Below are 48170 nucleotides of genomic sequence, written 5' to 3'. Positions count from 1 at the left end.
TGGGCCGCGGATCGCGGCCCACCCGGCGTAGTGCGTTCAGTACGCGAATCAGTACGTGAGTCAGTACGTGGATCGGTACGTGAATCAGTGCGGTCAGGCCGTCGGCGTCACCGGCGGCAGGGCGTTGTGCACCTCGGACAGGGCGGTGTTGAAGCGCGTGAGCAGCGAGCAGAACGCGTCCCGCTCGTCCTCGCTCCAGCCGTCCGTCACCAGCGCCATCAGCGCGCGCCGCGAGGCCCGCACCTCCTCCAGGCGCGCCTTGCCGCGCGGGGAGAGCTGGAGGACCACGGCACGGCCGTCCTCGGGGTGCGAGGTGCGCTTGACCAGGCCGGTGTCGACCAGCGGCGCCACCTGGCGGGTGACGGTCGAGGAGTCGATGCCCATGCCGGCGGCGAGCGCCTTGACGCCCATCGGGCCTTCCTGGTCGAGGCGGTTGAGCAGCAGATAAGCGGCGCGGTCCATCGAGTTGCGGACCTGTCCCACGCCGCCGAGCCGCGTCTGTTCGGCGCGGCGTGCGAAGACGGCAACCTGGTGCTGGAGCGCGTCGAGGACACCTGGGGCGATGTCGGTCGTCATGTCCGAAGGGGTGGGCATGGCCTGGGGCTCACTTCGTGCGTCGGGCAGGGAAGATTGGGGGACAGAGTACGCGGCCCGGAGGGCCCCTGGGCCGGTGGCGGACAATCCGCTGGAGCGGTGCCTGACAATCCGCTCGGTATGCATGGATATGCACTGCGATGTGCACCGAAATCGGCCGGGCGATATGCGCCGGCCACGACGGTCGTTACGTAAGGTCGTTACGTAAACGAGCCGCAAGCGAGCCGAAACCGAGCCCCGGCCCCACCGCGGGCCCGCTCCCCCGAGGCCGTGCGCGGGCCGCCCGCCCGGCTGCCACACTGGCCTCATGGCCGTACGCGCGGCGGACCGGCCCGTCCTGCCCGCCGTCCCCGCTGTCACCCTCGACGACGTCCTGCGCGCCCGGAAGGTCCTCGCGGGCGTCACCCGCGTCACGGCCCTGGAGGGCAGCCGGCACCTCTCCCGCCTGATCGGCGCCCCCGTCCACCTCAAGTGCGAGAACCTCCAGCGGACCGGTTCCTTCAAGGTCCGCGGCGCGTACACCCGCATCGCCGGGCTGTCGCGGGGGGAGCGCGCGGCGGGGGTCGTGGCCGCCAGCGCGGGCAACCATGCGCAGGGCGTGGCCCTGGCGGCTGCGCTCCTGGGCGTGCGCGCCACGGTGTTCATGCCGGTGAGCGCGCCCCTGCCGAAGGTCGCCGCGACCCGCGCGTACGGCGCCGAGGTGCGCCTGCGGGGGCAGGTTCTGGACGAGGCGCTGAGCGCCGCCCGGGAGTGCGCCCGCGCGACGGGCGCGGTCTTCGTCCACCCCTTCGACCACCCGGACGTCGTCGCCGGTCAGGGCACCGTCGGCCTGGAAATCCTGCAGCAGTGCCCCGAAGTGCGCACGATCGTGGTGGCCGTGGGAGGCGGCGGCCTCGCGGCCGGCATCGCGACGGCGGTCAAGGCGCTGCGGCCGGACGTCCGGATCGTGGGCGTACAGGCGGCGGGCGCGGCCGCGTACCCGCCGTCGCTGGCCGCGGGTCACCCCGTGGCGGTCGCGGAGCCGGTCACGATGGCCGACGGCATCCGGGTGGGCCGCCCCGGGGACGTGCCCTTCGGCATCGTCCGGGAGCTGGTCGACGGGGTGCGCACGGTCTCCGAGGACGCTCTCGCCGGGGCGCTGCTGCTCTGCCTGGAGCGGGCCAAGATGGTCGTGGAGCCGGCCGGCGCGGGCCCGGTGGCGGCGCTGCTGGCCGATCCCGACTCGTTCGAGGGACCCCTCGTCGCCGTGTTGTCGGGCGGCAACGTCGACCCGCTGCTGCTGCAGCGCGTCCTGCGGCACGGGATGGCGGCGGCCGGCCGCTACCTGAGCCTGCGGCTGCGGCTGACCGACCGACCGGGAGCCCTCGCGGCGCTCCTGGAAGTGCTCTCCGCTGCCGACGCCAACGTGCTGGACGTCGGGCACGTCCGCACCGACCCGAGGCTCGGCCTGGCCGAGGCGGAGGTGGAGCTGCACCTGGAGACGAAGGGGCCCGCGCACTGCGACGAGGTGACCGCGGCGCTGCGGGAGGCGGGATACCGGGAGGTGGGACAGCAGGAAGCGGGATACGGGGTGGCCGGATGAGGGGTGGGTAGCCGGATGAGGGCCCGGCGCGCTTACGGGGAAGGGCAGTTGCCCTGCACAAAAGGCAGTTGTCCTGCACAAGCGGGGAACCGCATTCACACGGCGAAATCACACCACCGAACGTAAAATCAGGTAATACGTCACCCAGCGGGGAGAACTTCCATGCCAGGCGCCATTTACGCCGAAGGCCTGGTGAAGACCTTCGGCGACGTCAGAGCTCTGGACGGCGTCGATCTCGACGTACCGGAAGGAACCGTTCTAGGACTGCTCGGCCCCAACGGCGCCGGCAAGACCACGGCGGTACGCGTCCTCACCACGCTCATCAAACCCGACAGCGGTTCCGCCTCCGTGGCGGGCATCGACGTCCTCAGAAAGCCCGACGAGGTCCGGCGCTCCATCGGCCTCTCGGGGCAGTTCGCCGCCGTCGACGAATACCTGACGGGGCGTGAGAACCTGCGGATGGTCGGCCAGCTCTACCAGATGTCCGCCCGCGACGCGAAGGCCCGGGCCGGCGAGCTGCTGGAGCGCTTCGACCTCGCCGACGCCGCCGATCGCATCGCCAAGACCTACTCCGGCGGCATGCGCCGCCGCCTCGACCTCGCCGCCGCCCTCGTCGTCAGCCCGCCCGTGATGTTCATGGACGAGCCCACGACCGGCCTCGACCCGCGCAACCGGCAGGCCCTGTGGGAGGTCATCCAGGAGCTGGTGGCCGGCGGCACCACCCTCCTGCTCACCACGCAGTACCTGGAGGAGGCCGACCACCTCGCGCACGACATCTGCGTGGTCGACCACGGCCGGGTCATCGCCCGCGGCACCTCCGACCAGCTCAAGGCCCGTACGGGCGGCGAGCGCGTCGAGGTCGTCGTGCGCAGCCCCGAGCACATCGCCCCCGCCGACGCGGTCCTGCGCGGCTTCGGCAAGGGCACGTCCTCGGTCGAGAAGCACACCCGCAGGGTGACCGTGCCGGTCTCCGGCGGCGCGAAGCTGCTCGCCGAGGTCATCCGGGAGCTCGACGGCCGCGGCATCGAGATCGACGACATCGCCCTGCGCCGCCCGACCCTCGACGACGTCTTCATCTCGCTCACCGGGCACGCCGCGGAGTCGGACGCCGGCGAGACGGCAGGTACCGCAGGGACGGCAGGAACAGCAGGTACTACAGGCACGACAGGGGCAGCAGGTACTACAGACACGACGGGGCCGGCCGAGGCCGAGGAGCCCGGCGCGCAGCAGGAGGTCTCCTCATGAGCGTCATCGGAAGCCCCGCCTCCAGAGCCGCCGCCCTCCGTGTCCACGGCGGCATCGGCCGCTCCGTGCGCGACTCCCTCGTCGTCGCCAAGCGCAACCTGATCCGGATGATCCGCATACCCGAGGTGGTCATCTTCGGCCTCATCCAGCCGATCATGTTCGTGGTGCTGTTCAGCTACGTCTTCGGCGGCTCGATCGCCGTCGGCGGCAACACGGACCCGAACGCGTACCGCCAGTTCCTCATGGCGGGCATCTTCGCCCAGACGGTCACCTTCGCCACGGCCGGCGCGGGCGCCGGCATCGCCGACGACATGCACAAGGGACTCATCGACCGCTTCCGGTCCCTGCCCATGGCCCGCGGCGCCGTCCTCACCGGCCGCACGCTCGCCGACCTCGTCCAGACCGCGCTCACGCTCGTCGTCCTGGCGATCGTGGCGGTCATCGTCGGCTGGCGGATCCACGAAGGCGTCCTCAAGGCGCTGGGCGGCTTCGCGCTGCTGCTCCTGCTCGGCTACGCCTTCTCCTGGATCGGCGCGCTGATCGGGCTGTCCGTACGGACCCCGGAGGCGGCCACCTCGGGCGGGCTGATCTGGCTCTTCCCGCTCACCTTCATCTCCAACGCCTTCGTGCCCGCCGACAACATGCCCACCGTGCTGCGCACCATCGCCGAGTGGAACCCCTTCAGCGCGACCGTGCAGGCGGCGCGGCAGCTCTTCGGCAACCTGCCGGAGGGCTATCCCGTGCCGGCGGCGTGGCCGATGCAGCACCCGGTGTGGGCGTCGCTGATCTGGTCGGTGCTGATCATCGTGCTGTTCCGGACGCTGGCGGTGCGGAAGTTCCGGTCGGCGACGGCCTGAGGGGCGTTCACCACCCGGAAGACACCGTGCCCCGCACTCCCGGACAGCACCGTGCCCCGCACTCCCGGGAAGGGAGTGCGGGGCACGGTCACGCCCGTGGGGCTCAGCCGGTGTACGGCTTGGCCTCCAGGATGCGGACCATGGCCTTCTTGCCGTTCGGCAGCTCGTACTCGGCGTCCTCGCCGATCTTCTTGCCGTTGACGCCGGAGCCCAGCGGGGACTGCGGCGAGTACGTCTCGATGTCCGAGCTGGCGTACTCGCGGGAGGCGAGGAGGAAGTCCAGGGTGTCGTCCACGTCGCCGTCGAAGGCGATGGTCACGACCATGCCGGGCGCGACGACGCCGGTGGCCGCCGGGGCCTCGCCGACCTTCGCGTTCTCCAGCAGCTGGGTGAGCTGGCGCACGCGGAGCTCCTGCTTGCCCTGCTCCTCCTTGGCCGCGTGGTACCCGCCGTTCTCTCGCAGGTCACCCTCCTCGCGGGCGGCCGCGATCTTGGCCGCGATCTCGGTGCGAGCGGGACCAGACAGGTACTCCAGCTCGGCCTTGAGCTGGTCGTACGCCTCCTGAGTCAGCCAGGTGACGTTGTCGCTGGTCTGGGTCACAGGTGCTCCTCGTCGGTACTGGGGAATGCTTGGGGATACATCGCGATAACAAATGAACGCCCTACTCAGAAGGGTGCACCTTCAAAGCGGGGCGAAACCACGAGCCTAACAATTGGGTCCGGAGAGGGGGAAGAAGTAAACGGGAGAAATCACGCAAGAATCGCGTCAATGCAGGTCAGGCGGGTGGCTGCATGCCGTATCGGATCAGCTGCGGCGCGTGGCGCCCGCGTCGGCGGAACCGCCGCTTCAGCGCACTCGTGCGGTCCGGGCCGCCCGAGCCGCCCCCGTTGTACGCGTCAGCGCCCCGACGTCGCCCGGCAGCCCTCGAGCTCCGTGGCCGCCGCGTGCTGCGTCGTCCGCATGACGACGTACTCGGTGAAGTGCTCCTCGCGGCGGTCCAGCGTGACGTCCTTGCGGCCGACCTCCGAGCCGTCGGCGCCGAGCGAGCGCAGCGTGCACACGCCGGTCTGGTCCTTGCCCTTGCGGATCTCCACGACGGCCTGCACGGTGTCGTCCGACACCGGCTTCGAGCGGAGGAGCTGGCCGGTCACGTCCGACTTGGTGATGTAGTGCACCCCGGACCAGGCGATCACGCCGAGCAGCCCGGCGCCCAGCACCGCGCCGACGATCTTGAGCTTGCGGTCCGCGCGTGCGTCCGCCGAGCGGCCGTAGCGACCGTCGGGCAGCCCCTCGCGTGCCGCAGCCATGATCTTTCCTCCGGTTCGGTGCCGCTCGGGAGAACAGGAATGAAACGCCCTCCCGCTTCGGTCACTATAGGAGGCGCCCCGACACACCGATAAGACGGGCCATGACCAGTGACTGAGGATCGAGCCTTGACTGAGCAGCTGCGACTGATGGCCGTGCATGCCCACCCCGACGACGAGTCGAGCAAGGGCGCGGCCACGATGGCCAAGTACGTGTCCGAGGGGGTGGACGTGCTGGTGGCCACCTGCACGGGCGGCGAGCGCGGCTCCATCCTCAACCCCAAGCTCCAGGGCGATCCCTACATCGAGGAGCACATCCACGAGGTCCGCGCCAAGGAGATGGCCGAGGCGCGCGACATCCTGGGCGTCAAGCAGGAGTGGCTGGGCTTCGTCGACTCCGGCCTGCCGGAGGGCGACCCGCTGCCGCCGCTGCCGGAAGGCTGCTTCGCCCTGCAGGACGTCGATGAGGCGGCCGGCCGGCTGGTGAAGCTGATCCGCGAGTTCCGTCCGCACGTGGTCACCACGTACGACGAGAACGGCGGCTACCCGCACCCCGACCACATCATGACGCACAAGATCTCGATGGTGGCCTTCGAGGCGGCCGGCGACGCGTCCCGCTACCCCGAGGCGGGCGAGCCGTGGCAGCCGCTGAAGCTCTACTACAACCAGGGCTTCAACCGGCCGCGCACCCAGGCGCTGCACGACGCGCTGCTGGAGCGCGGCATGGAGTCCCCGTACGGGGAGTGGCTGGAGCGCTGGCACACGATGGGCCGCGAGCGCACCCTGACCACGTACGTGCCCTGCGGCGACTTCTTCGAGATCCGCGACAAGGCGCTGATCGCGCACGCCACGCAGATCGACCCGGACGGCGGCTGGTTCCGCGTGCCGCTGGACCTCCAGCGGGAGGTCTGGCCGACGGAGGAATACGAACTGGCGAAGTCTCTCGTCGGCACGTCCCTCCCCGAGGACGACCTCTTCGCGGGCATCCGCAACAATTGACCCCATGATGAGCTCCCTCGCCGCCACGCAGCTGGTGCCGCTCGCCGAAGAACTCGACAAGAACAAGGTCACCCCCGGTGTCCTCGGCTTCATCGTCTTCGCCGTCATCGGCGTGGCGGTGTGGTTCCTGATGAAGAGCATGAACCGGCACATGAAGCGGGTCGACTTCGTCGAGGAACCGGACGCCTCCGGAGCGGTGCCGGCGGACAAGGCCGGCCCCACGGCCTGACGGCTCATGCGGCCCGGCACCGCCGGAAGCCGCCGTCGGACTTCCCGCCGTTGCGGCGGAAGGAACATCGCCGCAGCGGCGATCAGCCACGTCGGCGGGGTCCGGCGGTGCCGGACCTGCCCGCACCGCAGGGCTGCGCCCTCGCGGCCGGAGGCCCGCCGTGACGGCAAGTCGCCCGGCAGCTGACGGCGGCACCGCACGGCCGCCGGCCCGCGCCGGGCCGGCCAGGCCTCCCCGCGGACACGGCCCCACGGCCACCCGCCCGGGAGGGTGCCCCGTGCGCAAGGATGGGCCCATGCCCAACCGCCTGGCGCACGAGACGTCCCCCTACCTCCTCCAGCACGCCGAGAACCCGGTCGACTGGTGGCCGTGGTCGGCCGAGGCCTTCGCCGAGGCCCGGCGCCGGAACGTGCCGGTGCTGCTGAGCGTCGGCTACTCCAGCTGCCACTGGTGCCACGTGATGGCGCACGAGTCCTTCGAGGACGAGGCCACTGCCGAGCTCCTCAACGAGCACTTCGTCGCCGTCAAGGTCGACCGCGAGGAGCGGCCCGACGTCGACGCCGTGTACATGGAGGCCGTCCAGGCCGCGACCGGCCAGGGCGGCTGGCCCATGACGGTGTTCCTCACGCCCGACGCCGAGCCGTTCTACTTCGGCACGTACTTCCCGCCCGCGCCCCGGCACGGCATGCCGGGCTTCCCGCAGGTCCTGGAGGGCGTGCGGGCCGCGTGGCGGGACCGCCGCGACGAGGTCGGGCAGGTCGCGGGCCGCATCGTGCGCGACCTCTCCGAGCGCACGCTCGCCCTCGGCGTCCCGGCGGAGAAGGACGCGCCCGCGCGGCCGCCCGCCGCCGAGGACCTGGGCGCGGCCCTGCTGGGGCTGACCCGCGAGTTCGACGCGGTGCGCGGCGGCTTCGGCGGGGCCCCGAAGTTCCCGCCGTCCATGACGCTGGAGTTCCTCCTGCGCCACCACGCCCGCACGGGCTCCGAGGGCGCCCTGGAGATGGCGCAGGCGACCTGCGAGGCGATGGCCCGCGGCGGCATCTACGACCAGCTGGGCGGCGGCTTCGCGCGCTACTCCGTCGACGCGGAGTGGGTGGTGCCGCACTTCGAGAAGATGCTCTACGACAACGCCCTGCTCTGCCGCGCCTACGCGCACCTGTGGCGGGCCACGGGCTCCGAGCTCGCCCGCCGCGTCGCGCTGGAGACGGCGGACTTCATGGTCCGCGAGCTGCGCACCGAGCAGGGCGGCTTCGCGTCCGCGCTGGACGCAGACAGTGACGACGGCAGCGGCCGGCACGTGGAGGGCGCCTACTACGTGTGGACGCCCCAGCAGCTGCGCGACGTGCTCGGCGAGGAGGACGCGCTGCTCGCGGCGGCCCACTTCGGCGTCACCGAGGAGGGCACGTTCGAGCACGGCAGCTCCGTCCTCCAGCTCCCCGACTCCGAGCGGCTCCTGGACGCCGGCAAGCTCGACTCGGTGCGCCGCAGGCTCCTCGCGGCGCGCGAGCAGCGGCCCCGGCCCGGCCGCGACGACAAGGTGGTGGCCGCCTGGAACGGGCTGGCGATCGCCGCGCTGGCCGAGACGGGCGCCTTCTTCGACCGGCCGGACCTCGTCCAGGCCGCCACCGACGCCGCCGACCTGCTCGTCCGTACGCACATGGACTGGCACGCGCGGCTCTTCCGCACCTCCCTCGACGGCACGGCCGGCGCGCACGCGGGCGTCCTGGAGGACTACGCGGACGTCGCCGAGGGCTTCCTCGCGCTCGGCGCCGTCACCGGCGAGGGCGTGTGGGTGGACTTCTCGGGCCTCCTCCTGGACACGGTCCTCGCCCGCTTCACCGGCCCGGACGGTGCCCTCTTCGACACCGCCGACGACGCCGAGGCCCTCATCCGGCGCCCGCAGGATCCGACGGACAACGCCACGCCGTCGGGCTGGACCGCCGCGTGCGGCGCGCTGCTGACGTACGCCGCGTACACCGGCAGCACCGTGCACCGCGAGGCCGCCGAGCGGGCGCTCGGCGTGGTCCGGGCGCTGGGCCCGCGGGCGCCGCGCTTCATCAGCTGGGGGCTGGCGGTGGCGGAGGCGCTGCTCGACGGGCCGCGCGAGGTCGCGGTCGTCGGCCCGCCCGACGACCCGGCCACGGCCGCCCTCCACCGCACGGCCCTGCTGTCCACGGCGCCCGGCCTCGCCGTCGCCGTCGGCCCGCCGGCGCCGGCGGGCGACCCCACCGCCGTGGAGGTGCCGCTGCTGGCGAACCGGCCCCTGGCGGACGGACGCCCGGTCGCGTACGTCTGCCGCGGCTTCGTCTGCGACGCCCCGGCGACGGACCCGGAAACGCTCACGCTGCGCTTGAGCTGAGGGGTTCGCGGCGCCCCCCGGCCGGGTCAAGCGCTCGCCGGGCCCCTGAATCCGCCGCCGCGGTGAGCAACCACGGCCGTGGAGTCCGGCGGTGCCGTGCAGGCCGCGGGCGGCAGGCCGCAAGGCCGTGGGTGGCGCGCAGCGCGGCGTCCGGGCGCGCGGTGCACGCCGCAAGGACACGAAAACGGCCGCGACCCGTAGGTCGCGGCCATGTCCGGAAAAGGGCGGGGCAGCCTCAGGCGTGGGTGTACGCCACCAGCGAGATGCCGACGTAGTGCACGATGAACGCCGCCAGCGTGAGCGAGTGGAAGACCTCGTGGAAGCCGAACCAGCGCGGTGACGGGTTCGGCCGCTTGATGCCGTAGATGACGCCGCCCGCGCTGTAGAGCAGGCCGCCGATGACCACCAGGACGAGGACGGCGATGCCGCCCTTGCGCAGGAAGTCGGGCAGGAAGAACACCGCGGCCCAGCCCATGGCGATGTAGCACGGGGTGTAGAGCCAGCGCGGGGCCCCCACCCAGAAGACGCGGAAGGCGATGCCCGCCGCCGCGGCCGCCCAGACGGCCCACAGGAGCACCTGCCCCCGGCCGCCGGGGACCAGCAGCATCGTAAGCGGAGTGTACGTACCAGCGATGATCAGGAAGATGTTCGCGTGGTCGAGGCGGCGCAGCACGGCGTTGACGCGCGGGCTCCAGTCGCCCCGGTGGTAGAGGGCGCTGATGCCGAAGAGGGAGCCCGCGGTGAGGACGTAGACCGCGCAGGCGATCCGGCCGCGGGTGCTGTCGGCGAGGGCGGTCAGGAAGACGCCGGCGATCAGCACGGCGGGGAACATGCCCGCGTGCAGCCAGCCGCGGAGGCGCGGTTTGGCCGGGATCGGCGGCTCGGCGAGCGGGGTGGCGGCGGAGTGGGCAGCATCGGCGGGGAGGGCTGCTGCGGCCGCGTCGCCGGCGGGCGCGGGGAGCGCGGGAGGCGCTGCGTCGGGCGCGGGAGTCATGGCCGACATGCTACCTACGCCACCGTAAGTTACGGATCAGTATCACGTGGCGATGGTCACGGGAGCGCCCCCTGGACAGAACGTAAACGGAGTCGGATGATCAAATGAGTGCGGGCGGCACCGGATGAGCGGTCACGAAGCGTCTGGGTCGCAGCCCCCAAGGGGCAGACAACGACGAAGCGGGCTTCCCGGTGCGCCGAGCGCCGGGCAGTTCCGTTCAACCCTCAATCTCTACGCCGGGGCAGTGTGGTTTCCGGCGGGACGGAGCGATCGTGGCGCGCATCAGTGCGGCTCCCACCACCCCCACCCAGCACCAGGAGCTGATCTCCTGGGTCGACGAGATCGCCGCCCTCACCCAGCCGGACCGCGTGGTCTGGTGCGACGGCTCCGAGGCCGAGTACGAGCGCCTGTGCGAGGAGCTCGTCGCCAAGGGCACCTTCAGGAAGCTCGACCCGGTCAAGCGCCCCAACTCGTACTACGCCGCCTCCGACCCCAGCGACGTGGCGCGCGTCGAGGACCGCACGTTCATCTGCTCCGCGAAGGAGGAGGACGCCGGCCCGACCAACCACTGGAAGGCCCCCGCCGAGATGCGGGAGATCTTCCGGGGCAAGGACGACGAGGGCGGCATCTTCCGCGGCTCCATGCGCGGCCGCACCATGTACGTCGTGCCCTTCTGCATGGGCCCGGTCGGCTCCCCGCTGTCCGCCATCGGCGTCGAGATCACCGACTCGGCCTACGTCGCCGTCTCCATGCGCACGATGACCCGCATGGGTCAGGCCGTCCTCGACGAGCTCGGCACCGACGGCTTCTTCGTCAAGGCCGTCCACACCCTCGGCGCGCCGCTCGCCGAGGGCGAGGCCGACGTCCCCTGGCCCTGCAACACCACGAAGTACATCTCGCACTTCCCCGAGGACCGCGAGATCTGGTCGTACGGCTCCGGCTACGGCGGCAACGCCCTGCTCGGCAAGAAGTGCTACGCCCTGCGCATCGCCTCGGTGATGGCCCGCGACGAGGGCTGGCTCGCCGAGCACATGCTGATCCTCAAGCTCACCCCGCCCCAGGGCGAGTCGAAGTACGTCGCCGCCGCCTTCCCGTCCGCCTGCGGCAAGACCAACCTCGCCATGCTGGAGCCCACCGTCTCCGGCTGGACGGTGGAGACCATCGGCGACGACATCGCCTGGATGCGCTTCGGCGAGGACGGCCGCCTCTACGCCATCAACCCCGAGGCCGGCTTCTTCGGCGTCGCCCCCGGCACCGGCGAGCACACCAACGCCAACGCCATGAAGACCCTCTGGGGCAACTCCGTCTTCACCAACGTCGCCCTCACCGACGACGGCGACGTGTGGTGGGAGGGCATGACCGAGGAGCAGCCCGCCCACCTGACGGACTGGAAGGGCAACGACTGGACCCCGGCCTCGGACACCCCGGCCGCCCACCCGAACGCCCGCTTCACCGTGCCCGCCGCGCAGTGCCCGATCATCGCGCCCGAGTGGGAGGACCCCAAGGGCGTGCCGATCTCGGCGATCCTCTTCGGCGGCCGCCGCGCCTCCGCCGTCCCGCTGGTGACCGAGTCCTTCGACTGGCAGCACGGCGTCTTCCTCGGCGCCAACGTCGCCTCCGAGAAGACCGCCGCCGCCGAGGGCAAGGTCGGCGAGCTGCGCCGCGACCCGTTCGCCATGCTGCCGTTCTGCGGCTACAACATGGGCGACTACATGGGCCACTGGGTCAAGGTCGGCCAGGGCAGGGACGCGGACAAGCTGCCGAAGATCTACTACGTGAACTGGTTCCGCAAGGACGCCGACGGCCGGTTCGTGTGGCCGGGCTTCGGTGACAACAGCCGCGTCCTGAAGTGGATCGTCGACCGCCTCGACGGCCGCGCCGAGGGCGTCGAGACCCCCATCGGCATCCTGCCGACCCGCGAGGCGCTCGACACCCGGGGCCTGGACATCTCCGACGCGGACCTCGACCTGCTGCTCACGGTCGACGAGGAGGTGTGGCGCGAGGAGGCCGCGCTCATCCCCGAGCACCTGAACACCTTCGGCGAGCACACGCCGAAGGAGCTGTGGGACGAGTACCGGGCGCTGGTGCGGCGCCTCGGCTGACGGATGACGGCCCCCGGGTTCGCGGTCCGGGGGCCGTGCGTGCGCACTACGCCGGGACGATGCCCTGGGGGTGGCCGAACAGCCGCTCCGGGTCGACGATCCTCTTGACCGTCTGCAGCCGTGCGTAGTTCCCGCCGTAGTAGGCGGTCTGCCAGTTCTTCAGTTCCGGGTCGGGGAAGTTCTGGTAGGCATCCGTGCCGAGGGTCCTGCTCAGCCCGCGGTAGAGCGCCCTGAGCCGCTGCCTGCCGGCCTCGGACACCGGCGCCGGATCCGCGTCCGACCAGTACGCCGTCAGGTCCGCGATGAAGGTCGCGTCACGGTGGACGTACGCGGTGTCGGCGGGGCGCAGGGCCGTGTCCGCGCCGCCCATGGCGGAGAAGGAGACGGTGGCCCGGGAGGCGGGGGACGCCTGCTTCCAGCGGCCGAGCGCGTCCACGAGCTCGTCGACGGCGGACGCGCCGAGGTCCCGCCCGGCCACGATCGAGCTGGAGGCGTACGGGTCTCCCGGCGGCGTCTCGTGGAAGCGGTGCACGCACTCCCAGATCCCGGCGCTGCCGATGGCGCTCCGCCCCGGCCGGAGCGGGGTGACGAGCTGCCGCAGGGTCTGCTCGGCGCCGAAGAACAGCCCCTGCGCGTAGACGCGCGCCCCGCCGGCGGTGCGGAGACCGAACCGGCAGGTGAGGTCCTTCCGGTGGCGCGGATCCGCGATCAGTTCGGCGAGCCTCTTCAGGGCGGGCGCGGCGTCCTTCCAGTCCCACGCCAGATCGAACCAGGCCGTCGCCTTCCGGACCGGGTGCAGGTCGAACGTGAACGACGTGTTGATCCCGAAGTTGCCGCCCGCCCCGCCCCGGCACGCCCAGAACAGCTCGGAGTTGCTGTTCTCGTCGCAGCGCGCGGTGTACGCGTCGCCCGTCACGACGGTGGTGCCGGTCAGGCTGTCGCAGGTCAGGCCGTGGGACCGGGTGGCCGGGCCGATGCCGCCGCCCAGCACCGAGCCGCCGACGCCGACGTCCGGACAGCGCCCGCCGGGCAGGAGCAGGCCGGTGTCCTTGAGCGCCGCGTACACGTCGAGCTCGCGGGCGCCCGCGCCGGCCGTGAGGGTCGTGCCCTTCACCGTCACGTCGCGCATGCCGCCCAGGTGGACCAGGAGGCCGCCGTCCGACGTCGAATGGCCCGCAGAGCTGTTCCCGCCGCTCCGCGGGACGACGTTGATGACGTTCCGCCCCGCCCACTCGACCACCGAGAGCACGTCCTCGTGGCTCCGCGGGCAGGCGATGGCCGCCGGGACGCGGTGGGAGTAGAGGTGGTTGGACGGCAGGTTCAGCGCGGCGAACCCGGGGTCGCCGGGGAAGTACAGCCGGCCGCCGAGCAGTCGCTTCAGCCCCGCCCAGTCGCGGTCCTTGAGCGCCGCGGGGCGCGCCGCCGCCGTCGCCCGCCCCGCGGACCCCCACAAGCCCGCGGCAAGCCCCGCTCCCGCGCCTGCGCGCAGCACGGTGCGTCTGTCCATGGCCTTCACGATGGTGCCCCTCTCGTGTCGGAGACGGGGCGCACCGTACGCGTGGGACAGGAGAGCCGGAAGGCGAACGCCCGTGCCCCGGCCGCTTTTCCGCCATGCGCCCGCGGCGCCGGCCGTACCTGACAGGTCACCAGAAAGCAGGCTTTGAGGTGCTGTTACATTTCCGGTACGACCTGTCCGGTTTTCGGGCAGTCGTCACACACTTCTGCCTGTGGGGGGCTTTCATGACGCGTCGCAGACGCATCGCATCCATTCCGCTCGCACTCGCGCTCGCACTCGGCGGGGGCGCGCTCGCCGCCGGGACCGCGCGTGCGGACGCCGGCGAACGCCCGGCGGGCACGGTGGTGAAGCTGCCGGTCGCTTCGTACTCTCAGATGGTGGTGGACGAGGCCCACCAGCGGGTCTTCATCACCCCGAGCCTGAACTCCGGCAGCCGGACGGCCAAGATCCTCGTCTACGACTTCCGGGGCGAGCTGGTCAAGAGCATCGACCACGTGGCCGCCACCGGGATGGTCCTCAGCGAGGACGGCAAGAGCCTGTACGTGGCCGACACCGGCGGCGTGTACGAGTACGACCCGGTGACACTGACCCGGAAGCTCAAGAACTGGTTCCAGAACGGCCCTTCGGAGTCGTGCGACCGGCAGCTCGCCCTCTCCGGGAACAAGCTCTGGTACACGCACAACCGGTACAACGACTGCATCGGAGGCACGGGGTACGAGCTGTGGACGGTGAAGGGGCCCGCGAACGACGAGAGCCGTGAGCGCGACTTCCTCTACGCCATGCCCGGCCCGTGGCACCTCGCCGCGTCGCCCAAGCTGCCCGGCCGCATGATCCTCGGCACGGAGGCCGTCCCGGGCTACCCCAACCCCGGCCTCTACGTGCTCGACACCTCCGGCGAGAAGATCAAGCTCGCGGGCGAGCGGTACTTCGCCCCGAGGGAGTCCTCCGCCGCGGGCCTCGACCTCAAGGACATGGCCTTCTCCCCCGACGGCACCCGGCTCGCCGTCGCCGACGGCAAGGCCGGCCACCGCCTCCTCAACTCCTCCGACCTCTCCGACGCCCCGGCCGGCTACCAGCCCCCGGCCGACGGCGCCGTCCCCACGGCCGTGGCGTTCAGCAGCGACGGCCGGCTCGTCGCCCGGGGCTCCGCCGCCCCCGGCAGCGGTGCCGACATCGTCGTGCAGAACGCCGACCCGGCCACCGGCACCCAGCAGCGCTCCTACGTCCTCGACCGGGCGGACCAGGGCGACCAGGTCGCCCGGCGCGGCCTGGCCTGGGGCGACAAGAGCAACACCCTGTTCGCCGTCACGACGAACGCCGAGCACAGCGGCTACTGGCTGCACGTCCTCCCCGACCCGAAGCCGCTGTACGAGGCGCGCTTCGCCGGGCAGCTCGGCACCGGCCCGGACCGGCCCGTCGTGGGCGGCAAGCTGAAGCTCAGCGGCCGGCTGGAGCTGGACGGACCCGCACCCGCCGAGCCCGTCAAGGTCACCGCGACCCGCGAGGACGCGGACGGAAAGCGCACCCTCGCGGAAGCGACCGTCGCGAAGGACGGCACGTTCACCGTCGAGGACACCCCGTCCCGCGTCGGACGCGCCACGTACACCGTCTCCTTCGCGGGCGACGGGACGCACCGGCCCGCGCGGGACACCACGCTCACCGTCGAGATCGCCAAGGCCGGCACGACCGTCACGCTCGCGGCCCCCGCGCGCGCCCGCATCGGCCACGAGCTCGACTTCACCGGGAAGCTCGCCACGGACGGTGCGCGGATCCCGTCCGGGCAGCTCGTCACCGTGATCCGCAAGACCCCGCTCGGCACGAAGATGCTGGGCACGGCGCCGGTGGCCGCCGACGGCACGTTCCACGTCGTCGACACGCCCTGGGCGGCCGGCTCCACCACGTACACCGTGACGTGGAACGGCGACGACCTGCACGACCCGTCGTCGGCGTCGGCCACCGTCAAGGTCGGCCTGCGCGGCTGAGACCGCGGTCCGCACGGGGCCGGTCGCTGAAGCGGTCGGCCCCGGTGCCCGCCGGCCCGTGCCGGAACCGGCGGTTCATCGCGGCTTCGCGCCGTTGCGCGCGCGTGTGCGTGCGCGCGATGTGCCGGGCTCGTGTGCGTGCGCGCGAGGCGGACGCCGCAACGGCAAGGAGGCAGTTCGTGTCCATAGGCGCCGGCGCAGCGACGGTCAAGCCCCTCCCCCCCCTGCGGCCCGGTCGGTGCCCCGGCACGTGGCCGTCATCATGGACGGGAACCGGCGCTGGGCGCGGGCCCGCGGCCTCGATCCCGTCGACGGCCACCGCGAAGGGGCCCTGCGGCTCGGCGAAGTGTGCGAATGGGCCGCCGAGGCCGCCGTCGAGACGCTCACGCTGTGGGTGCTGTCCACCGACAACCTGAACATCGCGATCGCCTACGACGGCCGCCGGGAGATCGCCCACGCGCTACGCCGGATCCTGCTGACCGGTGTCGCGCCACCGGCCGACGGCGACCCGGTGGACGACTGGCAGCTGCTGATCGCCAAGCACCTCTACACCCCCGACCAGCCCGACCCGGACCTGATCATCCGGACCTCCGGCGAACAGCGCCTCTCCGGCTTCCTGCTGTGGCAGGCGGCCGTCTCCGAGTACTACTTCTGCGAAGCCCCGTGGCCCGCCTTCAGCCGGGACGAGTTCCGCAGCGCACTGGACTCGTACGCCTCACGGCACCGCCGCTACGGCCACTGAGTACGGGCGTTGATCGCAGCCACTGAGCACGGCCACCGAGTACGGGCACCTCACGCAGCTCACCGGCAGGGACCACCCTCAGGAGGACCACCATGCCCCTCACACCGCGCACCGACGTCCTCGGCCGCACCGTGCACCTGCCCGAGCTGCTGGCGGCCGGCCTGAAGGCCGAACTCCACCCCGGCCACGAGGCCGTCCGGGCGGCGACCACCCCCTGGACCAGGAAGCACCTGCACCGCATGGGCGGGTGCGGTGTGCCGGGCGGGGATCGCGGGTAGGCGGGGGTATGCGCAGCGTGACCTTTGTCGTCGGCTCCGGGCGGAGCGGCTCCACCGCCCTGTCCCGGATCGTCCGCGCCCATCCGGATCTGCTGAGCCTGAACGAGTTCTGGGCGTCGGTCGGCACGCGGGCGCTGCCCGGCGGGCCCGTCGGCGGGGCGGAGTTCTGGCGGCTGATCGCGGATCCTCACCCCGCCTTCGACTCCATGGTCCGCAGCGGGATGCCGATGGCCGAGTTCCTGCACCCGCGCGCGGCGAGGCGGGGCGAGGGCGCGGGGATCCCCGCCCTGTCGCTCATGGTGCTGCCGCACCTCACGGACGACCCGGACGGGCTCTTCGAGGAGCTCAAGGGGAAGGTCGTCGCGTGGCCGCGCCGCACGGCTCCCGAGCACCACGAGGCGCTGTTCGACGTGCTGTGCGCACGGTTCGGCCGGAGGGCCGTCGTCGAGCGTTCCGGCTATTCGGGGCACAGGGTGCCGCAGTTGCACGCGGCCTTCCCCGGGGCGAAGTTCGTGCACATGTTCCGCGACGGGCCGGACTGCGCGCTGTCCATGAGCCGGCACCCCGGGTTCCGGCTCATCCTCCTGCAGCGTGAGATCCAGGCCCGGACGGGTGCGGCGCGCGCCGACGCCCCGCTGACCGAGGAGCAGGTGCGGTCCCTGCCCCCGGAGCTGGCGGGCCTGCTCACCGTGCCCTTCGATCCGGCGCTGGTCCTGGACCGGCCCCTTCCCGTGGCGGAGTTCGGCGCCCTGTGGTCGCAGGTCGTCACCGAGGCGGCGGACCACCTCAGCCGGCTGCCCCAGGAGCAGTGGATTCCGCTCGCCTACGAGGATCTGCTCGACGCACCGCGCCGGGAGCTGACCCGCCTCGCGGCGTTCTTCGGCGTCGAACCGCTGCCGCAATGGCTGGACGCGGGATGCGCGATGCTCGACGGAGGCCGCCGGGGCGCGTCGCTGCGGCTTCCGCCCGGTGAACTCGCCGCGCTCCGGGAGCGGTGCGCTCCCGGCCTGCGGGCGCTGAAGGCCGCCGGCGGACCGCCTTGACCACGGATCAGCGCCTCTTCCGCCGCGCTCCTCAGTAGAAGAACAGCGGCAGGTCCTCCACGGAGCCCGGGCCCGTGAAGAAGGCCTCGGCCGACGCCAGTTCCCTTTCGAGGCGCGGGTGGCGTGCCTTGATCTCCTGCTCCAGGCTCTGCCCCCGCTGCAGGGTGCGTGCCGTGCTCAGGAGGAGCTCCTGCCACCGTTCGCCCTGTTCGGCGAGTGCGTAGATGCCGGACAGCAGGTCGGCCATGCCGGCGGGGCGGGTGAGGGCCGCCGGGTCCCGGCCCGTCACCGGGGAGAGCTCCCAGCCTCCGGCGCGTGCGGCGAGGCGGAGGGCGCCGGCCCAGTTGGTGATGCGGCCGATGCGGACGTACAGGGAGTCCCCGGTGTGGGGCGGCAGGGCGCCGCCGTGCAGCGGGTTGGTCGCGGCGACCAGGTCGGCGAGGACGCGCCGCTCCGTGTCGTCCATGGTCCAGTCGCCTTCCTGCTGGGCTCCTATCGCGGCGTCCAGCCAGTCGGTGGCGGCGGTCAGGCGGGCGGGGTAGTCGGCGTCATCAGGCATGCCCGCCAGTGTGGCGCCCCACCGGCGGTCCCGCGCGCGCCGTCCCCTGTGCGGCACGCGCGGGACCGCTCATGAACCGGCCGCGCCGCCCGCCCCCGCCGTCCGCATCTTCGCGCCCAGTTCCGCCGGGTCGTAGCCCGGTGCGACGCCGTCCACGAGGATGATCACGCCCTCCACGTGGTCCGTACGCAGCGGGACGAGGGCCTGGTACTCCGGCGACGCGTACCAGGCACGGGCCTCCGCCAGGCCCGGGAAGCCTATGAGGACCATGTTTCCGGGCCAGTCGCCCTCCAGGACCTCCACCTCCGCGCCGTGGACGAGGAAGCGGCCGCCGAACGGGTCGAGGGTGGCCTGGATGCGCTCCACGTACTCGATGATGTCGGGGTGCGGGCCGGCGCCGGGCGCGGCGGGGACGATGTCACGGAAGCTGCCCAGGGCGTACGCGGTCATGGGGGTTCTCCTCTTCCTTCGGCACAGGTGCGGTGCGGCGCGGCGCGCTGCTCTCCGCCGGTCCGCAGTCTTCCGCCCGCCGTCCTGCCCCGTCGATTACCCGCCGGGTAATCCCCCGGCTCACCGCCCCCCGCCTCACCGCCCGCGCTTCGCCACGAAGCGGAAACTCCCCTTCCCCACCGTCACCGTGCACTCCTCGAACCCCGCCATCCGCAGCCGCGCCTCCAGCGTCTCCGGCGGCACGGGGACGCACGTGTCGCCGATGTGGATCAGCCGGAAGCCCCAGTTGCTGAGGGCGTCGCAGCCGGTGAAGACGCCGCCGGGGCGCAGCACGCGGTGGGCCTCGGCGAAGAGGCGGTCCTGGGCGGTGAGGGTCGGGACGTGGTGGAGCATCGTGAAGCAGGCGACGGAGTCGAAGCGCCCGTCCGGCAGCGGGAGGTCGGCGCCGTCCCCGTAGATGACGTCGACGCGTTCGCCGAACAGCAGCCGCAGCCGGGCCGCGTACGAGGCGTCCGACTCCACGACGCTCAGCTTCTCGGCCTTGCGCACCAGGACCCGCGTGGTCGCCCCGTAACCCGGCCCGATCTCCAGGCAGTCCTCGCCCAGCGGCACGTCCTCCAGGACCCAGGGCAGGAGCTCGTCCCGGATCGCGCGGAACCAGCGGTCGGAGGAGCAGAGGCGGCGGTGGATGAGGTTCATCGGCATGGGTCGAGGCTAGGAAGGGGGTGGCGGTGTCGTATACGGGCCAGGAGGTCAACTCATGTCGCCGAACGGACAGCAGAGCGCACGGCAGGCGGACCGGGGGCCGCTCCCCCACGTCATCTCCCCGCCCGGCGCCGCCGTCGCCGTCGCCAGCTTCGCCCTCGACGACGGCGAGTGGTTCGCGAGCCACGAGCACGCGGCCCACCAGCTCGCCTGGGCGCCCCACGGCGTCCTCGCCGTGCGCGCCTCGGGCCGTACGTGGGTGCTGCCGTCGACGGTCGCGCTCTGGATCCCGGCGGGCGTCCCGCACTCCACCGGCGCGACCTCGTCCGCACTCCTGCGCAGCCTCTACTTCTGGCCGGAGCGCTGCCCGTTGGCCTGGGAGGAGCCGCAAGTCGTTCCCGTCTCCGGCCTCTTGCGGGAGCTGATCAACTATCTGGCGCAGGACACCGACGCCCTCGCCGCGGAGCCCCGGCAGCGCGCCGAGGACGTGGTCCTGGACCTCCTCCGCCCGGTCTCCGTGACGACCGTCCGCGCGCCGCTGCCCGCCGACCCCCGCGCCCGCCGCATAGCGGAGGCCCTCCGCGCGGACCCTTCGGACGGGCGCACGCTCGCGGAGTGGGGCGCGGTCGTGGGCGCGAGCGCGCGGACGCTCGCCCGGGCCTTCGTGGCCGGTACGGGCATGCCGTACGGGCAGTGGCGCACGCAGCTGCGGCTGCAGGCGGCGATGCCGATGCTGGCGGCGGGCGCGACGGTCTCGGCGGTGGCGCGGCGCGTGGGCTACGGGTCGCCGAGCGCGTTCGTGGCCGCGTTCCGCCGGGGTGTGGGGGTGCCTCCGGGGACGTACTTCGCCCCGGGGAACCCCCGGCAGGGCTAGCCCAGCTCCGCCGCGTCCGCCGCCTCCGCTCCCCGCGCCCAGCCGTCCGCGTCGCGCCCCCGCAGCCGGTGCGACGTGGTCTGCGGGAAGAGCCGCTCGGCGGTTTCGCCGACGGCGAGGTCACGCGCGGCGAGCACCGGCAGCACCTCGGGCCGCGCCTCCTGGGCGACGGCCTCGGCCGTCGCGTCCCGCACCGCCGCCGCGAGCCGTTCGCTGATCCGGGACGCGTAGGCGATCAGGAAGGACTCGCGGAAGTCGCGGGTGCGGCGCGAGCGCCCGCCCGCGTGGTGCGCGTCGGCGGCCCGGTTCATGGCGGTGGTGGCCTGGACCAGCAGGGACGTGTACATGAGCTCCACCAGCTCCAGGTCGGCGTCGAAGCCGACGACGGTGGAGAAGCAGTGGTCGGCGGACCAGACCGCCTGGCAGTGGTTCGCGCCGGCCACCGCGTCCAGCAGCAGCGCCTTCGCCGACTCGTACGGGCCCTCGACGCCGATCCGGCAGGCCCCGGGCCCGTCGGCGACGGCCCCGTCCGCGTGGGCGGCCAGCAGCGCCTCGTCCATGGAGTGGCGGGCCATGAGCTCCTGGGCCTTGGCGGAGAGGGCCTCGGCCTCGTCGGGGAAGTCCGTGGACTCGGCCTTGGCCAGCAGGGCGCGGATCCGGCCGAGGACGCGCGGCTCGACGTGCTCGCCCGGCCGGGCGTACGCGGCGCCGGGCAGCGGACCGACCGCGCCCGTCCGGGGCAGCCGGGCGGCCAGCCGCAGCGCGCCGAGCGCGCACGCGACCGTCTCGAAGCGACTGAGGCGCTCGCGCTGCGCGAAGCCCTCCAGGAAGGCCGCATCGTCGTCCCACCAGACCCGCGCCTCGAGGTCGCGCAGCTGCGCGGTCCAGCGCGCGCCGAGGGTGTCGGAGGCGTACCGCCGCGCCTCGGCGGCCACCGCGTCGACGGCGAACCGCACTTCGGCGGGGCCGAGTTCCCGGCGGGCGAGCCGGATCACGTCGGCGGGCTGCCAGCCGCGCTCCCAGCAGCCCCGTACGGTCGCCGAGGCGGTGCGGACGACGGCGCGGCTGAGGGCCTCCCAGCCGGCGGGCGCGGCGGCCAGGGCGGAGGCGGCGGCGTAGAGGGCGTCGTCGAGGGTGTCCGGGCCGTGCGCGCGGAGGGAGGCGAGCGCCTCCTCGACGGTCTCCAGCAGGGCGGCGTCCTCCTGCCGGACCTGCTGGTCCTGCCGGTCCTGCCGGCGGCTCTGCTGCTGCTTGCTGCGTTCGGCCACGGGACTCTCTTCCTTGCATGACGCATGACGGATCACCGCGTCGGACGGGTTCACCGCGATGCGGCGCCGGTGCGGCGCCGGTACGGTCCATTGTCCGTGACGCCCGCTGCACCAGGGGTTACCGCCCAGGTCAGCGGGCGGAGGCTACCATTCCGCGGGCTGTCGGGGGGAGCCCTGGGACGAACCCCGGGAAGGGCCGCCGGAGGAGCCGCCGGGCGGCTGCGGGGACGCGCCCTCTCCCCAGTCCCACAGCGCCTGCAGCACCGGGCCCAGCGCCCGCCCGCGCGGAGTCAGTTCGTACCGGACGGCCGGCGGCCACCCGGCCGTACGGATCCGCTCGGCGACGCCGCGGCCGTCCAAGAGGTGTACGAACGGGGCGCGACGTTCGTTCCGGAGCCCGGCAGCCCGGTGACCACGGCGGAGGGCATCGCCGCCGCCAACGCCCGCTTCCTCGGGCTCGGCCTGCCGATCACGGTCCGGCCGCGCCACGTCTACGCGGCGGGCGACCTCGCCCTGCTCGTCGTGGACCGGGAGATCGACGGCACCGGCCCCGGCGGCCGGCCGCTGCGCATCGAGGCGGCGGCCACGGACGTCACACGCCGCGGGGCGGACGGGCGCCGGCGCTACGTCGTGGACAACCCGTTCGGCGCCGGGCCCGGGCCGCACGGCGCGTAGAGCGGCAGGGAGAAGCCTACTCGGCGGTCCGCGCCTGGAAGATCCCCACGGACCGCTCCGGCCGGTAGCCGAGCAGCTTGTTGACGGCCCGCATCGGGCCGTTGTCGTCGGCGACGTGCGTGCAGATCTCCCACACGGGCGTCTCCTGCGCGCGCAGCACCTGCAGCATGCGGAGCTTGACGGCCCGTCCGAGGCCGCGGCCGCGGTGGGCGGGGGCGACGGCGGTCTCGTACTGCTGGGCGCGGAGGTCGCCGGGCGAGCGCACGCCCACCTCGGTGAGGGCGGCGTACGTGCCGTCGGGCGCGGCGACCGTGACGGTGTACAGCAGCCCGCCGCGCTCCACGAATCCGCGCTGGGCGGCGGCGATGCTCTCCGCGTCCCACCGCATGGGCTGCTGGTCCAGCTCGCCCATGGGGGCGTCGGCCATGGCGTTGCGGACCCCGGCGAAGAGGGCGGCGTTGGCGGCGGGGACGGCCCCGGTCCACTCCACGAAGCGGTAGCCGTCGGGGAGCTCGGGCGCGGCGGTCTCGTAGGCGAGCCGCTGCACGTACAGCACGAGCTGCAGCCCGCACGTGAACCCGCGGTCCTTCGCGAACTGCTCGCCCACGCTGCCGATTTCCAGCTCCAGGCTCACCGATTCCCGCTGCTCGCTCGCAAGGACCGCCCGTATCTCCCGCCACAGCAGGGTGCCGATGCCGCGGCGCCGGTGCTCGGGCCGGACGGCGAGCCGCCCGATCCAGGCGGTCCTGCGGTTCACGTCGTCGTCGAAGAGCCGGAGCAGGGCGATGCCGGCGTACGCGCCGTCCGGCGACGGAACCGCCAGCCTGACGATCCGGCTGCGCGCCGCCGGCACCCGCAGTTGCCCGGCGGTCTCCACCCGCCCCGGCCCGGGCACCCCCGCCGGCATGTCGTGGCGGTGGGCGGCGGTGACGACGTCGTGCCAGGCGTCGATCTCGGCATCGGAAGGTGTACTGCTCAGGCGCGCGACGACGCCCGGCCGCGGAAGATCGCTCATCCTGCGCACGGTACGGTTCGCGCTTGCCGCTTGTCGTGTGGATTTACGGCTCCTGCCGGTACGGCACCGCCGGTCCACGACGTCGTGGCGAAGCGCCGTTGCGGCGGATTCCTTCCAGCGGAGCCGCTCGCACGGACGGGAAACGCCACAGAACGCCACAGGGCGGTGGCCCCCACATCCGTGGGGGCCACCGCCCTGTGAAAACCGCTTACCTGCCCGGAGGGATCACGCTCCCGTGGCGCTGCCCGCCACCCACGCGTTCCAGTCCATGTTCCAGCCGTTGAGGCCGTTCTCGGGGGCGATGGTCTTGTCGGGCGAGTTCTTCACCTCGACGACGTCACCGATCTGGGAGTTGGTGAAGAACCAGGCACCCGAGGTGTTGGGGTCGTCCGCGCCCTGCTTGTCCTGCAGGCCGATGCAGCCGTGGCTGGTGTTGGCGACACCGAAGATGCCGCTGCCCCAGTAGTTGCCGTGGATGAACGTGCCGGACGTGGACAGCCGCATGGCGTGCGGCACGTCCTTGATGTCGTACTCGCCCTTGCCGTCGCCCTTGGTGAAGCCGACGGTCGAGCCGTCCATCCGGGTCTCCTTGAACTTCTCGGAGATCACCATCTTGCCGTTGTACGTGGGGTTCTCGGGGCTGCCGGCCGAGATCGGGATGGTCTTGATGGTCTTGCCGTCCCGGACGACCGTCATCTGGTGGGACTTGGTGTCGACCGTGGAGACCTGGGAGTGACCGATCTTGAAGGAGACGGTCTTCTTCTGCACGCCCTTGACGCCCGGTGCGCCCTCGACGCCGTCGAGGTCGAGCTTCAGGGTGACGTCGGAGTTGGCCTTCCAGTAATCCTGCGGGCGGAAGTCGATGCGCTGGTCACCGAACCAGTGGCCGACGACCTTCTGACCGCTGCTGGAGTTCACCTCGATGTGCGACTGGACGGCCTTGCGGTCCTTGATCGGCTTGTCGAAGTTGATCGACACGGGCATGCCGACGCCGACGGTCGAGCCGTCCTCCGGCGTGAACGCGCCGATGAAGCTGTTGGTGGGCGAGACGGTCGTGAACGAGGAGTTCTCCGTGGCCTTGCGGTTGGCGGAGTCCACGGCCTCGACCACGATCTTGTACTTGGTCGAGCGCTCCAGCTGGGCCTTGGGCTGCCACGACGTCTTGTCCGGCGATATCGTGCCCTCGACCGGGGTGCCCTTGTCCGTCGTCATCTTGACGCTCACGAGCGTACCGTCACTGACGGTGACCTTGGCGTTGTCCGCCGTGATGCCCGCGTTGGTCGAGCCGTCCTTCTGAGCGATCTTGATCTGCGCCTTGGAGGCTTCCTTGGCGGCCGCGGCATCGACCTTGTTCTGCTCTTTGCCGCCGCTGCTGCTGGAGCTGCTCTTGCCGCCGTCGTCATCGCCGCCGCAGGCGGCGAGGGTCAGTACACCGCCGAGCACAGCGGCCGCGGCCGCGAGGGCCTTGCGGCGCTTGCCGTACGTCATCACACGCTTCTCCATTGCTCCTGCGGCCCCTATCCCCGAGCCGAACCGTGGGGCAGCACGATTCCCGGCTACTACTTCAAGGAACGCCTGCACCGGTTCGTCCGTTCCACACCCCTGGAGAATGTGGGGAAGGCCACGCCTGCCTGCTCCCCTCGGAGGGGCGCCATGATAGCGGGGGAGCCGATGACGGCGGGGCGGTCCGCGCGTCGCGGGGCGGCGGTGACCGACGGAAACCCCGTGACTTCCTCCCGGCCGTTCGTATCACTACCATCGGGTCACTGACATCGAGTCAGCCCGGGGGAGGCGGCCGCGCCGCGCCCCCAATCTCCGCAGCCTCGAGGGGGATTCGTCCGTGACCGCACGCCGACCGCTGCTGACCGCCGTCGCCGCCGGGTCGCTCCTGTGTGCGGTGTGGTTCATGCCGACCGCGAACGCCACGGCGGAGCGTGCGGAGCGCCCCGCGCCGCGCCCGGCGTCCGCGGCACAGCCCGCGCAGGCCGCTGAGCAGCACCTTTCCCTCGCCGACTCGGGCAGCGTGGACACCACTCCCTACGTTTTCGGGGGAGTTGCCCTCGTGGCGGCGGGCGGTGCGCTGGTGACGGCCGCCGTGCGCAGGACGCGCACGGCGGACCGCTGACCAACTTTTACCTTTTTTACCTTCTTCGTTACGCCAGCGGGCCCGTTACGGGTTCAACCGCCTCGACGAGCTTCCCGGCCCGTACGAATTCCTCCGCGCGGGCCAGGTCCGGGGCGAGGAAGCGGTCCTCGCCGGGGCCCTCCACACCCGCCGCGCGCACGGCCTTGAGCACGGCCTGCGTGGCGGGCGAGGGGGTGAGGCCCTCGCGCAGCTCGACGGCGCGGGTCGCGGCGACGAGCTCGACGGCGATGACGCGCGTGAGGGCGGCCACGGCCGTACGGAGCTTGCGGGCGGCCGACCAGCCCATGGAGACGTGGTCCTCCTGCATCGCGGAGGACGGGATGGAGTCCACCGAGGCGGGGACGGCCAGCCGCTTCATCTCGCTGACCAGGGCGGCCTGCGTGTACTGGGCGATCATCAGGCCCGAGTCGACGCCCGCGTCGCCGGCCAGGAACGGCGGCAGGCCGTGCGAGCGGTTCTTGTCCAGCAGCCGGTCCGTGCGGCGCTCGGCGATGGAGGCGAGGTCGGCGGCGGCGATGGCGAGGAAGTCCAGGACGTAGGCGACCGGGGCGCCGTGGAAGTTGCCGTTGGACTCGACGCGGCCGTCGGGCAGCACCACGGGGTTGTCGACGGCGGAGGCGAGCTCGCGGTCGGCGACCAGGCGGGCGTGCGCCAGGGTGTCGCGGCCGGCGCCGGCGACCTGCGGGGCGCAGCGGATGGAGTAGGCGTCCTGGACGCGCGGCGCGTCGTCCTGGTGGTGCCCGGTGAGCCCGGAGCCCGCGAGGACGCGCAGCATGTTGTCGGCGCTGGCGCCCTGGCCCGGGTGGGGCCGGATGGCGTGCAGCTCGGGCGCGAGGACCTTCTCGGTGCCGAGCAGGGCCTCCAGCGACAGGGCGGCGGTGACGTCGGCCGAGGTGTAGAGGCGGGCGAGGTCGGCGCAGGCCATGACCAGCATGCCGAGCATGCCGTCGGTGCCGTTGAGGAGGGCCAGGCCCTCCTTCTCGCGCAGCTCGACGGGCTCGATGCCGTGCTCGGCGAGGAGCTGCCCGGCGGGGCGGACGACGCCGTCGGGGCCCTCCGCGTCGCCCTCGCCCATGAGCGTGAGCGCGCAGTGGGAGAGCGGCGCGAGGTCGCCGGAACAGCCCAGGGAGCCGTACTCGTGCACGACGGGGGTGATGCCGGCGTTGAGGATGGCCGCCATGGTCTCGACCACGAGCGGGCGCACGCCGGTGCGGCCCGAGGCGAGGGTCTTCAGGCGCAGGAACATCAGCGCGCGGACGACCTCGCGCTCGACGCGCGGGCCCATGCCGGCGGCGTGCGAGCGCACGATGTTGCGCTGCAGCTGGGCGCGCAGCTCGGGGCTGATGTGGCGGACGGCGAGGGCTCCGAAGCCGGTGGAGACGCCGTACACGGGGTCGGGCTTGGCGGCGAGGTCGTCGATGACGCGGCGCGACTGCGCCACCGCGGCCAGCGCTTCGTCCGATACGACGACGCGCGCGGCGCCCCGTGCCACGGCGATCACGTCTTCCGCGGTCGTCCCGGCCGTCCCCACCACCACAGTGTGCATATCCATATTCAGGCACCCTAGAGACTGAATCGCTGCCTGTACATAGCCGATGGGTTGCCTGTCAGGTACAACGCGTAGGGACCCGTTCCGCATGCCGGACCGGGCCCGGAGGCCTTCGCCCGGGCTCCCGCCACGGCCGCCCGGGCTCCCGTCACGGCCGCCGCCCCCGGAACCGCCGCCGCTCGGCCGCCGGCGCGGCGGGCGGATGATCGGCGAGCTGGACCACGGGGTCGGCCGGTCCCCCGGCCCGCCCGGCGACGACCGGCTCGGCCGCCCGCGCCGCCTTCGCCCGGTACTGCGCCGCGTCGGCGAGCCGGAACAGCCGCCGGGCCGTGGCCACCGGGCCGATCGGGTCACCCGTGGAGGCGATGCCGCAGGAGACCCCCTCGCCCAGCTCCAACGCCGCGGCGCGGCGGCACAGTTGGGCGGCCACGGCGACGACCTCGTCCGCGTCCGGACCCACCGTCAGCAGGCAGAACTCGTCGCCGCCCAGCCGCGCGGCCAGCGCGCCCGGCAGCATCGCGCCGCACAGCGACAGCACGGACCCGAACCGCTCCAGCAGCCGGTCGCCGACCGCGTGCCCCTGCGTGTCGTTGACCCGCTTGAGCCCGTTGAGATCACACACCACCAGGCTGACGACGACGCCGTCCGCGAGGTGCCGCTCCACGGCCTCGTCGAGCCGCGCGTCGACCGCGCGCCGGTTGGCGAGCCCGGTCAGCGGATCGGTGAAGGCCAGCCGCCGGACCTCCTCCAGTTGCTCGGTCTGCGCGATCCCCGCCGCTGCCACGGCCGCCAGGACGGTCGCGAAGTCGGCGTCCGCACGGCAGAAGGCGGGCGCCCCGGGCGGCCGGGCCACGTACAGCTCGCCCCAGGCCCGCCCGTGCAGGACGACGGGCGCGACGACGCAGTAACCCCGGCCGCGGCGGCGCAGCGCGGCGACCCGCTCGTGGCGGTAGGCGCCCTGCCCGCCGCCCGTCTCCGCGGCCCCGTCCATGCTCTCGACCCACGCGCGGGGCTCGGTGCCGCCGCCCGCCCACTCCTCGTGGAGGAACTCCGCGATCTCGGGGAAGTCGTGCACCGGATAGGACTCGTCCTCCGGGAAGCGCTCCTCCCCCGCGGTCAGCTCCCCCGCGTTGACCATGACGCGCAGCCGCCCGCGCTCGCGCTCCCACACGGACACGGCGGCGAAGCTGCCGCCCAGCGCGGTCATCACCCGCTCCGCGGCGGCGGCCACCGTGTCCAAGGGGGTACGTGCCGCCGCCATCGACTGGGCCAGCTCCACCACGGCGCGCAGCCGATCGTCGCACTCCCCGCCTGCTGCCACCCGAGCCTCACATTCCGTTGCTGAGCGCAGATTCTGCACTCCAGCCTAAGAATGTCGGGCCCATTCCGCCCCATGACGGCCGTAGCGCCCTCCCGTCACTTCTTACCCAGAGGTGACGGGAGGGCGCTACGGGGCGCGGGGCGCAGGGTTCAGGCGAGGTCGCTCCGGAACCAGTTCCAGCTGTCCTCGCTGGTCCAGGCCTTGGTGAAGCGGTCGAGCGCGCCCTTGGTGCCGGCCGTGGTCCACAGGGCGGTGCGGTTGGTGCCGTCGCCCTCCTGACCGTTGTTGTAGAGGACACCGACGTCGGCCTTGCCGTCGCCGTCGAAGTCACCGGCGGTGACCTTGCTCCGGGCGCCGTTCCAGCTGCCCGTGCCGGAGTCCACGCTCTCCCACGTACGGTTCGGCTTGTCGAAGCCCTTGCCGTTGCTGCCGAAGGTCCACAGCGCGGTGTGGTTGACGCCCTTGCCGTCCTCGCCGTTGTCGTAGAGGACGCCGACATCGGCCTTGCCGTCACCGTTGAAGTCACCGGCGACGACCTTGCTGCGGTCCCAGTTCCAGCTGCCGAACCCGGAGTCGATGCTGTCCCACGCCTTCACGGCGTCACCGAAGCCGCTGCCGGTGGACGGGATGCTCCACAGGGCGGTGCGGTTCTTCCCGTCGGCCTCCTGGCCGCCGTTGTACAGCACGCCCACGTCGGTCTTGCCGTCGCCGTTGAAGTCACCGGCGACGACCTTGCTGCGGTCGCCGTTCCAGCTCGTCGCGCTCGTCCACTGCTTGACCGGCTTGGCGAAGCCGTTGCCGTCGCTCGTGAAAATCCACAGGGCCGTGTGGTTGACGCCCTTGCCGTCCTCACCCTCGGTGTACAGGACGCCGACGTCGGCCTTGCCGTCACCGTTGAAGTCGCCCGCGACGGGCTTGCTGCGGTCCCAGTTCCAGCTTCCGGAGCCGGAGTCGATGCTGTCCCACGCCTTCACCGGCGCGCGGAAGCCGTTGCCCGTGCTGGTGAAGGACCACAGAGCCGTACGGTTCTTCCCGTCGGCCTCCTGGCCGCCGTTGTAGAGCACGCCGACATCGGTCTTGCCGTCGCCGTCGAAGTCACCGGCGACGACCTTGCTGCGGTCGCCGTTCCAGCTCGTCGCGCTCGTCCACTGCTTGACCGGCTTGGCGAAGCCGTTGCCGGTGCTGGTGAAGGTCCACAGGGCGCTGCGGTAGCCGCCCTTGCCGTCCTCGCCCTCGTTGTAGAGGACGGCGATGTCGGCCTTGCCGTCCCCGTTGAAGTCACCGGTGGCGCCGCCCGCGGTGGCCTTGTTCGCGACGAAGAAGGGGACGGACCCGGATTCCTTGCCGCTCTGACCGGAGTCGTCGGCCGCCGTGACGGTGAGCGTGTGCGGGCCGTCGGACAGGCGGGTGGTGTCGAGCGCCAGGTCGTACGAGGGACCGGAGCCCTTGGCGGTCCCCACGGCCTTGCCGTCGACGAGGAACGTCGCGCTGACGGGCTTGCCGACCGCGACGGAGACGGAGGCGCTGAGCGTCACCGTACCGGTGGCTATGGTGCCGCCGGCCGGGCCGGTGACCTTGGAGACGGGCGGCGTCGGGTCCGGGTAGGGGTCGGCGTGGTCGGTGGCGAGCCCGGTGCCGGGCGCGCAGCCCCAGGCCCCCGGGCCCTGGCCCTTGAGGACCTTCTCGGCGATCAGGATCTGCTGCTGCTTGGTGGCCTGGTGGGCGTAGGGCGCGTACTGGGTGCCGCCGTACGCGCGCCAGGTGTCGGCGGAGAACTGCAGGCCGCCGTAGTAGCCGTTGCCGGTGTTGATGCTCCAGTCGCCGCCGCTCTCGCACTGGGCGACCTTGTCCCAGGTGGCCACGGAGGCGGCGGAGGCGGGCGAGGAGACGAGCAGCGGGCTGGCGAGGGCGATGGCGGCGAGCGCGAGCGTCAGGGGCTGCCGGGCAGGGCGGGACATGGAGGGGGTTTCCGTTTCGGTGGTGGTACGAGCGGGGGCCGGGTGGCGGACCGGAGGGGATCCGGTCCGCCACCCGTACGGGGCGGCCGTCGGGCCTGCCGGGCATCAGCCGAGCTTGCTGGCCTTCCAGTTCCAGCTGCCCGTACCGGAGTCGATGCTGTCCCAGACCTTGGCGGGGGCGTCGAAGCCGGCGCCGGTGCTGGTGAACTTCCAGACGGCCGTGCTGTTGCGCTTGTCGTCCGTCTGGCCCTGGTTGTAGAGGACGCCCAGGTCGGTCTTGCCGTCGCCGTCGTAGTCGCCGGCGACCAGCTTGCTGGACTCGGAGTTCCAGCTGTCGGAGCCGTTGTCCCAGAGCTTGACGGGCTTGGTGAAGCCGCTGCCGGTGCTGGTGAACTTCCAGACGGCCGTGCTGTTGCGCCCGTCCTCCGTCTGGCCCTGGTTGTAGAGGACCGCGACATCGGCCTTGCCGTCGCCGTCGAAGTCACCGACGACGGGCTTGGAGCGGTTCCAGTTCCAGCTGCCGGACCCGGAGTCGACGCTCTCCCACGTACGGACCGGCTTCTCGAAGCCCTTGCCGTTGCTGCCGAAGGTCCACAGCGCGGTGTGGTTGACGCCCTTGTCGTCCTCGCCGTTGTCGTAGAGGACGCCGACGTCCGCCTTGCCGTCACCGTTGAAGTCACCGGCGAACGCCTTGCTGCGGTCCCAGTTCCAGCTACCGGTACCGGCGTCGACGCTCTCCCACGCACGCACCGGCTTCTCGAAGCCCTTGCCGTTGCTGCCGAAGGTCCACAGCGCGGTGTGGTTGACGCCCTTCTCGTCCTCGCCGCCGTTGTAGAGGACGCCGATGTCGGTCTTGCCGTCGCCGTTGAAGTCGCCTGAGGTGACCTTGGAGCGGTTCCAGTTCCAGCTGCCGGACCCGGAGTCGACGCTCTCCCACGTGCGGACCGGCTTGTCGAAGCCCTTGCCGTTGCTGCTCAGCGTCCACAGGGCGGTGTGGTTGACGCCCTTCTCGTCCTCGCCGCCGTTGTAAAGGATGCCGATGTCGGCCTTGCCGTCGCCGTTGAAGTCACCTGCGGTGATCTTCGAGCGGCTCCAGTTCCAGCTGCCGGTGCCGGCGTCGGCGTTGTCCCACACCTTGACCGGGTTGCTGAAGGACTTGCCCTCGCTGTAGTAGACCCACAGGCCCGTGCGGTTGCTGCCGTCGGACTGCTGGCCGTAGTTGTACAGCACGGCGATGTCGGCCTTGCCGTCACCGTTGAAGTCGGCCTTGTACGTGGAGTTCGACTCACCGTTGGTGGTGATGATCTCGGCGCGGGTGGTGCCGGTGGTGCCCGCGGTGTCGGTGGCCTCGACGGTCAGGATGTGCTTGCCGTCCGGCACGCTCGCGGAGTCGAAGGAGAAGCCGTACGGGGCCTTGGTCACCTTGTCGCTGACCGGCTCACCGTCCACGTAGTACTGCACGGAGGCCACCGGGTACGTGCCCTGCGAGGCCGAGGCGCTCAGCTGCGCCACGCCGGACACCGTCTTGCCGGGCAGACCCTTGAGGGAGACGCTCGGCGGGGCGGCCTCCTGGAACTTGGGCGAGATGTAGCCGCTGATGCGCTGGCCCCACGGAGAGTCGCCGACGTGGTAGCGGGTGGTGGTGGCCCTGCTGACGCGCCCGGGGTAGCCGCCCTGGTTGCCGCCGGTGATCGTGACCTCGCCGTCGGAGACGTCCGTGACCATGGCGACGTGGTCTGCGTAGCCGTTGCGGTAGTTGTAGACGACCGCGTCACCGACGTGCGGGGTGCTGGAGAGCGTGCCGTACTTCTGGCCGTACTCGTAGAAGCTGGCGGCGCCGTCCGTGAGCATGCTCGTGCCGCGGATGTTGGCCTTGGCCCACACCCAGCCGACGAAGTCCGCGCACCAGGCGTGGTCCTGGCCGCCGCGCCCGTCGCAGCTGTTGCTCTGGCTCAGGCCGTTCTCGTAGCCGCCGCTGCCGCACGGGCCCTTGCCGAGCTCGCCGTTCGCGGCGGCGGCGAGCACCTCCTGCGGGGAGGCGGCGTGGGCGGCGGGCGCGCCGATCAGGCCGCTGAAGGCGGCGACGGCGAGCAGGGAGGCGACGCCGGTGGCGGCGGACTTACGGGTGATTCCGGACATGGCGCAGGGACCTTTCGAGGCGCGCGGGCAGGGCGCGGCCGGGGGAAGTGAGGGGGCGGGAGGGGCATCGACGCCGGAAGGGCGGAACCGCCTCACGCGAGGGGAGCTGCCGGACCTGATCCGCGGAGGAACCGGTCTACGGCGGTACGGCGCGGGGGCCGGAGGGGACGACTACTGCCAGATCATGTCGCCGGCAGGAGCGGCGGCGGTCTGGGCGGTGCGGGAGCGGATCATGATGGTGCTGTCCTTCGGAACGGTTCGTGGGGCTGTCTGGAACCGGTCCACGTCCCGCGGTGGCGTCGGCCGGTCGTGCCCGCCGGGTGGTGTTCCCTGCTGGCAATAACTAGCTTCGTCGCAGGTCAGGCATGGTGGAAGCCTTTTCGTATGGCCGAAATCGGCCGTGGACGGAACGGGCCAGGACGGCCGCGCCGGGCCACGGGCCGGCCGCTTGCGGACAGCGGGCTACTCCCAGAAGGCGCTGACGAGCGGCACCTCGGCGTCGGCCAGCGTCCAGCCCCGGAACGCCGGGATCTCCGCGAGCGCCCGCCCGCACGCGCGGGCGGCCCGGGCCTCCGCCTGGTGCAGCCCGTCGGCGAGGACGTAGACGCCCAGGACCGGGCCCGCCGGAGCCCGCAGCCGGTCGACGACGTGCTCGATGCCCTCTTCCGGCCGCGCCAGCCGGCGCACCGCCTCGCCGGCGGCCTCGGGGAACGCGGCGCCCTCGGGCGCCCGGAGGTGTACGTGAACGAGGTACATCCCCCGACCCTCCCAAACACCCCTCCCCCACCACCACACATACCGTCAGGACGGTTTATGACATGGCCGGTTGCGGCCTGCCGCCACGTCGGAGATGATCACTTACTTCGCGCAATGCGGGGATATAAGTGGGGGATGAGCACGTGCTGCAAGCACTGGGAATGGACACGGCGGCGGAGCAGGTCTACCGAGCGATGCTCACCCGTCCGCAAGCCGGCGTGGCGGAGCTGGGCGCCTGCCTGGGGCTGCCGGAGGAGGAGGTCCGGCACGCCCTGGACGCCCTGATGGACCTCACGCTCGTCCGCCCCTCCGCCGAGCGGCAGGGACAGGTGCGCGCCGTCTCGCCGGAGATCGGCATGGAGATCCTCGTCGCGCGCCAGCAGGCCGAACTGGCCGCCCAGCAGCAGCGCGTGGAGTCGTCCCGGGTCGCCGCGGCCCAGCTCATCGCCGAGTACGCCGAGCTGCGGCCGGCCCCGGCGCAGCAGGGCGTGGAACAGCTGACCGGCCTGGACCGGATCCGGGACCGGCTGGCCGTCCTATCCCGGGAGACCACCACCGAGGTCATGACCTTCGCCCCCGACGGTGCCCACACGAAGGAGAGCATCGCCGCGGCCCGCCCGCTGAACGAACAGCTCCTGGACCGCGGCGTGCGGCTGCGCACGATCTATCTGGACAGCGTCCGCAACAGCCCGGAGACCGTCGCGTACGTCGACTGGCTCACCGAACGGGGCGGCCAGGTGCGCACCGTGCCCTCCCTCCCCATCCGCATGATCATCAGCGACCGGTCCAGCGCCGTCCTCCCCGTCAGCGGGGACAATCCCTCGGCAGGCGCCCTGCTGCTCACCGGGCACGGGACGCTCACCGCGCTCTGCGCGCTGTTCGAGAGCGTGTGGGCGTCCGCGCAGCCCCTCGGCAGCGCCAGATGCCGCGACGAGCGGGGCCTGACGGGCCAGGAGTCCACCGTCGTGCGCCTCCTCGCCGCCGGGCACACCGACGAGGCCATCGCCAAGCGGCTCGGGGTGTCCTCACGCACGGCGCGGCGCATCGCGACGGACCTCATGGAAAGGCTCGGCGCGCACAGCCGCTTCGAGGCGGGGGTGAAGGCGGTCCGCCGCGGCTGGCTGCCGGCCCGGGACTAGCAGCCGGGCCAGTCGGGCTTGCGCTTCTCGTTGAAGGCGGCGACGCCCTCGGCCCGGTCGCCGGAGAAGGCCACGGACCGCCAGGCGGCGTCCTCGACCTCCAGCCCGGCGCGCAGATCGAGCCCGTGCCCGAGCCGGAGGGCGCGCTTGGCGGCGCGGAGGCCGACGGGGGAATTGCCGGCGATCCGGGCAGCAAGGGCAAGGGCCTCCACCCGGTCCTGCCCCTCCCCGACCACCTGGTCGACCAGCCCCAGCCGCTCGGCCTCGGCGGCTTCGACCCGCCGCGCGGTAAAGATCAATTCAGCAGCCCGAGCGGAGCCCACCCGCCGAGGCAGAAGCTGAGTACCGCCCCCACCAGGAATGACACCAACGGACACCTCGGGCAGTCCGACCACGGCCGTAGCATCGGCAACGATCACATCGCAGGACAGAGCGAGCTCGAACCCGCCCCCGAGCGCGAACCCGTGCACGGCGGCGATGGTGGGCATCGGCAGCTCCAGAACACCGGTGTACGCAGCACGGGCGTGCGGCCGCTGCCGGCTCAGATCAGCGTCGGTGAAGGAGTTCCGCTCCTTGAGATCAGCCCCCACGCAGAAGGCCCGCTCGTGCGTGGACGAAAGAACGACAACCCGCACGGAACCATCGGCCGCCAGAACAGAGGTCGCCTCGGCAAGCCGCCGGGCCAGCTCACTGGAAACGGCGTTCATGGCCTTGGGCCGATCCAGGACGAGCTCGGCAACATGCCCGTGCCGCCGAACCGCAATCCACTCGCCGAAACGCTGCTCACTCATGGCCTTCACCCTCCGGGTACGGGGTTAACGCTCGTAAACACCCAGATCATGCCCTGCGCCCACCCGGCGGGGCCATACCCGAATGCGAGCCGGGGCGCGGGCTCACCGCAACTTCGAACGAGCCCCACCCGGCCGGTTGCCCCGCGCCCGCCGCCGCGCCCGCTCGGCGCTCATCCTGAGACCCTCCCGGTCCGAGACTAGCCAAGACGACTCGCGCAGGGGCGGAGAACGGCGGGAGGCGGCGGGGCCGCAGGGGTGGGGGTCCGGGGCGCTGACGTGTATTTGTGGGCCCAATACCGGGGTGCCCTCAACATGTGCGGCAACGGGCCCGTAAATATACGGCCCCGGACCCCCACCCCGGAGGCCCCGGCGCCGGCACCCCCACACACCGGCAGCGCACCCCACGGGCGAGACACCCCGTCAGCCGCCCCTCCGGCGCAGGAGCCACGGCTCCACCATCCCCAGCCCCCGCACAGGCCGCTGCCACATCGGCTGAAGCGCGAACCGGTACCCGTTCCCGGCCCCCTCCTCCACCTCCGCCTCCGACTTCGGCGCGTCCCCGCTCCGCGTCAGCTCCTCCGCCAGCGCCTGGTCCACCAGCACGGCGTCCTTCGGCGCTATCGACGTGAGCCGCGACGCGAGGTTGACCGTCGTGCCGAAGACGTCGCCCATCCGCGTCGTCACCGTCCCGAACGCGATCCCGACCCGCAGTTCGGGCATCGTCTCGTCGTGCGTCATGGTCTCGATGAGCCGCAGCCCGATCTCGGCGGCGGTCCCGGCGTCATCGGCGGAGTACAGGACCTCGTCGCCCAGCGTCTTGATCAGCCGCCCCCCGTGCGCGGCCACCAGATCCGCCGCGGTGGTCTCGAAGGCCTCGACGAGCTCCCCGAGCTCCTCCTCCTCCAGACGGCGCGTCAGGCGCGTAAAACCGACCAGATCGGCAAACCCGACGGCCAGCCGCCGATCGACCATCTCCGCGTCGTCCTGGGCCTGGACCACCCGCCCCGTGGCCGCCGCGAGCTGCCGCCGCCACACGTAGATGAGGAACTCCTCCAGCTCGGGCAGCAGCAGCTCGACCAGCGGATACGTGATCTCCGTCCGCGTCATGCCGGGTTCCTGGGGCTCCGTCAGGCCCTCCAGGAAGGAGTCGATCTGCCAGTCGGCGAGCCGCGCGGTCGTCTGCCCGGTGGACCGGGCGACCTGCACGGCCATCGGCTCGCTGAGCAGCCCCGCCTCCACAAGGCCCGCGAGCCGCCGCAGGGCGAGCACGTCCGCCTCGGTCAGGGCCCGGGCCTGCCCGATGTCGGCGAAGCCCATGGCCCGCCAGAACCGGGAGGCGAGGTCCATGGAGACGCCGGCCGCACGGGCGGCCTGGAAAGGGGTGTAGCGGCGCTCCGCACCGAGGATCAGCGCTTCGAGCTGCAGCGCGATGGGGTCGCCGCCCTCGTCTCCGCCCTCGCCGCCGTCGTACTCCTCGACGCCACCAGTGGCGGCACCTTCGACCCCGTCGGCGGTCACCGCCCGCCCCCTGTCCGATCCGTGCGCACTGCCCTGCCGATCACTGCTCGCTTAGGTTCCGGGCACAACGATACGACAGGTGTGCCGTAGCTCACTCTTCCGACGGGGCGGAGGACCCGCCGGACCCTCCACGGAACCGGCCACCGAACCCCTCACCCGGCTCGTGACCGGGCCCCCCGGCGGGCCGCACGTGGACGATGTCCCCGGCCCCCACGGGCCGCTGCACCCCGTCCTCCGTGGCCAGCACCAGCCGGCCGTCCCCGTCGACGGCGACGGCCTCCCCGACCAGCTCACCGCCGCCCGGCAGTTCGGCCCGTACGTTGCGCCCGAGCGTCGCGCACCCGGCCGCGTACGCCTCCTGCAGCCGGCTCTGCGCCGGGTCGCCGCCGGCGTCCCGCCACAGGCCGTACCACTCCTCCAGCGAACGGAGTACGGCGCGCAGCAGCGGATCGCGGTCGAGGACCTGCGCTCCGGCCAGGGCGAGCGACCCCGCCGTGGGGACGGGGAGCTCGTCCGCCCGCAGCGAGACGTTGAGCCCGATCCCGACCACGACGGCGTCGCCGGTCCGCTCGGCGAGGATCCCCCCGGCCTTCCGCTCCTCTCCGCCCACCGTCACCAGCAGGTCGTTCGGCCACTTGAGCGCGGTGTCGACCCCGGCGGCCCGGGACAGCGCGGAGGCGGTGGCGACCCCGGCGAGGAGCGGCAGCCATCCCCAGCGCTCCACGGGCACGCCCGCGCCGGGCCGCAGCAGCACGGAGAAGAAGAGCCCGGAGCGCGCCGGCGCGGACCACGTGCGGTCGAGCCGCCCGCGCCCGGAGGACTGCTCCTCGGCGACGAGCACGGCACCCTCCGCCTTGCCGCCGGCGGACGCGGACGCCGCCTCGACGAGGTCCGTGTTGGTGGACCCGGTCCGGGCGACGACGTCCACCGAGGTCCACAGCGAGCCCGGCCGGAGGAGCCCGCGCCGCAGCGCGGTGACGTTGAGCGGCGGCCGGTCGAGATCGGACCAGCGGTTTCCACCGGAGGAAGGCTCAGGAGAAGGACCGGAAGAAGGATCAGGAGAAGGAGGGGTCATGGGGCCCACCATAGGAGAGGAAACAGGAGCATTCCGGTGTGGCCAACGACGCACTGTCCCCACGCATCCGCGCGGATACGCTACGGACCGGTAGCAAGGACACCCCCCGGTAGACCAGTAGCCCACCTCTGGACGAGCAGGAGCCGCATCCCGATGTCCGAGCCGGAACACGACATCCACACCACCGCGGGCAAGCTCGCGGATCTGCAACGCCGGATCGAGGAGGCCACGCACGCCGGCTCCGCCCGTGCCGTGGAGAAGCAGCACGCCAAGGGCAAGCTGACCGCCCGTGAGCGGATCGAACTCCTCCTGGACGAGGGTTCCTTCGTCGAGCTCGACGAATTCGCCCGCCACCGTTCGACGAACTTCGGCATCGAGAAGAACCGCCCGTACGGCGACGGCGTCGTGACCGGCTACGGCACGGTCGACGGCCGCACCGTCTGCGTCTACTCGCAGGACTTCACGGTCTTCGGCGGCTCGCTCGGCGAGGTCTACGGCGAGAAGATCGGCAAGGCCATGGACTTCGCGCTGAAGACCGGCTGCCCGATCATCGGCATCAACGACGGCGGCGGCGCCCGCATCCAGGAGGGCGTGGTCGCCCTCGGCCTGTTCGGCGAAATCTTCCGCCGGAACGTGCACGCCTCGGGCGTCGTCCCGCAGATCTCCCTGATCGTCGGCCCGTGCGCGGGCGGCGCGGTCTACTCCCCCGCGATCACGGACTTCACGGTCATGGTCGACCAGACGTCGCACATGTTCATCACCGGCCCGGACGTGATCAAGACGGTCACGGGCGAGGACGTCGGCTTCGAGGAGCTGGGCGGCGCCCGCACGCACAACACCACCTCGGGCGTGGCGCACCACATGTCCGGGGACGAGAAGGACGCCATCGAATACGTGAAGGCGCTCCTCTCCTACCTCCCCTCGAACAACCTCTCCGAGCCGCCGGCCTTCCCCGAGGAGGCCGACCTGGAGATCTCGCCGGCCGACGGCGAGCTGGACGCGCTGATCCCGGACTCGGCCAACCAGCCGTACGACATGCACACCGCGATCGAGCACGTGCTGGACGACGGCGAGTTCCTGGAGACGCAGGCCCTGTTCGCGCCGAACATCATCACCGGCTTCGGGCGTGTCGAGGGCCGGCCGGTCGGCATCGTCGCCAACCAGCCGATGCAGTTCGCGGGCTGCCTCGACATCAACGCGAGCGAGAAGGCCGCCCGCTTCGTGCGCACGTGCGACGCGTTCAACGTGCCGGTGCTCACCTTCGTCGACGTGCCGGGCTTCCTCCCGGGCACCGACCAGGAGTACAACGGCATCATCCGCCGCGGCGCCAAGCTGATCTACGCGTACGCGGAGGCGACCGTCCCGCTGATCACGGTGATCACACGGAAGGCGTTCGGCGGCGCGTACGACGTGATGGGCTCCAAGCACCTCGGCGCCGATCTCAACCTCGCGTGGCCGACCGCCCAGATCGCCGTCATGGGCGCCCAGGGCGCGGTCAACATCCTGCACCGCCGCACGATCGCCGCGGCGGAGACGGACGAGGAGCGGGAGGAGCTGCGCGCGAAGCTGATCGCGGACTACGAGGACGCGCTGCTCAACCCGTACGCGGCCGCGGAGCGGGGCTACGTGGACGCGGTGATCATGCCGCACGAGACGCGCCGCCACATCGTGCGGGGCCTGCGGGCCCTGCGCGACAAGCGCGAGGCGCTGCCGCCCAAGAAACACGGCAACATCCCCCTCTAGGTCCCTCCGGGAGGCGTCCGGTGATCAAAGTAGTACGGGGCAACCCGACCCCCGAGGAGCTCGCCGCCGCCCTGGCGGTGGTCCAGGCCCGCGCGGCGGCACGCGACGCCGCCGCGCCCGAGACGGGCGAGACCCGCCCCGAGTGGTCGGCACCGGCCCGGCGCCTGGCCGCGACCCGGATGGCAAGTCCGGGCCCCAGGGCGTGGCGCACGACGTACTGGCCGTCGTAGCCGTCCGGCCACGGCCGGCAGACCTGAGTTACCGCCTGAGTACCCGTACTCAGGCGGTACGGCCCTGCCCGCGCCACGATGGAACCGATGCTGTGGTCGGACCCATCGAACGAGCCCCCCGAGGAGCTGCGCGAGGCGCAGGCGATGCTCCGCCGGGCCGGTCTCGTACTCGCGATCGGCATGATCGCGGCGTTCATCATCCTCGGCGTGCACTGACCCGTGCGCTGACCGGAGTCCTCGGCGCGCACTGGCCGGACACAGGAAACCCACAGTTACAGGGATCCTGCAACCAAATCCTCCCCTCCCGCATCATCGCTAGTGAAATGCCGCGAACCGGGGAGTGCGTCACACCATGAACAAGCCCGTGCGCCACATATCCGTCTTTGTCGGAGTGCTGGTCCTGGCCCTGCTGGTCCAGGCCACCTGGGTCCAGTTCGTCCGCAGCGACGAGCTGTCCAACCACAAGGACAACAAGCGGGTGAAGATCGCCTCCTTCGCCCAGCCGCGCGGCAACATCATCGTCGGCGGCCAGCCGATCACCGGCTCGTCGGAGACCACGGGCGACTACAAGTACAAGCGCACGTTCAAGGACGGCGAGATGTACGCCCCGGTCACCGGCTACTCCTCGCAGCTCTACGGCAACAGCCAGCTCGAATTCGTCAACAACAAGCTGCTCAGCGGCACCGACGACAAGCTGTTCCTGCAGCGCACCACCGACATGCTCACCGGCAAGAAGCCCCGCGGCGGCGACGTGGTGACGACCATCGACCCCAAGGCGCAGGAAGCCGCCTTCAAGGGCCTCGGCAAGTACAAGGGCGCGGTGGTCGCCCTCGACCCGCGGACGGGCAAGATCCTCGCCCTCGCCTCCACCCCCTCCTACGACCCCTCGGTCTTCTCGGGCAACACCCTGAAGGACCAGGAGGCCTACAAGAAGCTGGAGGCCGACAAGGACAAGCCGCTGGTCAACCGGGCGATCAAGGAGCGCTACCCCCCGGGTTCCACCTTCAAGATCCTCACCGCCGCGGCCGCCCTCGAACACGGCATCGTCACCGACATCAACGCCAAGGGCAGCGCCCCCGTCCCGTACCCGCTGCCGCTGAGCACCACCAAGGTCCGCAACGACGTCCAGACCGACGAGTGCGTCAACGGCTCCCTGATGGCCGGCCTCCAGTGGTCCTGCAACAACGTCTTCCTCGACCTGGCCGACAAGCTGGGCAAGGACAAGATGCGGGAGACCGCGGAGAAGTTCGGGTTCAACAACAAGGATCTCTTCATCCCCAACGGCACCGTCGAGTCCATCTACCCCAAGAACCTCGACCGCCCGCAGACCGCCCTCACCGGCATGGGCCAGGGCAGCCTCGACAGCACCCCGCTGCAGATCGCGATGATGACCGCCGCCCTCGCCAACGACGGCAAGCTCATGAAGCCGTACCTCGTCGATGAGCTCCGCGACCCGAACCTCAACACGCTGGAGAAGCACAAGCCCGAGCAGATGTCCCAGGCCGTCTCCGCCGACACGGCGAAGAAGGTCCAGCAGATGATGGAGAACACCGCCAAGAACGGCACCGGCAAGGCCGCCCTCATCGACGGCGTCACCGTCGGCGCCAAGACCGGCACCGCGCAGCACGGCGTCAACAACGAGAAGCTCCCGTACGCCTGGTTCGTCTCCTACGCCAAGCAGGCCGACGGCTCCCCCGTCGCCGTCGCCGTCTTCATCGACCCCGACGGCTCCGGCATCGACCGCGACGAGATCCACGGCGGCGCGCTCGCCGGCCCGATCGCGAAGAAGGTCATGGAGGCGATCGTCAAGAAGTAGGGAGGCCCGGAGGCCCGGCCGGCTTACGTACGATGGCGGACATGACCGCTCAGCGCCGCCGTCTCGTCCTCGGCTCCCAGTCCCCCGCCCGCCTCGGCCTGCTCAAGGCCGCCGGGCTCGACCCCGAGGTGATCGTCAGCGGTGTCGACGAGGACGCTCTGACGGCCGCGACGCCCGGTGAGCTCGCCCGCGTCCTCGCCGAGGCCAAGGCCGACGCGGTCGCCGCCCGGCCGGAAGCGGCCGGAGCGCTGGTCATCGGCTGCGACTCCGTCCTGGAACTCGACGGTCAGGCCCTGGGCAAGCCCGCCGACGCCGAGGACGCCACCGCCCGCTGGAAGTCGATGCGCGGCCGGTCCGGGATCCTCCGGACCGGCCACTGCATCATCGACACGGCCACGGGCCGCCGGGTGTCGGCGACCGCTTCCACGACCGTGCGGTTCGGCGAGCCCTCCGACGCCGAGATCGCCGCGTACGTCGCGACGGGTGAGCCGCTGTACGTCGCGGGCGCCTTCACCCTCGACGGCCGCTCCGCCCCCTTCATCGAGGGCATCGAGGGCGACCACGGGAACGTCGTCGGCCTGTCCCTGCCGATGCTGCGCAAGCTGCTCGCCGAGGTCGGAATTTCGATCACGGACCTCTGGGCCTAGCGGCCCGGCGGCCCGCCGCTCGCTACATCGGCAGCAGACCGGTCACCGGCGAGAGGATCCCGAGCACCGGGTCCAGCGCCTGCGTGGCCTGCCCCACCTTGCCCAGCTGGTTCAGCTTGCCCAGCTGGTTCGTCGCGTCCGGGTAGATGCTCGTCGGGGGGTGCGCGTCCATGCCGTCCGGCGGGGCCACGACCTGCCCGGCATTGGCGACGGGCGGTTGCGGCATGGGGGCGGCCGAAGCGGCAGTGGCGGTCATGGCGAGAGCGGCGCCACTGAGGACGGCGGCGGAAACAATGCGCTTCATCATGACCGCCCCAACGAGGTCACCGCGGCTCGGTCACCATTCCTTCCGCCACTCGGGGGGCGCTCCCCAGAAATGCACGGGCCGTGCTGAGCAGGAGAAGTGTGTGTACGAGCCTGCCGTCGGCGGTGGGTTTGCACCACCACGAGAGCGGCCATGTCGCGCCGTACAGCGCGGGAATGAGCACGTAGTCGAGCCGCGTGACGCCTTGCGGCCATGATCGACCGGACGTACTTCCGGGGTTGAGGAGGAAGTACATGGCCTTGTTGCTGTTCGCTTCCGCGATGATCGGACCGGGCCGGCCGCGGGTGAGCATGGCCATGGCATGGGCCAGGCGGCGGCCGTCGCCGCCGGCGACGCGGACGGCGTCGAAGTGGACGCCGGTTTTGCGCAGTTGGTGACCTCTGGCCGGGAGCCAATTGATTTCGGTCACGCAGTCATCACTGTTCATGTGACGAGTCTCACCGACGATCGCTAGCGTTTCCATAACAGAGAGTCGACCGTTGCTAACGGTGCGATCTGACTGAACACTCCTTGAGTCCAGTTGAGTGCAGTTGAGTCCGGTTGAGTCCGGTTGAGGGGGAGCGATGGCGGGGTCGGAGAACAAGGGCAGGGCGTCCACGGCAACACAACTTGCGGCGGAAATTGCGAAATTGATGCGACAGCGCGCGGGAATGACGCAGGAGGAAGTCGGTGCGCGCATCGGGTATACCGGGTCGGCCATCAGCGCCCTGGAAACAGGCACGCAGCCCGCCACCGAGAGGATGCTCGACGGCCTGGAGAAGGCAATCGGGGGCGGAGTCGGCATCTTCACGGCAGCCAAGAAGTACCTGATGCTGGACAAGTACCCGACGCACTTCCGGGATTACGCGGGTCTGGAACGTAAGGCGCTCTCGGTCAGCTCATACATGACCTTCCTTGTCGACGGTTTGTATCAGACCGAGGAGTACGCTCGCGCAATCATCAGCGGCAGCTACCCGCCCCTGCCGGAGGCCAAGGTGGAGGAACTGGTCGAAGCGAGGATGGCGCGCAAGGAGTTGTTCGACCGTGAGCCGACGGCGCTGCTGGAGGTGATCCTGGAAGAGTCGGTCCTCCGGAGGCCGTTCGGAAGCAGGGACATCATGCGCAAGCAACTGCTTCATCTCACCGAATGCGCAGATCGGCGGAACGTCACGATCCAGGTGCTGCCGATGGACCGTGGACTGAGCGGGGACTATGCCGGTGATCGCGGCCGGATGAAACTGCTGGTGACGCCAGAGCACCGCATGGTGGTCTTCGTGGAGGGCCATGGCACCAGCACCCTGATCAGCGACCCGGCCGAGGTCACCGAGCGAGCACAGCGATATGCGAAGATCCGCGCACAGTCCCTCAGCCCGATCGAATCGCTCGGCTTCATCGAACGGTTGGCAGGAGAGCAATGAGCGCAACCCAGCATTGGCGCAAGTCCAGTTACAGCGCCGGGGACGGCGGCGACTGCGTAGAAGTCGGTGCCGATTGGCACAAGTCCAGCTACAGCGACGACAGCGGTGGCCACTGCGTCGAAGCGTCCAGACGCCCCGACCGGGCCCCCGGCCACATACCCGCCGTCCACGTCCGCGACTCCAAGAACCCCACCGGCCCCACCCTCACCCTCAGCCAACCCTCCTGGTCACGTTTCCTTGGACATGTCAAGGCGCATATTCCGGTATAGCCAACGACTCCACCCCTGAGGAGCGAGGAGCCAGCCATGCCGAGGATCCTGATCACCACCGGCGACGCCGCCGAGGACCTGGAGGTCCTGTACCCCTACCAGCGCCTGCTGGAAGAGGGCTACGAGGTGGACATCGCCGCCCCCACCGTGAAGCAGCTCCAGTTCGTCGTGCACGACTTCGTCGCGAGCTTCGACACGTACACGGAGAAGCTCGGTCACAGCTGGCCCGCGGACGTCGCGCTGGCGAACGTGAACCCCGCCGACTACGCCGCGGTCGTCATCCCCGGCGGCCGCGCGCCGGAGTTCCTGCGGCTGGATCCGGACTTCCAGCGGATCATCAGGTGGTTCTTCGCGCACAACAGGCCCATTGCCCACATCTGCCACGCCGTGACCGCCCTGACGCCCCTGGGCGTCCTCAAGGGCCGCCGCACCGCCGCCTGGCCCGCCTGCAGGCCGGACGTCCAGCTCGCGGGCGGAACGTTCGTGGACGCGGAGGCCGTCGTCGACGGGAACATGGTGTCGGCCCGCGCCTGGAACGACCAGCCCGCCTGGATGCGCGCCTTCGTGGAGCTGCTCCGGGAGCAGGCGCCGGTCAAGAGCTAGCCGGAAGAGGCGACGACCCTGGCCGCCGCGCCGGGAGGGCGAGGAGGACGAGGAGCCCGAGAGCGATCGCGGCGGTCAGGGTGCGGGCGTCGTTGAACAGTTCCCAGCGGCGCAGGACTTCCGCGTAGCCGTCCGGTGGCGCGGTGGCGGCCCACTGCTTGATGCGGCCGTTGATGGGGACGTTCCCGAACCGTGTGATCAGGAACGACGCGACCACCAGGGCCCCCGCCGCACCGGCGATGACGCGCGCCCGGCCGCGCTCCGATGCTGCCAGGCCGAGGGTGGTGAGGGCCGAGACCGCCATCGTGGCCTGCATGGTGATGCCGTTCATCTTCATCAGAGCCGTGTGGAAGTCGAGTCTCATGTCGATCGGAACGGCGTTGAACGTCGGGACGAGGTTGGCGGCGCCGTAGGCGAAGGCGCCGGCCAGGAGGCCGGTGGAGAACAGCGAGAGTGCCTGGAGGATCCGGGTGCGCATGTGATCAAGCATGCGGACGGCCCAAACCATATTTCCAATAGATAGTTCTGCTGCGATCTAGCATTGCCGCTTATGGAACTCCGGCAGCTCCGCTACTTCGTCACCGTCGTCGAAGAGGGCGGCTTCACTCGCGCGGCGGCCCGCCTGCACCTGGCCCAGCCCGGCCTGAGCGCTCAGATCCGCCAGCTGGAGAAGGAGCTGGGACAGCCGTTGCTCGACCGCTCCCACCGGTCCGTGACGCTGACCGAGACGGGCCGGGCGGTCCTGCCGTACGCCCGGGCCGCGCTGGCCGCCGCGGACGCGGTCAGGCAGACGGCCGACGCGTACACGGGGCTGCTGCGCGGCCGCGTCTCGCTCGGGCTGGTCTCGGGGGCCACCGGGCACGCGTTCGACATCGCCTCGTTCCTCGCGGACTTCCACGACGCCCACCCGGCCCTGGAGATCGCGCTCACCGAAGACACCTCGGAGCGGATGCAGACCGCGCTCCTGGCAGGCGAGCTCGACATCGCCCTCCTCGGACCGACCGATGAGGTGCCCCCGCCCGGCCTGTCCCTGCAGACGGTCATCGACGCTCCGCTGGCCGTCGTCGTCGCGGCCGGAGACCCGCTCCTCGCCCCGGCCGACCGTACGAGCGTCCCGCTGGCCGAGCTGCGCGACCGGGCGCTGATCTGCCTGCCGCGCGGCACCGGGGCGCGCGCGGCGCTCGAACGCGCCTGCGCGCAGGCCGGATTCCGGCCCCGGGTCGCCTTCGAGGCGGCAGCGCCTCCCGTGCTCGCGCAGCTCGCCGCCCGGGGCCTGGGCGTCGCGGTGCTGCCGGCGGGTGAGGACGGCCCGGCGGGCGACGGGCACCTGCGGACGCTGGCCATCGTCCGCCCCGGGATCCGCGCCCGCATCGCACTCGCCTGGCGGGCCGCCGGCCCCGCGAGCCCCGCGGCCCGGGCGCTGCTGGACAGACTGCGCGAGGCCCTGCCCACGGCTCCGGCCCGCTGAGGCCGTCTCGTTGCCCGCGGGGTCTCCTGTGCGAGGCTGGTGGATCCGCCGACATCCGCCGACCTCGTCTCCGAAGGGAACCCCGTACGCCCATGTCCCAGTCCGTGGACCGCGCCCTCGACGTGCTGGACGCCGTCTCCGCGGCCAGCGGCCCCGTGCCCGCCAAGGCGCTGGCGCGGCAGCTCGGCTACAGCCTCTCCACGGTGTACGAGATCCTCGGCACGCTGACGGCCCGCGGCCACCTGGTCCGCACGCCCGGCGGGTACGCGCTCGGCTATCGCGTACCCGCCCTCCACCAGGCGTTCCAGCGGCAGATGCAGCTGGACGACGCCGTGCACGCCCTCCTGCTGCGAGCACGGCGTGAAGCGGGCGCGGACACGTACTTCAGCACGTACCGCGACGGGGACATCGCCGTCCTCGCGGGGAACTCCGCCGTGCCCTCCACCGGCGGTTTCACGGTGGGCCGGGATCTCGACGGGCACGCCACCGCCCACGGCAAGGTGCTGCTGTCCGCGCTGCCGCGGGCCGCGCGGATGCGCTACCTCTCCGGTACGGGGATGCGGGCGATCACGCCGCGGACGATCACGTCACCGGCCCGCCTCGACGCGGAGCTGCTGCGCGTGCGGCGGGAGGGGGTCGCCGTGGAGGTGGAGGAGTGCGCGCCGGGCGTGGCGTGCGTGGCGGTGCCCGTGCCGGCCGCGGCGGGGGGCCGCTCCTCCCTGAGGGCCGTGTCGGCGGCCGTGCCTCTGGAGGACTTCCACCGCCGCCGCCTCCAGCTGACGGACACGTTGCGCCACGTGGCGGCGGAGGCGGCGAAGTTGGCCGCGCATCAGCGTGACGGAGGGGTGGCCTCCGCTCCCTGAGCCGGCCCCTCCGGGTCGCGCCGCTCCGGCTCGCGCCCCTCCGGACCCTGTCCCCGCGGTTCGCGCCCCTCCGGACCGTACGCCTGCGGCTCGTACGCCTCCGGGTCGTACGCCAGCAGGGTGCAGACGAGCAGCGCGAGGACGGCCATGACGGCCGCGAACGCACCCCAGCCGACGAGGGCGACGCAGAACGCGCCCAGCAGGCCGTGCACGACGCCGCAGGTGATCAGCAGGATCCTTCCGGCCGTACGGGGCGGGCGGTCGCGCAGGGCCGCGCGCAGGGCGACGAAGGCGCAGAGCAGCAGGTAGCCGGCGAAGAGGCCGCCGGCGATCCACGCGGCGAGGGACATCAGCGCCGGATCGCTGCCCGCGAGGGACATCCGCTGGCGGCGGACGACGACGCCGAGGATCCAGTTGACGAGCGCGATGCCGAGCCCCTCGACGATGAGGGCGAGGGCTGCGAGGGCGGCGGCGGACCGGCGGAAGCGGACGGTGGTCCGGACAGGCGTCCGGCCGGTGGTCCGGACGGTCATGCGTCATCCCCTCCCCACCCCGTGCGGGTGATTGCTGCGCGTTACCGCGGGTACGACGTCATGGAGGACGCTACTCACGGGTAGATCCAGGGGCAAGGGGTGCGGCGGCGCGGCGGCGCGGATCTCTGATCCGCAAACTTTGGCCCACCCGTTCGTAGGGACTCAACAAAGAAAGCTGTTTTCCTCTCCTCGCCGCGGATCGAGAGCTCTGCCACAGCCAAAGGTCCGCGGAGACCCGCATACCCGGCGTACCGTGGGAGAACTGGGGACTTTGGCGCGCACACGGCCTCCGGTTCACGCTCCGTGTGGGCAAGCTCACCTAGGGAGTCGGCTCGGCACAGAGTGTCGCCAGTACCTAAACTCACCTTGTTTCAAGGAGGGAGCCATCGTGCGCAAGGTGCTCATCGCCAACCGTGGCGAAATCGCTGTCCGCGTTGCTCGCGCGTGCCGGGATGCCGGGATTGCCAGTGTGGCGGTCTACGCGGATCCGGACCGTGACGCGTTGCATGTC

At 71.8% G+C, this 48170-nt stretch carries 50 protein-coding genes; 26 read left to right on the top strand and 24 right to left on the bottom strand.

Annotated features, from left to right (window positions below; all coding sequences use genetic code 11):
• Positions 1 to 93 precede the first annotated feature (93 nt).
• A complete protein-coding gene (locus B7P34_RS17820) occupies positions 94 to 594 on the bottom strand; it encodes a MarR family winged helix-turn-helix transcriptional regulator (RefSeq protein WP_106677681.1) in 501 nt (166 codons plus the stop codon).
• Positions 595 to 901: 307 nt separating this feature from the next.
• Here B7P34_RS17820 and ilvA point away from each other — a divergent pair, with 307 nt between their 5' ends.
• The 3 genes from ilvA to B7P34_RS17805 all read left to right on the top strand — a co-directional run bounded on the left by ilvA (position 902) and on the right by B7P34_RS17805 (position 4278).
• Positions 902 to 2176 carry a threonine ammonia-lyase gene (ilvA, locus tag B7P34_RS17815; RefSeq protein ID WP_106677679.1) on the top strand — a complete coding sequence of 425 codons (1275 nt, stop codon included), beginning with the start codon at positions 902 to 904 and terminating at the stop codon, positions 2174 to 2176.
• A gap of 162 nt (positions 2177 to 2338) precedes the next feature.
• Positions 2339 to 3421: an ATP-binding cassette domain-containing protein gene (locus B7P34_RS17810; protein ID WP_106677677.1), complete on the top strand. Its 1083-nt coding sequence runs from the start codon at positions 2339 to 2341 to the stop codon at positions 3419 to 3421.
• Positions 3418 to 4278: an ABC transporter permease gene (locus B7P34_RS17805; protein WP_106677675.1), complete on the top strand. Its 861-nt coding sequence runs from the start codon at positions 3418 to 3420 to the stop codon at positions 4276 to 4278. Before B7P34_RS17810 ends, B7P34_RS17805 begins: the two co-directional genes overlap by 4 nt.
• A 103-nt stretch (positions 4279 to 4381) precedes the next feature.
• On the opposite strand, the gene greA is transcribed toward B7P34_RS17805, so the two are convergent.
• Positions 4382 to 4879, bottom strand: a complete 498-nt coding sequence (greA, locus tag B7P34_RS17800) for a transcription elongation factor GreA (RefSeq protein ID WP_106677674.1) — start codon at positions 4877 to 4879, stop codon at positions 4382 to 4384.
• Positions 4880 to 5175: 296 nt separating this feature from the next.
• Positions 5176 to 5586, bottom strand: a complete 411-nt coding sequence (locus B7P34_RS17795) for a DUF4307 domain-containing protein (protein WP_106677672.1) — start codon at positions 5584 to 5586, stop codon at positions 5176 to 5178.
• A 126-nt stretch (positions 5587 to 5712) separates the two neighbouring features.
• On the opposite strand from B7P34_RS17795, the gene mca reads away from it, so the two are divergent.
• From mca to B7P34_RS17780, 3 genes are all read left to right on the top strand, one after another.
• Positions 5713 to 6582, top strand: a complete 870-nt coding sequence (gene mca / locus B7P34_RS17790; RefSeq protein WP_106677670.1) for a mycothiol conjugate amidase Mca — start codon at positions 5713 to 5715, stop codon at positions 6580 to 6582.
• Between the two features lie 4 nt (positions 6583 to 6586).
• Positions 6587 to 6811, top strand: coding sequence for a hypothetical protein (locus B7P34_RS17785; protein ID WP_106677669.1), 225 nt, complete (start codon positions 6587 to 6589; stop codon positions 6809 to 6811).
• 295 nt (positions 6812 to 7106) lie between these two features.
• A complete protein-coding gene (locus tag B7P34_RS17780; RefSeq protein ID WP_106677667.1) occupies positions 7107 to 9170 on the top strand; it encodes a thioredoxin domain-containing protein in 2064 nt (687 codons plus the stop codon).
• 235 nt (positions 9171 to 9405) lie between these two features.
• Here the strand turns inward: B7P34_RS17780 and trhA are convergent, their stop codons facing one another.
• Positions 9406 to 10164: a PAQR family membrane homeostasis protein TrhA gene (trhA, locus tag B7P34_RS17775; protein WP_106677666.1), complete on the bottom strand. Its 759-nt coding sequence runs from the start codon at positions 10162 to 10164 to the stop codon at positions 9406 to 9408.
• Positions 10165 to 10433: 269 nt separating this feature from the next.
• Between trhA and B7P34_RS17770 the strand changes: the two genes are divergently transcribed.
• Positions 10434 to 12266, top strand: coding sequence for a phosphoenolpyruvate carboxykinase (GTP) (locus tag B7P34_RS17770; RefSeq protein ID WP_435693967.1), 1833 nt, complete (start codon positions 10434 to 10436; stop codon positions 12264 to 12266).
• A 46-nt stretch (positions 12267 to 12312) separates the two neighbouring features.
• Here B7P34_RS17770 and B7P34_RS17765 read toward each other — a convergent pair whose 3' ends face one another.
• Positions 12313 to 13773, bottom strand: coding sequence for an FAD-binding oxidoreductase (locus tag B7P34_RS17765; protein ID WP_146166843.1), 1461 nt, complete (start codon positions 13771 to 13773; stop codon positions 12313 to 12315).
• A gap of 233 nt (positions 13774 to 14006) precedes the next feature.
• Here B7P34_RS17765 and B7P34_RS17760 point away from each other — a divergent pair, with 233 nt between their 5' ends.
• The 4 genes from B7P34_RS17760 to B7P34_RS17745 all read left to right on the top strand — a co-directional run bounded on the left by B7P34_RS17760 (position 14007) and on the right by B7P34_RS17745 (position 17827).
• The gene (locus tag B7P34_RS17760; RefSeq protein WP_106677661.1) at positions 14007 to 15764 is read left to right on the top strand and encodes an Ig-like domain repeat protein; all 1758 of its coding nucleotides are present in this window, start codon (positions 14007 to 14009) and stop codon (positions 15762 to 15764) included.
• 262 nt (positions 15765 to 16026) lie between these two features.
• Positions 16027 to 16506, top strand: a complete 480-nt coding sequence (locus B7P34_RS17755; RefSeq protein WP_106677689.1) for an undecaprenyl diphosphate synthase family protein — start codon at positions 16027 to 16029, stop codon at positions 16504 to 16506.
• A 92-nt stretch (positions 16507 to 16598) separates the two neighbouring features.
• A complete protein-coding gene (locus B7P34_RS17750; RefSeq protein WP_106677660.1) occupies positions 16599 to 16784 on the top strand; it encodes a hypothetical protein in 186 nt (61 codons plus the stop codon).
• 8 nt (positions 16785 to 16792) lie between these two features.
• Entirely contained in the window at positions 16793 to 17827 is a 1035-nt protein-coding gene (locus B7P34_RS17745) for a sulfotransferase family protein (RefSeq protein WP_106677658.1), read from the top strand.
• A 31-nt stretch (positions 17828 to 17858) separates the two neighbouring features.
• On the opposite strand, the gene B7P34_RS17740 is transcribed toward B7P34_RS17745, so the two are convergent.
• The 3 genes from B7P34_RS17740 to B7P34_RS17730 all read right to left on the bottom strand — a co-directional run bounded on the left by B7P34_RS17740 (position 17859) and on the right by B7P34_RS17730 (position 19541).
• On the bottom strand, positions 17859 to 18386 hold the full coding sequence (locus tag B7P34_RS17740; RefSeq protein WP_106677657.1) for a hypothetical protein: 528 nt from the start codon (positions 18384 to 18386) through the stop codon (positions 17859 to 17861).
• 69 nt (positions 18387 to 18455) lie between these two features.
• Positions 18456 to 18836: a DUF1330 domain-containing protein gene (locus B7P34_RS17735; protein WP_106677656.1), complete on the bottom strand. Its 381-nt coding sequence runs from the start codon at positions 18834 to 18836 to the stop codon at positions 18456 to 18458.
• A 135-nt stretch (positions 18837 to 18971) separates the two neighbouring features.
• Positions 18972 to 19541, bottom strand: a complete 570-nt coding sequence (locus B7P34_RS17730) for a class I SAM-dependent methyltransferase (protein ID WP_106677654.1) — start codon at positions 19539 to 19541, stop codon at positions 18972 to 18974.
• A 55-nt stretch (positions 19542 to 19596) separates the two neighbouring features.
• Between B7P34_RS17730 and B7P34_RS17725 the strand changes: the two genes are divergently transcribed.
• Positions 19597 to 20415: an AraC family transcriptional regulator gene (locus tag B7P34_RS17725; RefSeq protein ID WP_106677653.1), complete on the top strand. Its 819-nt coding sequence runs from the start codon at positions 19597 to 19599 to the stop codon at positions 20413 to 20415.
• On the opposite strand, the gene B7P34_RS17720 is transcribed toward B7P34_RS17725, so the two are convergent.
• Together B7P34_RS17720 and B7P34_RS38645 are read right to left on the bottom strand one after the other, a co-directional pair.
• Positions 20412 to 21683, bottom strand: a complete 1272-nt coding sequence (locus B7P34_RS17720; RefSeq protein WP_223267953.1) for a DUF2786 domain-containing protein — start codon at positions 21681 to 21683, stop codon at positions 20412 to 20414. The two genes, B7P34_RS17725 and B7P34_RS17720, sit on opposite strands and share 4 nt — an antisense overlap.
• 144 nt (positions 21684 to 21827) lie before the next feature.
• Positions 21828 to 22043, bottom strand: coding sequence for a winged helix-turn-helix transcriptional regulator (locus tag B7P34_RS38645; RefSeq protein WP_223267952.1), 216 nt, complete (start codon positions 22041 to 22043; stop codon positions 21828 to 21830).
• Here B7P34_RS38645 and B7P34_RS38640 point away from each other — a divergent pair.
• Entirely contained in the window at positions 21939 to 22358 is a 420-nt protein-coding gene (locus B7P34_RS38640) for a YybH family protein (RefSeq protein ID WP_435693966.1), read from the top strand. The two genes, B7P34_RS38645 and B7P34_RS38640, sit on opposite strands and share 105 nt — an antisense overlap.
• 16 nt (positions 22359 to 22374) lie before the next feature.
• On the opposite strand, the gene B7P34_RS17705 is transcribed toward B7P34_RS38640, so the two are convergent.
• Positions 22375 to 23373 carry a GNAT family N-acetyltransferase gene (locus B7P34_RS17705; RefSeq protein WP_106677649.1) on the bottom strand — a complete coding sequence of 333 codons (999 nt, stop codon included), beginning with the start codon at positions 23371 to 23373 and terminating at the stop codon, positions 22375 to 22377.
• 225 nt (positions 23374 to 23598) lie between these two features.
• Positions 23599 to 24876: a L,D-transpeptidase gene (locus tag B7P34_RS17700; protein WP_106677648.1), complete on the bottom strand. Its 1278-nt coding sequence runs from the start codon at positions 24874 to 24876 to the stop codon at positions 23599 to 23601.
• 337 nt (positions 24877 to 25213) lie between these two features.
• On the opposite strand from B7P34_RS17700, the gene B7P34_RS17695 reads away from it, so the two are divergent.
• The gene (locus tag B7P34_RS17695) at positions 25214 to 25498 is read left to right on the top strand and encodes a hypothetical protein (protein ID WP_106677646.1); all 285 of its coding nucleotides are present in this window, start codon (positions 25214 to 25216) and stop codon (positions 25496 to 25498) included.
• Between the two features lie 28 nt (positions 25499 to 25526).
• Here the strand turns inward: B7P34_RS17695 and hutH are convergent, their stop codons facing one another.
• The 5 genes from hutH to B7P34_RS37525 form a co-directional block, all read right to left on the bottom strand.
• Positions 25527 to 27071, bottom strand: coding sequence for a histidine ammonia-lyase (gene hutH, locus B7P34_RS17690; RefSeq protein ID WP_189382851.1), 1545 nt, complete (start codon positions 27069 to 27071; stop codon positions 25527 to 25529).
• A 145-nt stretch (positions 27072 to 27216) separates the two neighbouring features.
• Positions 27217 to 28389, bottom strand: a complete 1173-nt coding sequence (locus tag B7P34_RS17685; protein ID WP_223267950.1) for a GGDEF domain-containing protein — start codon at positions 28387 to 28389, stop codon at positions 27217 to 27219.
• 149 nt (positions 28390 to 28538) lie between these two features.
• Positions 28539 to 30347, bottom strand: a complete 1809-nt coding sequence (locus tag B7P34_RS17680) for a transglycosylase family protein (protein ID WP_106677642.1) — start codon at positions 30345 to 30347, stop codon at positions 28539 to 28541.
• Between the two features lie 105 nt (positions 30348 to 30452).
• Positions 30453 to 32486, bottom strand: coding sequence for an FG-GAP-like repeat-containing protein (locus B7P34_RS17675; RefSeq protein WP_106677640.1), 2034 nt, complete (start codon positions 32484 to 32486; stop codon positions 30453 to 30455).
• 462 nt (positions 32487 to 32948) lie between these two features.
• Positions 32949 to 33242, bottom strand: coding sequence for a hypothetical protein (locus tag B7P34_RS37525; protein ID WP_106677638.1), 294 nt, complete (start codon positions 33240 to 33242; stop codon positions 32949 to 32951).
• A 143-nt stretch (positions 33243 to 33385) separates the two neighbouring features.
• On the opposite strand from B7P34_RS37525, the gene B7P34_RS17665 reads away from it, so the two are divergent.
• Entirely contained in the window at positions 33386 to 34381 is a 996-nt protein-coding gene (locus B7P34_RS17665; protein WP_106677636.1) for a helix-turn-helix transcriptional regulator, read from the top strand.
• Here the strand turns inward: B7P34_RS17665 and B7P34_RS17660 are convergent.
• The 3 genes from B7P34_RS17660 to B7P34_RS17650 form a co-directional block, all read right to left on the bottom strand.
• Positions 34378 to 35172, bottom strand: coding sequence for an enoyl-CoA hydratase/isomerase family protein (locus B7P34_RS17660; protein WP_106677635.1), 795 nt, complete (start codon positions 35170 to 35172; stop codon positions 34378 to 34380). The two genes, B7P34_RS17665 and B7P34_RS17660, sit on opposite strands and share 4 nt — an antisense overlap.
• A 420-nt stretch (positions 35173 to 35592) precedes the next feature.
• Positions 35593 to 36690, bottom strand: coding sequence for an adenylate/guanylate cyclase domain-containing protein (locus tag B7P34_RS17655; RefSeq protein WP_106677633.1), 1098 nt, complete (start codon positions 36688 to 36690; stop codon positions 35593 to 35595).
• Positions 36691 to 36781: 91 nt separating this feature from the next.
• Entirely contained in the window at positions 36782 to 37765 is a 984-nt protein-coding gene (locus tag B7P34_RS17650) for a biotin--[acetyl-CoA-carboxylase] ligase (protein ID WP_106677685.1), read from the bottom strand.
• A gap of 153 nt (positions 37766 to 37918) precedes the next feature.
• On the opposite strand from B7P34_RS17650, the gene B7P34_RS17645 reads away from it, so the two are divergent.
• The 5 genes from B7P34_RS17645 (at position 37919) to B7P34_RS17630 (ending at position 42201) form a co-directional block, all read left to right on the top strand.
• On the top strand, positions 37919 to 39508 hold the full coding sequence (locus tag B7P34_RS17645; protein WP_106677632.1) for an acyl-CoA carboxylase subunit beta: 1590 nt from the start codon (positions 37919 to 37921) through the stop codon (positions 39506 to 39508).
• A gap of 20 nt (positions 39509 to 39528) precedes the next feature.
• Positions 39529 to 39738: an acyl-CoA carboxylase epsilon subunit gene (locus B7P34_RS17640; RefSeq protein ID WP_106677630.1), complete on the top strand. Its 210-nt coding sequence runs from the start codon at positions 39529 to 39531 to the stop codon at positions 39736 to 39738.
• Positions 39739 to 39825: 87 nt separating this feature from the next.
• Positions 39826 to 39954, top strand: coding sequence for a morphogenic membrane protein MmpB (mmpB, locus tag B7P34_RS39405; RefSeq protein ID WP_286157486.1), 129 nt, complete (start codon positions 39826 to 39828; stop codon positions 39952 to 39954).
• Positions 39955 to 40090: 136 nt separating this feature from the next.
• Positions 40091 to 41554 (top strand): peptidoglycan D,D-transpeptidase FtsI family protein, encoded by a 1464-nt coding sequence (locus B7P34_RS17635; RefSeq protein ID WP_106677628.1) that lies wholly within the window; start codon positions 40091 to 40093, stop codon positions 41552 to 41554.
• Positions 41555 to 41595: 41 nt separating this feature from the next.
• A complete protein-coding gene (locus B7P34_RS17630) occupies positions 41596 to 42201 on the top strand; it encodes a Maf family protein (protein ID WP_106677683.1) in 606 nt (201 codons plus the stop codon).
• Between the two features lie 22 nt (positions 42202 to 42223).
• On the opposite strand, the gene B7P34_RS17625 is transcribed toward B7P34_RS17630, so the two are convergent.
• Complete coding sequence (locus B7P34_RS17625; RefSeq protein ID WP_146166842.1) at positions 42224 to 42457, bottom strand: hypothetical protein; 234 nt, start codon at positions 42455 to 42457, stop codon at positions 42224 to 42226.
• Between the two features lie 67 nt (positions 42458 to 42524).
• Complete coding sequence (locus B7P34_RS17620; protein WP_106677625.1) at positions 42525 to 42953, bottom strand: hypothetical protein; 429 nt, start codon at positions 42951 to 42953, stop codon at positions 42525 to 42527.
• Positions 42954 to 43089: 136 nt separating this feature from the next.
• Between B7P34_RS17620 and B7P34_RS17615 the strand changes: the two genes are divergently transcribed.
• From B7P34_RS17615 to B7P34_RS17605, 3 genes are read left to right on the top strand one after another with little or no spacing between them, the layout of a single operon-like run.
• On the top strand, positions 43090 to 43923 hold the full coding sequence (locus B7P34_RS17615; protein ID WP_106677624.1) for a helix-turn-helix domain-containing protein: 834 nt from the start codon (positions 43090 to 43092) through the stop codon (positions 43921 to 43923).
• Positions 43920 to 44192: a DUF397 domain-containing protein gene (locus B7P34_RS17610; protein ID WP_106677622.1), complete on the top strand. Its 273-nt coding sequence runs from the start codon at positions 43920 to 43922 to the stop codon at positions 44190 to 44192. The genes B7P34_RS17615 and B7P34_RS17610 overlap by 4 nt, the downstream gene beginning before the upstream one ends.
• A 36-nt stretch (positions 44193 to 44228) precedes the next feature.
• Positions 44229 to 44795, top strand: coding sequence for a DJ-1/PfpI family protein (locus tag B7P34_RS17605; protein WP_106677621.1), 567 nt, complete (start codon positions 44229 to 44231; stop codon positions 44793 to 44795).
• Here the strand turns inward: B7P34_RS17605 and B7P34_RS17600 are convergent.
• Entirely contained in the window at positions 44785 to 45273 is a 489-nt protein-coding gene (locus B7P34_RS17600) for an anthrone oxygenase family protein (protein WP_106677619.1), read from the bottom strand. The genes B7P34_RS17605 and B7P34_RS17600 overlap by 11 nt on opposite strands.
• A gap of 72 nt (positions 45274 to 45345) precedes the next feature.
• On the opposite strand from B7P34_RS17600, the gene B7P34_RS17595 reads away from it, so the two are divergent.
• Positions 45346 to 46263 (top strand): LysR family transcriptional regulator, encoded by a 918-nt coding sequence (locus B7P34_RS17595; RefSeq protein ID WP_106677618.1) that lies wholly within the window; start codon positions 45346 to 45348, stop codon positions 46261 to 46263.
• A gap of 92 nt (positions 46264 to 46355) precedes the next feature.
• Complete coding sequence (locus B7P34_RS17590; RefSeq protein WP_106677617.1) at positions 46356 to 47126, top strand: IclR family transcriptional regulator; 771 nt, start codon at positions 46356 to 46358, stop codon at positions 47124 to 47126.
• Here B7P34_RS17590 and B7P34_RS17585 read toward each other — a convergent pair.
• On the bottom strand, positions 47093 to 47659 hold the full coding sequence (locus B7P34_RS17585) for a hypothetical protein (protein WP_189382849.1): 567 nt from the start codon (positions 47657 to 47659) through the stop codon (positions 47093 to 47095). The two genes, B7P34_RS17590 and B7P34_RS17585, sit on opposite strands and share 34 nt — an antisense overlap.
• A gap of 388 nt (positions 47660 to 48047) precedes the next feature.
• On the opposite strand from B7P34_RS17585, the gene B7P34_RS17580 reads away from it, so the two are divergent.
• Positions 48048 to 48170 (top strand): biotin carboxylase N-terminal domain-containing protein (locus B7P34_RS17580; RefSeq protein WP_146166841.1); only part of this gene is annotated, 123 nt, incomplete at its 3' end.

Source organism: Streptosporangium nondiastaticum, assembly GCF_003011965.1.
In the GTDB taxonomy this organism is placed as follows: Bacteria; Actinomycetota; Actinomycetes; order Streptomycetales; family Streptomycetaceae; genus Streptomyces; species Streptomyces nondiastaticus.
The sequence above is the reverse complement of the archived record's forward strand: the minus strand, read 5'-3'. Positions and strand labels throughout refer to the sequence as shown.

Excerpts from the sequence above, each read along its gene's own strand:
- B7P34_RS17820 (WP_106677681.1), bottom strand. The coding sequence starts at position 594 with ATGCCCACCCCTTCGGACATGACGACCGACATCGCCCCAGGTGTCCTC.
- ilvA (WP_106677679.1), top strand. The coding sequence starts at position 902 with ATGGCCGTACGCGCGGCGGACCGGCCCGTCCTGCCCGCCGTCCCCGCT.
- B7P34_RS17810 (WP_106677677.1), top strand. The coding sequence starts at position 2,339 with ATGCCAGGCGCCATTTACGCCGAAGGCCTGGTGAAGACCTTCGGCGAC.
- B7P34_RS17805 (WP_106677675.1), top strand. The coding sequence starts at position 3,418 with ATGAGCGTCATCGGAAGCCCCGCCTCCAGAGCCGCCGCCCTCCGTGTC.
- B7P34_RS17795 (WP_106677672.1), bottom strand. The coding sequence starts at position 5,586 with ATGGCTGCGGCACGCGAGGGGCTGCCCGACGGTCGCTACGGCCGCTCG.
- B7P34_RS17785 (WP_106677669.1), top strand. The coding sequence starts at position 6,587 with ATGATGAGCTCCCTCGCCGCCACGCAGCTGGTGCCGCTCGCCGAAGAA.
- B7P34_RS17780 (WP_106677667.1), top strand. The coding sequence starts at position 7,107 with ATGCCCAACCGCCTGGCGCACGAGACGTCCCCCTACCTCCTCCAGCAC.
- trhA (WP_106677666.1), bottom strand. The coding sequence starts at position 10,164 with ATGACTCCCGCGCCCGACGCAGCGCCTCCCGCGCTCCCCGCGCCCGCC.
- B7P34_RS17765 (WP_146166843.1), bottom strand. The coding sequence starts at position 13,773 with ATGGACAGACGCACCGTGCTGCGCGCAGGCGCGGGAGCGGGGCTTGCC.
- B7P34_RS17760 (WP_106677661.1), top strand. The coding sequence starts at position 14,007 with ATGACGCGTCGCAGACGCATCGCATCCATTCCGCTCGCACTCGCGCTC.
- B7P34_RS17755 (WP_106677689.1), top strand. The coding sequence starts at position 16,027 with ATGGACGGGAACCGGCGCTGGGCGCGGGCCCGCGGCCTCGATCCCGTC.
- B7P34_RS17750 (WP_106677660.1), top strand. The coding sequence starts at position 16,599 with ATGCCCCTCACACCGCGCACCGACGTCCTCGGCCGCACCGTGCACCTG.
- B7P34_RS17745 (WP_106677658.1), top strand. The coding sequence starts at position 16,793 with ATGCGCAGCGTGACCTTTGTCGTCGGCTCCGGGCGGAGCGGCTCCACC.
- B7P34_RS17740 (WP_106677657.1), bottom strand. The coding sequence starts at position 18,386 with ATGCCTGATGACGCCGACTACCCCGCCCGCCTGACCGCCGCCACCGAC.
- B7P34_RS17735 (WP_106677656.1), bottom strand. The coding sequence starts at position 18,836 with ATGACCGCGTACGCCCTGGGCAGCTTCCGTGACATCGTCCCCGCCGCG.
- B7P34_RS17730 (WP_106677654.1), bottom strand. The coding sequence starts at position 19,541 with ATGCCGATGAACCTCATCCACCGCCGCCTCTGCTCCTCCGACCGCTGG.
- B7P34_RS17725 (WP_106677653.1), top strand. The coding sequence starts at position 19,597 with ATGTCGCCGAACGGACAGCAGAGCGCACGGCAGGCGGACCGGGGGCCG.
- B7P34_RS17705 (WP_106677649.1), bottom strand. The coding sequence starts at position 23,373 with ATGAGCGATCTTCCGCGGCCGGGCGTCGTCGCGCGCCTGAGCAGTACA.
- B7P34_RS17700 (WP_106677648.1), bottom strand. The coding sequence starts at position 24,876 with ATGGAGAAGCGTGTGATGACGTACGGCAAGCGCCGCAAGGCCCTCGCG.
- hutH (WP_189382851.1), bottom strand. The coding sequence starts at position 27,071 with ATGGATATGCACACTGTGGTGGTGGGGACGGCCGGGACGACCGCGGAA.
- B7P34_RS17680 (WP_106677642.1), bottom strand. The coding sequence starts at position 30,347 with ATGTCCCGCCCTGCCCGGCAGCCCCTGACGCTCGCGCTCGCCGCCATC.
- B7P34_RS17675 (WP_106677640.1), bottom strand. The coding sequence starts at position 32,486 with ATGTCCGGAATCACCCGTAAGTCCGCCGCCACCGGCGTCGCCTCCCTG.
- B7P34_RS37525 (WP_106677638.1), bottom strand. The coding sequence starts at position 33,242 with ATGTACCTCGTTCACGTACACCTCCGGGCGCCCGAGGGCGCCGCGTTC.
- B7P34_RS17660 (WP_106677635.1), bottom strand. The coding sequence starts at position 35,172 with ATGAGTGAGCAGCGTTTCGGCGAGTGGATTGCGGTTCGGCGGCACGGG.
- B7P34_RS17650 (WP_106677685.1), bottom strand. The coding sequence starts at position 37,765 with ATGACCCCTCCTTCTCCTGATCCTTCTTCCGGTCCTTCTCCTGAGCCT.
- B7P34_RS17645 (WP_106677632.1), top strand. The coding sequence starts at position 37,919 with ATGTCCGAGCCGGAACACGACATCCACACCACCGCGGGCAAGCTCGCG.
- mmpB (WP_286157486.1), top strand. The coding sequence starts at position 39,826 with ATGCTGTGGTCGGACCCATCGAACGAGCCCCCCGAGGAGCTGCGCGAG.
- B7P34_RS17635 (WP_106677628.1), top strand. The coding sequence starts at position 40,091 with ATGAACAAGCCCGTGCGCCACATATCCGTCTTTGTCGGAGTGCTGGTC.
- B7P34_RS17630 (WP_106677683.1), top strand. The coding sequence starts at position 41,596 with ATGACCGCTCAGCGCCGCCGTCTCGTCCTCGGCTCCCAGTCCCCCGCC.
- B7P34_RS17625 (WP_146166842.1), bottom strand. The coding sequence starts at position 42,457 with ATGACCGCCACTGCCGCTTCGGCCGCCCCCATGCCGCAACCGCCCGTC.
- B7P34_RS17620 (WP_106677625.1), bottom strand. The coding sequence starts at position 42,953 with ATGAACAGTGATGACTGCGTGACCGAAATCAATTGGCTCCCGGCCAGA.
- B7P34_RS17615 (WP_106677624.1), top strand. The coding sequence starts at position 43,090 with ATGGCGGGGTCGGAGAACAAGGGCAGGGCGTCCACGGCAACACAACTT.
- B7P34_RS17610 (WP_106677622.1), top strand. The coding sequence starts at position 43,920 with ATGAGCGCAACCCAGCATTGGCGCAAGTCCAGTTACAGCGCCGGGGAC.
- B7P34_RS17605 (WP_106677621.1), top strand. The coding sequence starts at position 44,229 with ATGCCGAGGATCCTGATCACCACCGGCGACGCCGCCGAGGACCTGGAG.
- B7P34_RS17600 (WP_106677619.1), bottom strand. The coding sequence starts at position 45,273 with ATGCGCACCCGGATCCTCCAGGCACTCTCGCTGTTCTCCACCGGCCTC.
- B7P34_RS17595 (WP_106677618.1), top strand. The coding sequence starts at position 45,346 with ATGGAACTCCGGCAGCTCCGCTACTTCGTCACCGTCGTCGAAGAGGGC.
- B7P34_RS17590 (WP_106677617.1), top strand. The coding sequence starts at position 46,356 with ATGTCCCAGTCCGTGGACCGCGCCCTCGACGTGCTGGACGCCGTCTCC.
- B7P34_RS17585 (WP_189382849.1), bottom strand. The coding sequence starts at position 47,659 with ATGACCGTCCGGACCACCGGCCGGACGCCTGTCCGGACCACCGTCCGC.